The following is a 57,671-nucleotide window of genomic DNA, read 5'->3' as shown; positions in this document are numbered from 1 at the left end:
CCTTGTTTCGCTATCTCGGCCCTGCCTTAGCCGTGTGAGCGCGCGGCACAAGCGATTGCCTGCTTTTTTACAAGGCAATTACCGGCTAGGGCCTTGCCGCATGTTGACCTTGCCCAACATTTTGACGCTTTCGCGCATCGCGATGATCCCGCTGCTGGCCGCGCTGCTGTGGTGGCCGGGATGGCATGCAGGCTATATTTACGCCTTCGTCCTCTACTGCCTGATGGGCTTCACCGACTATTTCGATGGCTATCTGGCGCGGGCCAGCGGGGCGGTATCCAAGCTGGGCATCTTCCTTGATCCCATTGCCGACAAGATCATGGTGGCATCGGTCATTCTGGTGCTGGCGGCACAAGGCGTGCTGCGCGGCCCCTATGTGGGCGATGCCCATGTGATTGCGGGCCTGATCATCTTGATCCGCGAAATGGCCGTTTCAGGCCTGCGCGAATTCCTCGGCGGGTTGCAGGTGTCGGTGCCCGTAAGCAAGCTGGCCAAGTGGAAGACAACGCTGCAACTGATTGCGCTGGGTGCCCTGATATTGGGCGAAGGCCTGCCGAACTGGACCTTTGCTGCAGCCGGAGTGATCCACAATGTGCCGCATACCGTGGGGCTGTTCACCTTGTGGGGTGCTGCGATCCTGACGGTCGTGACCGGCTGGGATTACCTGCGCGTCGGCATCAAACACATGGATTGAGCGGGCAATGCGGCGCAATCTGCAACGTTTCGTCGCACGATCCGGTCAAATTACCTTCAAAACCCTGGCCTGGCAGGCGGGTTCACGTGCGAGCAAGGTGGGCCTGAACAAACGGCAATTCTCTCGCGCTTGAGCGAAGCTTGCGCGCCGCACATCTTGCCACGTGAGATGATTGGGATGCTGACAGCCAGACACGCCTTTACCATGGCGGTCGAATGAACATCCCGATTTCGCGGGAACCGGCTGTCCCAGTTTGAAGGAGTAACAATATGCGTATTATTTCCAGCAAGCCTGCGGGCCTGATCCTGTGTGCCATGCTTGTCATGCCGGCATCAGTCAGCGTGACGGCGCAGGAACTGGGTCCGGACGAGCGCCAGGAAGTGATCAATGTATTCGGTTCACTTCCGGCTGATTTGTCAGGCCTTGCTGAAGGGCCCGAGGTGGACGGATTTATCTCCGCGCGCAGGGGCCGTCAGATGCAGGTCACCAGCGCAGATGGCAACAACACGGCGATTGTCGTCGCCGATGCCACCCAGATCAGGGCAAGCGGCGGGTTCCTCGGCATGAATCGTACGCAGCTTGCTGCGGACTCGTTGATCAACGGCCTCCCGGTGACCGTCGAAACCGTGGAATGGGAAGGCGGCCTTGTGGCTAGCCGGATCAAGTTCAAGGACAGCGATCTGGAAACGGCCGCAATGATCCGTGCCGGCACCGGCCAGCAATTTGCCGAACAGGGTGCGGCAATTGAAGAGAATGCTGCGGCGACAGAGGCGCTGCGCGGCCGCGTGGCCAATATCGACCAATATAACGTCAAGGGCACGACCAACGTCTATTTCGACACGGGCAAGTGGAACCTGTCGGCTGGGGCCGAGCGCGAACTGTGCACGGCTGCAAGGGAAGCCGAGGCGATGGACAATGCGCTGGTGCTTGTTGTCGGCTACACCGATTCAGTCGGCGATCAGGATTATAACCAGGTCCTCAGCGAGAGGCGCGCAGGCCGCGTGGTCAACCATCTTCAGCAGGCCTGCGGCTGGCAACCCTATCGCATGCTGACCCCCACCGGCATGGCCGAAGCCGATCCGCTGGCGAATAATGCCACCCCCCAGGGCAGGGCGCAGAACCGCCGTGTTTCGGTAAATATCCTCGTCAGCAAGGCGCTTGACGGCCTGTAAGACGTGCGGGGGTGGGCTTGGCTCACCCCGCAGCTTCCCAGCTGAAACAGTTCGCGAGTCGGCGTGAAACATATGCATTGTTGAGTGTCCGCAAGTGGGTGGGAAGCGGACATTCGCGGGATCGCATGATCGAGGTCCGCTAGGTTTAGAAGCAGACCCGTGCCGCACGGATCAGGCAGGAAAATGAATTCCGCACAGTTTGTTGCCGTCGGGATCACGAAAATAGGCCAGTTCGATGGTGCCCATGGAGGCAGTTTCGCGCGGTCCGGGCGGAGCTTCGATCGAGGTTCCACCAGCGGCAACGGCGGTATCGTGAAGCTGCTTCACCTGCTCGGGCGAGTCGCAGGCAAAGGCGACTGTGCTGCCGTTGGCGACGCTTGCCGGTTCGTCGTTGATCGGCTGGCTGACGATGAAATTCGTTCCGTTGCCGTTATTGTAGATCAGACGGGTATGGCCGCTGTCGGCGATGTTCCGCGTCCCTTCCCCTGCACCCAAGGTGCCGAGCACCGTGTCGTAGAAGCGCTTGGATCGTTCAATGTCGTTAGATCCGACCATGGTGTGAAAAAGCACGCATACTCTCCTGAAGGCTGATCGACTTCCGATCGCCATTAGCGGTCTCACCTAACAGGCACGTAACCCGCAGTCACCCCCGGCCCTCGGAACGTCCGCAACTGGGTCGCAAGCGGACGTGCCGTCAGCCCGCTTTCAATTCCTGTGCCAGCAAGCGGAATTCCTCTGCGCGCGGTGAGTTCTGGCGCCAGACAAGGGCGATCTTGCGGCTGGTGTTCTTGCCCTTCAGCGGGCGGGCGACCACGTTGGTTTCGTGCAATATGCCTGCATCAATCGCCATTTCGGGCAGCATGGTCAGGCCCAGGCCGTTGTCGACCATCTGCACCAGCGTGTGCAGCGATGTGCCGATCATGGTGGCACTGGCGCGCATTTCCGGGCGGTTGCAGGCGGCCAGCGCGTGTTCCTTCAGGCAATGTCCGTCTTCCAGCAGCAGTAGGCGGCCTTCGTCGATCATGCCGGGCGGGATTTCCGCAGGCGGATCGCGCGGATCGTCCTTGGGGAAGGCGACGAACAGCCGGTCCTCGCAAATCACCTCGCTCTCCACTTCGCCAGTGGCGAAGGGCAGGGCCAGCAGCACACAATCGGCGCGCCCGTGATGCAGCGATTCGACCGCGTGGTCGGACGTTTCCTCACGCAGGAACAGCTTGAGCTGCGGGCGCTCCTTGCGCAGGCGCGGCAATATGCGCGGCAGCAGGAACGGGGCGATGGTGGGGATCACGCTCATCCGCAATTCGCCAGATAGCGGCTTTCCGGCGGCCTGCACCAGTTCGGACAGTTCCTCTGCCTCGCGCAGCAGGCGGTGCGCCTTTTCCACCACGGCGTTGCCCAGCGGAGTGAAGCGCACCACGCGGCGGCTGCGTTCCACCAAGGTCACGCCCAGCAGCGATTCCAGCTCGCGAATACCGGCGGAAAGGGTGGACTGGGAAACGAAGCTGGCCTCTGCCGCACGGCCAAAATGCCCATGTTCGTGCAGCGCAACCAGATATTGCAGCTGTTTGATGGTGGGCAGATATGTGCTCACTCGGCTGCGTCCGCCTCTGCCTGTGGCTGTTCATCCGGTTCCGAATCGTCTTCAGGCCCATATTCGGGATCATCGTCCGGCTCGTCTTCAACCGCGTGGACCACGGCGCCGCCATTCGCGACATCATCGATATGGGTCATTTTCAGGCGACCTTTCTCGACCGCGAAGGCCAGTTTGCCTTCCACCAGTTCCAGCGCATCCTTGCCGAACACTTCATAGCGCCAGCCTTCCAGCATCGGCAGCTTGCGCACACCGGCGGCCAGCGCCTCCAGCTCGTCAGACTTGGTCAGCAGGCGGGAGGCGACGTCAATCTCGCGGCTGCGAATCTTCAGCAGCAGCTTGAGCAGATCGGCCACCAGCGCACCTTCCTTGCCCAGCGGCGCGCCGCGCTTGGCCTTGGTCGGCATTTCATCGTCGGGCAGTGGCTCTGCATCGCGCAGCACGCGCATCAGACGTTTGCCGATGTCGTTTTCCTTCCACGCCTGTGACAGGCCGCGCACCTTGGCGAGGTCCGCCTGCGATTTGGGCGGGTGGCTGGCGATATCGGCCAGCGTCTCATCACGGATGATGCGGCCGCGCGGAATATCCTTGTCCTGCGCCTCCGTCTCCCGCCATCCGGCCAGCGCCTTGAGGCGGCCCAGCACCTGCGGATTGCGGCCCGGGGCGCGGATGCGGTGCCACGCCAGATCGCTGTCATTGGCGTAATTGGCTGGATCGGCTAGCTTTTCCATCTCGGCATTCAGCCATGCGCCGCGACCGGTCTTGACCAGTTTCTTGAGGATCTTGGGAAAGATCTTGGCGAGGTATGTCACATCACCAATGGCATATTCGATCTGCCGCTCGGTCAGCGGGCGGCGGCTCCAGTCGGTGAAGCGCGCGCCCTTGTCGATCACCTTGCCCAGCCAGCTTTCCACCAGATTGGCATAGCCGATCTGTTCGGACTGGCTGATCGCCATCATCGCGATCTGCGTGTCGAATATCGGATGCGGGGTCTTGCCTGTCAGGTTGTAGATAATCTCCACATCCTGGCCGCCGGCATGGAAGATCTTGAGCACATCCTCATTCTCGCACATCAGGTCGAGCAGGGGGGTGAGATCGAGATTGGGGGCCAGCGGATCGATCGCCGCGGCCTCTTCCTCATTGCCGATCTGGATCAGACACAGCAGCGGATAATAGGTGTTCTCGCGCATGAACTCTGTGTCCACGCACATGAAATCGGACCTGGCCAGCCTCTCGCAAAGCTCGGCAAGTTCTTCACTCGAAGTAATCAGCGGGTGTATTTTCATCTCTGCTTTTCTATACGGCCCACATCAGGGGCCCGGGTCGGGGTTATCGGATCGCTTGACAAGCGCGCCACCATCCCCTGTTAGCGCCGGCTTCCTAGCGCCATATACGGACACAAAGAAAGAGTCTTGATGCACGCCTATCGTACCCACAACTGCGCGGCCCTTAGGGCAGAGAATGTCGGAACAAGCGTCCGCCTGTCGGGTTGGGTGCATCGCAAGCGCGATCACGGCGGCGTTCTGTTCGTCGATTTGCGCGATCATTACGGCATCACCCAGGTGGTGGCGGACGAGGATTCGCCCGCGCTGGCGCTGCTCGATGGATTGAAGCTGGAAAGCGTCATCACCATTGATGGCGAGGTGAAGGCGCGCGATGCCGAGGCGGTCAACGCCAATTTGCCGACCGGCGACATCGAAGTCTTCGCCCGCTCCGTCACCGTGCAGAGCCGCGCCGAGGAATTGCCGCTGCCGGTAGCAGGCGAACAGGATTATCCCGAGGAAATCCGCCTGAAGTACCGCTTCGTGGACCTTCGCCGCGAAACCATGCACCGCAACATCATGCTGCGCAGCCAGGTCATCACCTCGCTGCGCAACCGCATGACCGCGCAGGGCTTCAATGAATTTCAGACGCCGATCCTGGCCGCATCCAGCCCCGAAGGCGCGCGCGACTATATCGTGCCCAGCCGTCTGCATCCCGGCACTTTCTATGCGCTGCCGCAGGCGCCGCAGATGTTCAAGCAGCTGCTGATGGTGGCCGGGTTCGACCGTTATTTCCAGATCGCGCCGTGTTTCCGCGACGAAGATCTGCGCGCTGACCGTTCGCCAGAATTTTACCAGCTCGATTTCGAAATGAGCTTTGTCACCCAGGAAGACGTGTTCCAGGCCATCGAACCGGTGCTGGCTGGCGTGTTCGAGGAATTCTCCGGCGGCAAGAGCGTGACCCCGGCGGGCACATTCCCGCGCATTCCCTACCGCGAATCCATGCTGAAATACGGCACGGACAAGCCCGACCTGCGCAATCCGCTGGTGATCACCGATGTCTCGCATCATTTCGAAAAGTCCGGTTTCGGCATTTTCGAGAAGATCGTTGGCAGCGGCGGCGTTGTCCGCGCGATCCCTGCCCCCAATACGGTCGATAAGAGCCGCAAGTTCTTTGACGAGATGAACGACTGGTCGCGCAAGGAAGGCTTTGCCGGGCTTGGCTATGTCACCCGCAAGGGCGGCGAGTTCGGCGGACCGATCGCCAAGAATCACGGGCCGGAAAACATGGCGAAGCTTTACGAAGAGCTGGGCCTTGGCGAAAACGATGGCCTGTTCTTTGCCGCGGGCAAGGAAAAGGACGCCGCCAGGCTGGCCGGTGCCGCGCGCACCCGCGTGGGCGAATTGCTCGAACTGATCGAGCCTGATTGCTTCAAGTTCTGCTGGATCGTCGATTTCCCGATGTTCGAATATGATGAGGACGCGAAGAAGGTCGATTTCAGCCACAACCCGTTCTCCATGCCGCAGGGCGAGATGGACGCGCTGGAAAACCAGAACCCGCTGGAAATCCTCGCCTGGCAGTATGACATCGTGTGCAACGGCTATGAGCTGAGCAGCGGCGCGATCCGGAACCACCGCCCGGATATCATGTACAAGGCGTTCGAAATCGCCGGGTACACCAAGGCTGACGTGGACGAGAATTTCTCCGGCATGATCGAGGCTTTCAAGCTGGGTGCCCCGCCGCATGGTGGTTCCGCGCCGGGGATCGACCGCATCGTCATGCTGCTGGCGGATGAGCCGAATATTCGCGAAGTGATCGCATTCCCGCTCAACCAGAAGGCGCAGGATCTGATGATGGGCGCTCCCTCAAAGGTCAGCGCGCGGGCGCTGCGCGATGTGCATATTCGCACGGTGGAAGCACCCAAGCCCGCAGCAACCCCTGAAAAAGCTGCGGAGTGACATGGCAAACCGTTCGGCTGGCACTTGCCAGCCTGCCCGTCCTTGATTAGGGCCACAGCTAAACACATACCCAACTTCCAAGAGGGAAACCAGAATGAGCGATACTGCTGACCGCGTGAAGAAGATCGTTGTCGAGCACCTTGGTGTAGAAGAAGACAAGGTTACTCCCGATGCGAGCTTCATTGACGATCTTGGCGCAGACAGCCTCGACATTGTCGAGCTGGTGATGGCATTCGAAGAGGAATTCGGTGTCGAAATCCCTGACGATGCGGCTGAGAAGATCAACACCGTTGGCGATGCCAACAAGTATATCGACGAGCATACGGACTAAGTCCGCAGGCACCCTGTTCGCAATAGGTCCCGCCTTTGCGGACGGGGAACGAAGGCTCAGCCAATTGCGGCTGGGCCTTTCGTGATTTTGGAGAGAGAATATGCGGCGAGTGGTCGTAACCGGACTGGGCCTTGTCACTCCCTTGGGTGGCGATGTGGAAACCACATGGGCAAACATACTGGCCGGCAAGAGCGGTGCCGGGCCGATCACCCATTTTGACGCAACGGAACACAAGTGCCGCATCGCCTGCGAAGTGAAGCCGGCGGACCATGAATATGGCTTCGATCCGAACAAGCGCGTGGATCACAAGGTCCAGCGCCAGGTCGATCCGTTCATCATTTTCGGCATTGATGCCGCAGGTCAGGCGATCGAAGACGCCGGTCTGGAAGACATGGACGATGCCACCAGGCTGCGTGCCGGTTGTTCGATCGGTTCGGGCATCGGCGGCTTGCCGGGCATCGAAAAGGAATCGCTGGTCCTGCACGAAAAGGGACCGGGCCGCGTTTCCCCGCATTTCGTCCACGGCCGCCTGATCAATCTCATCAGCGGTCAGGTCTCTATCAAATATGGCCTGATGGGCCCCAACCACGCGGTGGTGACGGCCTGTTCCACCGGCGCGCATTCCATTGGCGATGCCGCACGGATGATCCGTGACGACGATGCCGACATCATGCTGGCAGGCGGCGCAGAGGCGACCATCTGCCCCATCGGCATTGCCGGATTTGCCCAGGCACGCGCGCTCAGCACCGATTTCAACGATGACCCCACGCGCGCCAGCCGTCCCTATGACGTGGCCCGTGACGGCTTCGTGATGGGTGAAGGCGCGGGCGTTGTGGTGCTGGAAGAATATGAGCACGCCAAGGCGCGCGGTGCGAAGATCTATGCCGAAGTGATCGGCTATGGCCTGTCGGGCGATGCCTACCATGTGACCGCGCCGCATCCTGAAGGATCGGGCGCGTTCCGATCCATGCAGATGGCGCTGCGCAAGGCCGGCATGACACCTGACGACATCGACTATATCAACGCCCACGGCACCTCCACCCCGCTGGGTGACGAGCTGGAACTGGGCGCGGTGCGGCGTCTGTTTGGCGATGCCATTTCGCATGTTTCCATGAGCAGCACCAAAAGCGCCATCGGCCACTTGCTGGGCGGTGCGGGCGCGGTGGAAAGCATCTTCTGCATCCTGGCCATGCGTGACCAGATCGCCCCGCCAACGCTCAATCTGGAGAACCCCTCCGACGGTTGCGAAGGCGTGGACCTGGTGCCGCTCAAGGCCAAGAAGCGCAAGATTCGCGCCGTGCTGAACAACAGTTTCGGCTTTGGCGGGACCAACGCCTCGCTGGTGATGAAGCTAGTCGATTGACATGATCCGGGCCGGCTGTGCCTTGCTGGCCGTGCTTGTGGCGGTGGCCCTGCTGGCGGCAGGCTGGTTCGCCTTTGGCTGGTATGGCTCAGGCCCGGTGGAGGAAGAGACGACCTTCATCGTCTCGTCCGGATCATCGCTCACATCCGTGGCGCAGCAGCTGGAGGAGGAGGGGCATATCCACTCCGCCAGTGCCTTCCTGTTGCGGGCAAAGCTGCTGGGCAGTTCCGATCCGATCAAGGCGGGCGAATTCCTGCTGCCCGCCGGGGCCAGCCCGTCGCAAATCCTCGATTCGTTCCAGCATGGCGAGGTGATCCGCCGCTTCGTCACCATTCCCGAAGGCATGCCATCGGTTCTGGTGCACGAAAGACTGATGGCGGAACCGCTGCTGACAGGCGAGATTCCGGTGCCGGAAGAAGGCACCATCCTGCCCGAAAGCTATGATTTCGAACGCGGGGAGAGCAGGGCGGCCGTGCTCGCCCGCATGCAGGAGGCGATGAGCCGGACGCTGGCTGAACTGTGGCCCACCAAGGGGCCGCGCAGCATGGTGACAACACCGCAGGAGGCAGTGATCCTGGCCTCCATCGTGGAAAAGGAAACCGGCGTTCCGGGTGAACGCGGTATGGTGGCCGGGCTGTATACCAACCGGCTGCGGCAGGGGATTCGCCTGCAGGCCGATCCCACCATCATCTATCCGATCACCAGGGGCCGTCCTTTGGGCCGCCGCATCCGCCAATCGGAAATTGACGCGGTGAACGATTACAACACCTATTCCATGGCCGGCCTGCCGCGTGCACCGATCACCAATCCGGGCCGTGCATCTATCGCCGCAGTGCTCAATCCCGATGCCACCGATGCGCTGTACATGGTGGCCGATGGCAGCGGCGGTCATGCTTTTGGGGCCACGCTGGAAGAGCATAACGCCAATGTCGAACGCTGGTATGCCCTGAGGCGCGAACGCGGCGAGATGTGAGCGGCGATGGCTGACCTTGCTCCGCTGATCATCACCGCCGAAATGCCTGAGGACATGTACAGCTGGGCCAACCAGCTGCGGCAGGATCATTTCCCGCCGGAGCGCAATTACCTCAAGGCCCATGTCACGCTGTTCCATGCGCTTCCCCCCAGCAGTGAGAGCGAAGTGCGCGATTGCCTGGCAGGACTGGCGCGCGACAATCCGCCCGTTCCCGCGCGGCTGGAAGGGGTGATGAAGCTGGGCAAGGGCACTGCGCTGCAAATCTCCAGCCCGGCGATGCTGGCCTTGTGGGAGGAGATGGCGGACCGTTTTCACGGCCTGCTGATCCCGCAGGACATGCACGCCCCGCGCCTCCATGTGACGGTGCAGAACAAGGTCAGCATAGAGGAGGCAAGGGCGCTTCAGGCAGAGCTGGCGGCGCGAATAATCCCGCGTGACTTCACCTTTCGCGGGCTGGAACTGCACGCCTATCGCGGCGGTCCGTGGGACTTCATCAAGAGGTGGCGGTTTCGCGGTTGACCAAGGGGCAACAGCCCCCTACATGGCGCGCCTTGCCGGTGCCTCAGCGCACCGCCGCAAAGCCGGATGGCGGAGTAGCTCAGGTGGTTAGAGCACGGGAATCATAATCCTGGTGTCGGGGGTTCGAGTCCCTCCTCCGCTACCATCCTTTCAGACCTTAGATGGCGATGGATGCGTGCGATAATTGCGCGCCTGTGCCAGCGGTGGGGCTGTTTCCCTGTCGCTCCGCGCAATTGCGGCATTTACCTATTGAACCACGCCATATTGCCAGCGCTTGATGACGCTGGCGACCAGCACCGGGCAAGGGTTGGCCATATGTGATGAAATGGGGCGGCTCCCCGCGGCATGCTGACTGAAAGAGCTTCGCGCACTGCCGTGATCGGCAAGTGGCTGATACCTGCATTGGCGGTGGCGGGTCTGGTGTTCGCCATTCGCCATTTCGCCCAGTTCGAGGAATTTGTGGCGCTGGCCCGTAAGGCGGAGCCGCTGTGGCTGCTGCTGGCGCTGGGATTTCAGGCTGCGACTTATCTGTGCGTCGCCTCTGGCTGGCAGGCCGTACTGCGCCGCGCGGGCCATCCGTTGCCGCTGCGCAGCCTGATCCCGGTGGCGATTACCAAGCTGTTCGCTGATCAGGCTATTCCCGGTGCGGGCATGGGTGGCAATTTCCTGCTGATCCAACGTCTGACGCGGCTGGGCACCCCGCGCGGGGCGGCCATGGCGGCGCTGCTGGTGTCGATGATCGGCTTTTACGCTTCCTATGCCGCGCTGGCGCTGATCATGCTGTTCACGCTGTGGCTGCACCGTCAGGCAACGCCGCTGCTGACCGGGCTGGTTACGACATTCCTGATCATTGCCGTTGCCCTGCCTTCGCTGGCCCTGTGGCTGCGCCGCCGTGGCAGCCAGCCGCTGCCTCCCCGGATCGAGAATATCGCCTTTCTGCACAACGTGCTGCAACTGGTTGGCGAGGCACCTGAGGAGCTGGTCAGGGACCGGGCGCTCATCGCCCGGGTGACAGGCTTCAACGGGCTGGTCTTTCTGGCCGATACGGCGACGCTGGCGGCGTGCCTGCTTGCAGTGGGTCAACCGCTGGAGCTGTCGACCGCGTTCATTGCCCTGATCAGCGGGTCCATCGCCATGACACTGGCTCCGATTCCGCTGGGCCTTGGCACTTTTGAGGCGAGCTGCATCGCGATGCTGACCCTGCTTGGCGTGTCGATCGAACCGGCGGTGACGGCAACCTTGCTGCTGCGGGGGATGACCTTGTGGCTGCCGCTGGGGCTGGGGTTCGCCCTGCTGCGCAGCGGGAACAGGCCCGACGGGAACAGTGACGACGGGTGCGACCATGATTGACGCTTACTGGTCCCTGCCTGCCGAACAGGCGCTCAAAGAAATGCAGAGCACGGCGTCCGGGCTTGAACCTGCCGAAGCGCAGACCCGGCTTGGCAGATTTGGCCCCAATACTGTGGGCGGACACGAGCGGTTATCGGCCATCCGTCAGCTGGCGCGCCAGTTCCGCAACCCGCTTGCGCTGATCCTGATATTCGGTGCCGGTATCTCGCTGCTGCTGAAGGACTGGCTCGACGCGACAATCATCCTGATCATCGTCGGCGGCAGCGGGCTGCTGGGATTCAGCCAGGAATACCGGGCATCGCGGGCGGTTGATCTGCTGCGCGGAAGACTGGCGCTGAGAGTGAATGTGCTGCGCGGCGGAACTGCCCAGACCGTGCCCGCCAGCGAGATTGTGCCCGGTGATGTGGTGCAGCTGTCTGCCGGCAATCTGGTGCCTGCCGATGGGCTGGTGCTTGCAGCGCAGGATTGCCTGGTGACACAGGCCGTACTGACCGGGGAATCGCTGCCGGTCGAAAAATCTCCCGGTACGATCGCCGCTGCGGCATCTATGGAGCAGCGCACCAACACGCTGTTCATGCAATCCTCGCTGCGCAGCGGCACGGCCACGATGCTGGTGATGCAGACGGGCTTGCAGACGGAATATGGCGCAATCGCCAGGCATATCGGCGCGAGCGATGAGGAGACCGAATTCACCCGCGGAGTGCGCGCGTTCGGCATCATGCTGCTGCGGGTGATGATCGTCATCGTGCTGGCGGTGCTGACGATCAACCAGTTGCAGGGCCGCCCGGTGGTGGATTCGCTGCTGTTCGCAGTCGCTCTGGCGGTCGGCCTCTCGCCTGAAATGCTGCCCGCCATCATCAGCGTTACCCTGGCGGTGGGCGCTCGCCATCTGGCGCGGGACGGGGTGATCGTCCGCCGTCTCGATGCGATAGAGAACCTTGGCAGCATGGACATCCTGTGCACCGACAAGACCGGAACGCTGACAGAAGGGGTGGTGCAGCTGGACCGGGCCATCGATCTGGCCGGAGAGACCAGCGGGCAGGTGCGCCATGCCGCCTTCCTGAACGCCTCCTTCGAAACCGGAATTGCCAATCCGCTGGATGAAGCAATCGTTGCCGCCGGCAAGGCTGCGGGCCTGACAGTCGGCGATCACTGCAAGCTGGACGAGATACCCTATGATTTCGCGCGCCGCCGGCTGAGCATTCTGGTGGAGGAACCGGCCGCGCCCGGTCATGCGCGGATGATAACCAAAGGCGCCTTTGCCGATATCATGGCCGTGTGCGGCGCGGTGCGCACAGAGCAGGGGGATCGCCCGCTGACGCAGGATATTCGCCAGACTATCGATGCGCTGTTTCAGGAAATGGGCGAATCCGGCTTCCGCGTGCTGGCCGTGGCTGAGCGCATTTTCCCGGACCGCACCGCGATCGACCGTGAGGACGAGACGGGGCTGACCTTTTTGGGGCTGCTGCTGTTTCTGGACCCGGCCAAGCCGCAGATCGCGCAGAGCCTGCGCGATCTGGCGGCGCTGGGGATCACCACCAAGATCATCAGCGGGGACAACCGTTTTGTCACCGCTCACGTCGCCCGTCAGGTTGGGCTGAAATCCCGATCAATGCTGACGGGCGACAGGCTTGCCCGCATGTCGGACGAGGCGCTTCGCCACCGGGCCGAGCGCAACAGCATCTTCGCCGAAATCGATCCGCAGCAGAAAGAGCGCATCATTCGCGCGCTGCAGCAATCCGGGCACGCGGTTGGCTATCTTGGCGATGGTATCAACGATGCGCCGGCGCTGCGGCTGGCCGACGTGGGCATCTCGGTGGACAAGGCAGTCGATGTGGCGCGTGAGAGTGCCGACATCGTCCTGCTTCACCGCGACATTGACGTGATCCGACAGGGAGTGGTGGATGGCCGCCGGACATTCGCCAACACGCTGAAATATATCTCGATCACCACCAGCGCCAATTTCGGCAACATGGTCAGCATGGCACTGGCGGTTCCGCTGCTGCCGTTCCTGCCGCTGCTGCCCAAGCAGATACTGCTCAACAACTTCCTGTCCGACATTCCATCGATCACCATCTCGACCGATAATGTCGATCCCGAACAGCTGGAGAAGCCCCAGCGCTGGCACATCAGGGACGTGCAGCGGTTCATGATCGTGTTCGGTCTGACCAGCTCGGTTTTCGACCTGCTGACCTTTGGCGCGCTGCGCTGGATATTCCACACGGACGAGGCTTCGTTCCACACCATCTGGTTCGTCATTTCACTGCTTACAGAGCTGGTGGTGGTGCTGGTCCTGCGCACGCGCAGGTTCAGCCTGCACAGTCGCCCCGGCAGGCTGCTGCTGGGGACCACCGCGGTCATGACCTGTGTGTGCCTGATCCTGCCCTTTGCGCCGGTGTTCGATGGGCTGTTCGGGTTCGAGAGGCCGTCATGGCAGTTGCTGGCGTTCAGCGTCGGCCTCGTGACATGCTATGCCCTTGCTACCGAAGCCATGAAGCGGTTCTATTATGCCCGGCGGACCTGACACAGGCTGCGGGCAGAGATTTCGCCCTCAGCCGTGCCTGTCTGCCAGTACGGTTTGCAGATGATCGATGCCGCCGCGCAAGGTGGTGAGCTTGCCGACATCCGCATCGCTGATCTCAACCCCCAGCCGAGTGCTCAGAGCTACCACCAGATTGTAGATATCCATCGAATCGAGATCGAGCACCTCGCGCAGGTCCTCGTCATCGCCGATGCTGGCACCGGCGCTTTCCGGAGCGATGGCGGCAAGTTCTTCAAGGATCGCGGTACGCAATTCGTCTGTGGTCATAGGTCCTCCGGATGCTGGAGAAGGTCGTCGATCCGGCGCAGCAGCAGCGCGCCGCGATGGCCATCGCTGACCCGGTGATCGGCGGCGAGAGAGACGCTCAGGACCGGGCGAACGGCCAGCTGGTCCCCCACGGCCCACGGGCGCGGCAGAGGCGTGCCGAAGCCCAGTATCGCCACTTGCGGCGGGTAGATTACCGGCAGCAGCGCTTCCACGCCTCGGTCGCCCAGCGCAGAAATTGTCACGGTGGGATCGGCAATTTCGGAGGAGCGGAAACCGCCCCGGCGCACGCGGCCCACCAGGTCACGGATGCTGGCCATCAGTTCGGGGAGGGCGAGCGTGTCGGTATCGTGGATCGCCGGGGCCGCCAGCCCGCCGCCGCGGATGGCGATGGCCAGCCCTGCGTGGATGCCTGCGCTGGCGGTAAATCGCCCCTGCTCGTAAAAACCGTTGAATTCGGGAAAATCGCGCAGGGCCAGCGCGGTGGCCTTCATCAGCAAGGCCCCCATCAGCAGGCGTTGAGCCGGGGGATGCTGTGCGTTGAAGCCGTCCAGCCAGCTTTGCGCGGCATGCATATCCACGCTGTGGGTCAGGTAATAATGCGGAATTTCCCGCTTCGATCGCTCCATTGCCCCAGCAATCGCCCGGCGCATCGGCCCCATATCCGGAGCGGCGGGGCGAGCTTCTGCTGGCAGAGCCGCCTCCACATCCGCGCGCTGCACCGCGCCGTGGGGACCCGTGCCGGTGATGGCGGCAAGATCGATCTCGCGTTCGGCGGCAAGCCTGCGTGCTGCGGGTGAAGCGCGAAGGCCCGGTGATTCCGGTGCTGGCGGGCGAGGGGTGGGCCGGAGTGCCGCAGGGGGAGCCGCTGGAGCTGGTGCAGGCGCTTGCGGCGAGACTTGCGTGTCAGTGGTCTGTATGGGCGCTGTCTGCCCGGCGCTGGCGGCTATACTGGCACCTTCTCCGACAATTTCCGCAAGAGCCGTCCCCACCGGCACCTTTGTGCCCGGTTCCACCAGCAGGCGGCCAATTTGCCCATCCTCGAACACTTCGACTTCGATCGCGCCTTTTTCCGTTTCGACCACGGCGATGATGTCCCCGTGGCGCACGTCATCGCCCGGCTGCTTCAGCCATTCGACCAGCGTCCCGGCCTCCATATCCGCGCCGAGCGAGGGCATGGCAAAGATGCCCATGACTATCGGCCCAGGGTTTCATGGACCGCGGCAATGATCCCGGCGATGCTGGGCAGTGCGGCTTCTTCCAGATGGCGGGCATAGGGGATGGGCACTTCGGCGCTGCACACGCGGGCAATCGGCGCGTCGAGATTCCAGAACCCGCCTTCGACAATGCGCATGGCAATCTCTGCCGAGATGCTGCCCGACCGCCAGCCTTCATCCACGATCACGGCGCGCCGGGTCCGGCCCACGGTGGCCAGGATCGCCGCATCGTCCAGCGGGCGCAGCACGCGCAGGTCCAGCACTTCGGCGGAAATCCCTTCGTCCGCCAGTGCATCGGCAGCGGCCAGCGTCTTGCCCAGACTGCCGCCATAGGTGATCAGGCTGATATCGGTGCCCTGACGGCGGATTGCCGCGTGATCGATATCCACCTGAACATCGTCAGCGATGTCTCCTGCCTGATTATACAGCAGCGCGTTTTCGAAGATCAGCACCGGATCGGGATCGGCCAGCGCCGGGGTCAGCATTCCGCGTGCATCCTCGATTGTAGCGGGAGCCAGAATGCGCAGGCCGGGGATGTGCGCGTACCACCCTTCAAGGCTGTGCGAATGCTGCGCGGCCAGCTGCCGCCCGCCGCCCGTGGCCATGCGAATGACCAGCGGGACGGAAAACTGCCCGCCGGACATGTGGCGGATGGTGGCGGCATTGTTCATGATCTGGTCGAGCGCCAGCAGCGAGAAATTGCAGGTCATGATCTCCACGATTGGCCGCATTCCGCCCAGCGCCGCGCCGATCCCGGCACCGGTAAAGCCACTTTCGGACAGCGGAGTATCGCGAATGCGCTCCGGCCCGAATTCCTCCAGCAATCCCTTGGAAACGGCATAGCAGCCGCCATAATGCCCAACGTCCTCACCCATCAGGAAAACGCGCGGATCGGCCTGCATGGCGGTGCGGATCGCCTCTCGCATGGCTTCGCGGTAGGTGGTCTGGATCATGTCCGCTTCTCCGCGCCGACATGATGCAGCAGCGTTTCTACCGATTCCCACGTGCCCGCTTCGGCAAAATCGACAGCAGCGGAAACTTCGGCGGCGATTTCCTGTTCCAGTGCCGCCACATCCTCTTCGCGCAGTTCACCGGCGGACAGGGCCCATTCCCTGAAGCGGGTGATCGGCCCGCGCCCGGTCCATTGTTCGACTTCCTCCTTGGAGCGGTAGAGCTGCGGATCGAACATCGAATGGGCGCGGAAACGGTAGGTGCGGCATTCCAGAAAATAGGGTCCGTCGCCGTTCCTGATGGCGCTGGTCGCGCGCCGTGCCGCTGCTTCCACATCGACCACGTTCATGCCGTCCACCGCTTCGGCGGGCATATTGTATCCGGCCGCCTTGGCGTGAATGTCAGTCTGCGATTCAGACAGTTCCAGCGCGGTGCCCATGGCATAGAGATTGTTCTCGCACACAAACAGCACGGGCAAGTTCCACAGCGCCGCCAGGTTCAGGGATTCGTGAAATTCGCCTTCTGCCGCCGCCCCTTCGCCAAAGAAGCAGGCTGTCACGCGGTTGCGGCCCTGCATCTTGTCTGCCAGCGCCAGACCCACGGCCAGCGGCAGTCCGCCGCCGACAATGGCATTTCCGCCATAGAAGCGGGTTGCGGCATCGAACAGGTGCATCGATCCGCCGCGCCCGCCGCTACAACCTTCCTGCTTGCCATACATTTCCGCCATGATCGCGCCTGCGGAAACGCCGCGCACCAGCGCGTGCCCGTGCTCGCGGTACGTCGCCACCACCGCATCTTCGGGGCCGAGAGCCTGCATCACGCCCACCGCCACCGCTTCTTCGCCGATGTAAAGATGCAGGAAGCCGCGGATCTTCTCCCTGGTGTAAAGTTCGGCGCATTTTTCCTCGAACCGGCGGATGCGCAGCATCTGGCGCAGCAGTTCGAGGCAATGGGCATGGTCGAGCCGGACCCTGGTGTTTGCGCTATCGGTCATGCGGGGGATTCCAGTGTCGAGAGATCGCCTTCGGGAAGGCCCAGTTCGCGCGCCTTGAGCAGGCGGCGCATGATCTTGCCCGATCGTGTGCGCGGCAGGTCGGCGCGGATCTCGATCTGGCGCGGTGCAATGGCAGCGCCCAGTTTCAGCCGCGCGTGGCCGAGCAGTTCCCTGGTCAGCTCTTCCCCCGGTTCATATCCGCGATGCAGGGTCACGAACGCCTTGACGATTTCCCCGGCGCGTTCGTCGGGGATGCCGATCACTGCCGCTTCGGCCACGGCGGGATGTTCCACCAGCGCGCTCTCCACCTCGAACGGGCCGATCAGATGGCCGGAAGACTTGATCACATCATCGGCCCGGCCAACGAACCAGTAATAGCCATCAGCATCGCGCGCGGCCATGTCGCCGGTCAGATACCAGCCGCCCTTGAAGGTGGCGGCGTAGCGTTTTTCTTCATCCAGATACTGGCGGAACATCGATGGCCAGCCCGGTCTCAGGGCCAGTTCGCCAATCTCCATCGGGACATCGGTCGGGGTCACGCTGTCGCCTTCGACCTTGACGATGCCCGCCGTGATACCGGGCAGGGGCTTGCCCATGGAGCCGGGCTTCACATCCATCGCCGGATAATTGGCGATCATGATCCCGCCGGTTTCTGTCTGCCACCAGTTGTCGTGGAATGGCCGCCCGAACACCGCATTGCTCCACACCACCGCCTCGGCGTTCAATGGCTCGCCCACGCTGGCCATGAAGCGCAGGGACGAAAGGTTGCGCTGCTGCGCCAGTTCAGCGCCGGATTTCATCAGCAGGCGGATGGCGGTGGGCGCGGTGTACCAGACGGTGACCTGTTCGCGTTCGAGCAGTTCATACCAGCGCCGCGGATCGAACTCAGCCTCGTCGATGACCATGGTCACGCCATTGGTCAGCGGAGCGATGATTCCGTAGGATGTGCCCGTGACCCAGCCCGGATCGGCGGTGCACCAGAATATGTCACCTTCGCGCAGGTCGAGCGCGATGCGCCCTGTGGCATTATGGGCAACCACCGCTTCGTGAACATGCACCGCGCCCTTGGGCCGCCCCGTCGTGCCGCTGGTGAAATGGAGCAGGGCCATGTCCTGCGGCGAGGTGGCCACCAGTTCGAAATCGGGGCTGGTGGCAGCCAGTGCGGCGGCCAGTTCGGTGGTATCCGGATCGTCTGACGGACCGGTAAGGAATACATGTTTCAGCGACGGCAACTCGGCCCGGGCCGGGGCGATCTTGCGCTGGTAGTCGCGCGGCGATGCGATCAGCACGTCGGCCTTGCCGATGGTCATGCGCGCACGCACCGGCTCTGGCCCGAATGCCGAATAGAGCGGGCAGAACACGCCGCCCGCCTTCAGCGTACCCAGCGCGGCGATATAGAGTTCCGGCACCCGCCCCAGCAGCGAATAGACCCGCGTTCCCGGTCCCATCCCGCGATCCGCCAGCATCCGTGCGAAGCGATCCGTTTCCCGCTTCAGGTCGGCATAGCTGTAGCTGCGCCTGTCCCCGTCCTTGCCCAGCCAGCGCAAGGCCTCTCTCGCGCCATGGCCATGCGCCACGTGGCGGTCGATCGCCTCATGGGCAATGTTGAGCCCGCCACCCGGCAGATAATCCAGCCAGCTGCGAAAATCGTCCCATCCCAGCGTTTCGAGGGCGCGCTCGATATCGGGGAAATTGGCTTGGCGGCGATCTTCTTCCGATTTGCGGATCAGTTCGCTGGCCATGATCTGTTTGCGCCCCCTTGCTAACGGCACAGGCAGTCTTGCCCGGCAGCATGGCCAAGTAACTAAGGGAATGTCCGAGTATCCCGCGGATCGCGCGCCGCGGAAATCTACCTAGTGAGTTGGCCCGCAGTCCTGACTAATCATGATCCGGGCATGCAAGTTCGGGGCACAGGCAAGTTCGGGGCACATGCAAGTTCGGGGCAGGGGCCACACCCCCGCGATCAGGAGGCTGACGGAATGACGCTGGCGGAAAATCCACTGCTGTTCGCCCTTGGTGCAAACCACGAGTTCGCCCAGCGGATCGCCTTCCGGCTTGGTCTGACCATCTCGCCGCATGAGGAGCGCGATTTCGAAGGCGGCGAGCACAAGACACGCCCGCTTGTGGAAGTATCAGGGCGCAATATCTTCGTGGTCTATTCGCTGCATGGCGAAGCCGGTGCATCGGCGAATGACAAGCTGGTTCGGCTGCTGTTCTTCGTCGGTGCGCTGCGCGATGCAGGGGCCGCACGGATCACCATTGTGGCTCCCTATCTGGCCTATAGCCGCAAGGATCGGCGGACGAAGCCGCGCGATCCGGTGGCCACCCGCTATGTCGCTCAGCTGATGGAGGCTGTTTCGGCGGACAGCATCTTGACGGTGGAGGTCCACAACCTCAGCGCGTTTGAAAACGCGTTCCGGTCATGCCGACCCGAACATATCGCCACGGCGGGCTGCTTCGCAGACCATATCGCCGGAATGGCGCAGGAAGGGGAGAAATTCGCCGTCGTCTCCCCCGATGCAGGTGGCAACAAACGCGCTGAATTGCTGCGCCGGATGCTGGAGGAGCGGTTGGGCCAGCCGGTGATGAAAGGCCTGATGGACAAGCACCGCAGCAGCGATGTGGTGTCCGGCACGCAGTTTGTGGGCGATGTGGCGGGCTGCACGGCGATCATCTTTGACGATATCATTGCCAGCGGAACCACCATCCTGCGGGCGGTGGATGCCAGCAGGCAGGCCGGGGCAGACCGCGTTATCGCCGCTGCTGCCCATGCCAGATTTACCGCGCAATCACCGCTGTTCGGCCCCGGCGCGCCGGACCTTGTGCTGATAAGCGATACCATCCCGCTGCCCGCTGGGCTTGCTGACAAGGCGCTCTCCATGATCGAGGTGGTCGAGGTTTCCGCGCTGGTCGGCGATGTCATCGGCCAGATCGTCAGCGGAGACTCTGTGAGCGATTTGCTGCCTTACGGCTGAGCGGAGGGCAGGGCGCGCATCAGGTAATCCCGCGTCTGGCGGGGCCAGCGATCGGGTGTCCTTGGGGAGGGGTCAAGCCGGTGCTCGATTGAAAGCCGGGCACGCAGGCAGGCCTGATAGCATCTGTAGAAACGCAGCAATTCGTCTGGCGGACGCCTGCCAAGCCGCTGCGCAAGGCCATCGATAAGCCGCGGCCCAATCCACGGCGCGCCCAGTCTTTCGCATTCCAGCCCCAGGAAGGTGATTTCGGCAAAGGGGTCGGCCATCCGCAGCCGGTCGTCGAATTCGAGCCGGTCGATCACCAGTAATTTATCGCCCATCACGATATGTTCGGGCTTCAGGTCGCCATGCCCATCCACGATCCGCCCGTGATCGACCAGGTCCAGCAGCATCTGTTCATGCGTTTCGAGAAAATGGGTCAGCAGGGTGATCGGGGGATCGACCAGATGCTTTTCCAGTGCGAAACGCGGATCGGTCAGGCTGGTACGGACGCGGCCGACGATCTCGTGCCAGATCGCCAGAAATTCCTCGCCAGAGATATCAGCGGGCGGCTGGCGCGCGTAGAAGTTGGACAGCAGGGCGCATAGTCTGTCGATCTCGGCGGCAGAGACCCGGTCCTGCAATATGCGCTGATCCAGCCCCTGCGAAGTATCCAGCCGGCGCATGACCACCAATGGCTCTATTGCCTCGCCTTCGCCGTCAATCGCCAGAGTACCGTCCGGAGCACGGGTAACGCTGGCGCAGCCCAGATAGACATCGGCGGCAAGCAGGCGGTTCAACTCTACTTCGCGGCGGCAGAAATGCTGACGCGCCGCGAGACTGCGCATGTCCATGTGCTTGAGCTGGATCGCCCGTTTGATCTTGTACACGCGGTCTCCGGCAAAGAAGACGAGCGACATGTGGGTTTCCAGAATCTCCACGCTGGCGGGCGCGTGCGGCCAGACCTGCGGATTGCACAGGAATGAAATCACCTCCTCCTGCCCGGTGCCGACGGCACGGCTCAGGATCTGCGTCAGGTTTTCGGGCAGGGCCGGGACGGGCTGCTCAACAGATGGCTTTGCTGGCGGGGAAACAGGCGGGTGGTCTGCTGCCATGCCGGGATCATCAACCGCAGGTCTGGCGCGGGCTTCGGGAGCCGGGCATGCAAGGTCCGCTCGCACGCTGCATCCCGTCACGATATCCCATCACGACCGGGCACGGGCCAGCGCCATCGTGCTTTCGATATCGTTCAGAATCAGCGCGTGACTCATGTCCGTTGTTCCATTCCATCAGGCCCTGTTGCTGCCTGAGATGAAATGGGGCGGCATTACGGATTGGTACCTACACCTGCGGGCCGTTCATGAGTGCGGTTGGCGCCGCTTGCGGAAGGCGAGGTCATGGTGGCCGCCGCTGAACAAGTGGCGCGCCGCCAGAGCCTTGAGCCATTCCAGCAGGAGCAGCACGCCGATACCGGTGCCAACGATCGCGGCCCCCTGGGGCAATTCCAGCATGTCGAACTTCAGGAACTTTCGCACAGGATCGACCGTCAGGATCAGTGCGGACACTGTGGTAACGATGGCCAGAATGAACACCAGCGCGCGGTTCTTGCGGTAGAATGCCTTCACCAGCGATGCGCTGAATGACCGGTTGACCAGTATCAGGGCCAGGATCACCGCGATCAGCGCGAAGAACATCAGCCCGCGCCACTGTCCTTCGGGCAATTGCCAGTAGACCGCGGCAAGATAGACCACCGCCAGAGCTGCAAACGCCAGAACGCCCTGAAGAACGCTCCACGCGATCACCGGTAGCGACAGGATCGACTTGCGCGGATCGCGCGGCTTGCGCGACATGGTATCGGCTTCGGGCGATTCCGCCTCGAACACCAGAGCGCATACCGGGTCGATCACCATTTCCAGCAGGGCAATGTGGATCGGACCGAACAGCAGCGGCTGGCCCATCAGCAGCGGCATCAGCGTGAGGCCGGCAATCGGCACATGCACGGCGAAGATGAACGCCATCGCCTTGCGGATATTGTCATAGATGCGGCGCCCCAGGGCGACGGTGCGGACGATGGAATCGAAATCGTCTTCCAGCAATACGATGGAAGCCGCCTCACGCGCCACATCGGTGCCGCGCTTGCCCATGGCGATGCCGATATGCGCGGCCTTGAGCGAGGGCGCATCGTTCACCCCGTCACCGGTCATGGCAACCACTTCGCCGCGAGCCTTGAAGGCCTCGACAATGCGCAGCTTTTGTTCGGGCAGGATCCGCGCAAACACGCTGACTGTGGCCAGCCTTTCAGCCAGGGATTCGTCGCTGAGAGCATCGAGCGCCTCTCCGGTCAGGACATCGCCGTCTGCAATGCCTGCGGCGGCGGCGATGGCGCTGGCGGTGACCGCATAATCGCCGGTGATCATCACCACCCGGATGCCGGCACTGCGGCATTGCGCGATGGCGGCGGGCACGGACTGGCGCAGCGGATCGGCCAGGCCCAGCAACCCGGCGAAGTTATAGCCGTATTCGTCGAGCGGCACGCCAGGGCGCGGATCAGCCAGACTGCTCAAGGCCACGCCCAGAACCCGGATGCCCTGGCGCGCCATCGCATCGGCTGCCTGGGTCAGCTTGGCCAGTTTAGCGCCTTCCAGGCGGCACAGGCGGGCAATCGATTCCGGTGCGCCCTTGACGGCGATTGTCGACAGCCGGGATGCGCCAAGCTCCTGCCATTCATTGGCCATCACGCGCAATTCGGGCCGGAAGCCGTGGCCGTTTGTCAGCGCCATACCGGCGCCTGCCATAAGACCGCTTTCACCGGCTGCCTGATGGATCGCGACATCCATCGGGTCGACCGCCACGGCCGGGCTTGCCAGCGCGGCGCCGTTGAGGATTTGCGCGAACGGACCGGTCACGGTCTCTCCCGAACCAACGGAGATTTCACCTGCCGAGGGCTGCCACAGGCGGACCACGGCCATGCGGTTCTCTGTCAGCGTACCGGTCTTGTCGGTGCACAGGACAGTGGTCGATCCCAGCGTTTCGATCGCGGCGGCGCGGCGTGTCAGCACTCCTGCCTGTCCGATCCGCCATGCGCCCATCGCCATGAAGACGGTGAGGACTACCGGGAATTCCTCCGGCAGAAGTGTCATGGCGGTGGTGATCCCGGCCAGCACCGCATCTATCCAGCTGCCACGGGTGAAACCGTACAGCAGCACCACGATCACGGCGATTGTCGCTCCGCCCAAAGCGCTGATGCGGACGATGCGCGCGGTTTCCCGGCGCAGCCGCGGCGCTTCGGTATCGAGCGCTGCCAGCGATTTGCCGATGCGGCCCATCTCGCTGTCGCTGCCAATTGCCACCACCTGCGCCATCCCGCGTCCGCGCGAAATCATCGATCCGGAATAGACGAACGGCTGGTCTTCACCGCCGGGCCGCCGGGTCAGGGGCGGTCCCGCTTGCTGCGCCTGCGCGCATTTGCGCACCGGCATGGATTCGCCGGTCAGCAGCGATTCGTCGACATACAGATCTTCCGCCTCCAGCAGCTGAGCGTCCGCCGCCACCCTGTCGCCTGCGTCCAGCACCAGCAGATCGCCGTTGACCACGCTGGCGCCGGGAATTCGCTGCTGGCGGCCATCGCGTATCACCAGCGCTCGCGGAGCGGACAGGTCGCGCAGCGCCTCCAGCACATGTTCGGTGCGGGTTTCCTGTATGGCGGTGACGGCGACCGAGAAAGTGGCGAAGGCCAGCAGGATCAGTGCTTCTGCAAGGTCGCCCAGCACCATGTAGATGGCGCCGCCTGACAGCAACAGCGCCAGCATCGGCTCACGCAGGACTTCACCGATGATGCGCAGCGCCGTCCTGCGATCTCGCTGCGGGATCAAATTGGGTCCGTCCGCCTTCAGCCGCAATTCGGCCTCGCGGCTGGTCAGGCCGCCCATCACTGCGCTGGCTGGTACATCAGTGTCGGTTGAGGATTCTGACTGCATCATCGCCTATTGCTCGATCAGGAAGGTGGCATAGGCGCTGAACAGATACACGACGAGCAGGGAAATGCTGATCCAGCTGATCTGCCCCCTGATCCTGCTGGCTGGCCTGAACAGCAGGGCGACGATGAATATTCCCGACATCACCACTGCCGCCAGTGCGGTGACTGCGTGCGCCGGGGAAACCGAAGCCAGCAGCGATCCCTTCATGTACAGGGCATCGTCTATCGCCAGGATCAGCACGTCGAACAGATTGCTGCCCAGCAGGCCGCCGATAGCCATGTCGACAACTTTCAGACGCAGTGCGGTGACCGTCACCACCAGTTCCGGGACGGATGTCGATGCGGCGATCAGCAGCGTGCCCACGAATGTCGTCTGCCAGCCCATCACCTCGGCAATTTCAAGCCCGACGAACGGCAGCCAGGCCCCCGCTGCAATGACCACACCGGCGGCGGAAACGTAGTGAATGATCGCTTTCCTCAGCGCCTTGTCGGATCGCTCGTCAGGCTTTGAACCACTGCCGTTGGTCCGTCGCTGGTAGTCGAATCCCGCCCGCATCGCCACGAAGTAGAGGATCACCAGAAGCGGGCTGAAGATGCTGATGTGAAAGACCCTGAAGTCCATGCCCATGTTGTTCAGCAATATGACCGCCCCCACCGTGCCGATCAGGATGGTGCCGAACCCGGCGGTCAGGATATGGCCCTGGTCGATCTGCCGGAAAAGCGGCACGGGGCGGCTGAACTCGTCGAGTATGACAAGCATCAGCAGGTTGAAGATGCAACTGCCCAATACGTCTGCCACGGCGATGTTGGGGGCATTGGCCAGCGTGACGGAACTGATCCCGGTTACCAGTTCGGGCAGGGAGGTGGCTGTCGCCAGCAGGATGACGCCGGTCCAGGTCAGTGAAAGGCCGGTTTCCCTGGCAATCCGCTCACCGCTCTTGACCAGAACCGGCCCGGCAAGCGCGATCACCAGCGTGCACAGGGCAAATTTGGACCAAGGCAGGATCACTTCGATCAATACAGAGCTCCCGGCTTCATCGAGGTAGGCGAAAGATCGCCCGGCTGCGTTAGGGGATATTCCTGATCGTCGGCACGTTTGGCACCTTCTAGTTCGGATCGCATTGGCGCTTCAAGCCATGGAAAGCCGGTTAATGGGTTGACCATGATCAAAGCGAGAAATGCCATGGAGGAATAGCTGGCAATCAAGTGGCGGCTTCATGTGTGCAAGACGGCTTGGCCGATGCACCAGCCACAGCGGAAACCACCGCATTGCCTTGGTGGAGGTGCAATTCATGACGGTTCATGCTCGCCTGCCACAGGTTTCCGCCGAATTGACCGATATCCTGCGCGCGAACGCGGAAAATCTGCCCAGCCCCGACGCGCCCGATTTCGCCGATCTGTTCGAGCGTTTCGGCGATGCCCGGATCGTGATGCTGGGCGAGGCGACCCACGGCACCCACGAATTCTACGCCGCGCGGGCACAGATCACCCGCCGCCTGATCGAACGGCACGGCTTCAATATCGTCGCAGTCGAAGGGGACTGGCCGGACATTGCGCAGATCGACGATTATGTCCGCCACGGCTCTGCCCGCCCGCGCAGCGGTGAAGCGTTTGTGCGTTTCCCCACGTGGATGTGGCGCAACCAGGAGGTGCTGGCCTTTGCTGACTGGCTGCGCGGCCACAATGCCAACCTGCCCGAAGATGCGCAAACCAGCATGCGCGGGCTGGATGTCTACAGCCTGCGGGAATCGATCCATGCGGTAATCGCCTATCTTGGTGAGCGGTACCCGGATGAGGCAGAGGAGGCGCGGCGCAGCTATGGCTGCCTGACCCCGTGGCAGGATGAGCCACAGCGCTATGGCCACGCGGTTGAGCGCGGAGGGCTGGCGGATTGCGAAGGGGCCGTGCTGGCGCAGCTCCAGGATCTGCTGGACCGGCGGATGGACCTGATCGCGCATGACGGGGAATCCTATTTCGATGCCGAGCAGAATGCCCGGATCGTCCGCGCCGCAGAGGCCTATTACAGGTCAATGTACCGGGGCGCGGTGGAGAGCTGGAACCTGCGGGACCGGCACATGTTCGATACGCTGCAGGCCCTTATGGCGCACCGCAAGGACGCCAGGGCGGTGATCTGGGCGCATAACTCGCATGTCGGCGATGCTTCGGCCACGGCGATGGGTTGGCAGGGCGAATTCAACATCGGCGAGCTGGTGCGCACTGCCTATGGCGAGCAGGCCGTGCTGATCGGCTTCGGCACCGATCGCGGCACCGTGGCTGCGGCGTCGGATTGGGGCGGCCCGATGGAAGTGAAGAAGGTGCGGCCGGCGCGCGATGACAGCTGGGAAGGGGCGTTCCGCCGGACCGGCCTTGCCCGCAGCCTGACCGACTGGCGCGGACGCCGCAAGCGCGAGCTGGTCTCGGCCTTGTCGGCATCGTTGCTCGGCCGGGCGATAGGCGTTGTCTACCGCCCGGAAACCGAGTTCCTGAGCCATTACTTCGAAGCTGTTCTGGCCGACCAGTTCGATGCCTTCGTGTGGTTTGAGGAAACCCGCGCGGTAACGCCATTGGGACGCGAGCGGCCCCACGGTGCGCCCGAAACATGGCCGTTCGGACTATGAACCCGGTTCAGCCCCCACCCGGTTGCAGCGTGATCGAGATCGGCCCGCAGCGGCTGGCCGCCTTTCTGGGCATTCCCGACGAAGCGCAGGGCATTGTGATTTTCGCCCATGGCAGCGGCAGTGGCCGCCTCAGCCCGCGCAACAATTATGTTGCGCAGCGCCTGCGCGATGCTGGGTTTGCCACGCTGCTGCTCGATCTGCTGTCACCGCAGGAGGAGCGGGATCGCAGCAATGTCTTCGACATAGACCTGCTGGCCGCGCGCCTTGGCCAGGCGGCAGACTGGGTCGAGGATGACCCGGAGACCAAGAATTTGCGGATCGGCTATTTCGGTGCCAGCACCGGTGCCGGTGCGGCCTTGCGCGCAGCTGCGGAAGATCCGCGCATTCGCGCCATCGTCTCGCGCGGGGGCAGGGCGGACATGGCCGGACGGAATGCCCTGGCTCTTGTCGATGCGCCCACGCTGCTGATTGTCGGCAGCCGTGATGATATCGTGATCGACCTCAATCAGGCTGCCTTTGGGGTGATGCGCTGTGTGCGCGAACTGGCCATCGTTCCGGGTGCCAGCCACCTGTTCGAAGAACCCGGCACGCTGGACGAGGTTGTCGAACTGGCGATTGGCTGGTTCCGCAAACATCTGGGAGATCCCGGGACATGATCGGCATGCGCTTTACGGATCGGCGGCAGGCGGGGCGCTTGCTGGGCGAGGAAATCGTCGCACTGGATCTTGCCGACCCGCTGGTGCTGGCGCTGCCGCGCGGCGGTGTGCCGGTTGGATATGAGGTGGCCAGAATTCTGGGCGCGCAGCTTGATATCCTGATGGTGCGCAAGATCGGTGCGCCCGGTCATGAGGAATACGGGATCGGGGCGGTGGTTGACGGTGCCTCGCCGCAACTGGTGATCGACCAGAATATCGCGCGCATGGTGGGCGCGGATGAAGCCTATATCTCCCGTGAAGTTGACCGCCAGCTGGCTGAAATCGAACGGCGCAGGGCGATCTATCGCAGCGGACCTCCGATCCCGCTGAAAGGCCGGACCGTGGTGGTGGTGGATGATGGGATTGCGACCGGAGGCACGGTCAAGGCTTCCCTGCAGGCCTTGCGGCGGTCCGATGCCGGGCGGCTGATACTGGCCGTTCCTGTCGCGCCAAGGTCTACCTTGAACGAGCTTTCCGCCATGTGTGACACGGTAGTCTGCCTGATGACGCCCGAACCGTTCTATGCCGTGGGAGCGCATTATCAGGATTTTGGACAGACGGACGATGCCGAGGTGGTCCAATTGCTGGCCGATGCGAAGGCATGGATCAAGTCATCGGCGAAGTGATTTGCCTGCCGAAATTCCGAAGCTGGCGATCGCTGGCCCGAGGCGCGCGTTGAAATACGTATTTCCCTGCCGCAGGATGTGCCGGAACCGTGGATTCACACGAAAGGCAGGCTTTCATGGACAGAACCGTCAGCGATCTCGGTGCCGGCATGCCTGAGCTGGCCTTTCGCGGCACTGGCCTGACCAAGACCTACCAGACCGGCGATACGCAGGTGCATGCGCTGCGCGGCGTGGACCTGACGATTGAGGCAGGCGAAATGCTGGTCTTGCTGGGCCCGTCGGGCAGCGGCAAATCGACCTTCCTCAACATTGTCGGGGGGCTGGACCGGCCAACCTCCGGTTCGCTCACTTACGATGGCACCGATCTGACCGAGCTGTCCGAACGCGAGCTGACACGGTTCCGGCGTGCGCATGTCGGCTTCATCTTCCAGTTCTACAACCTCATTCCCAGCCTGACGGCGGAAGAAAACGTGCGCCTGGTGACCGACATTGCCAGCAAACCGATGGACCCGCTGGATGCGCTGGCGCTGGTTGGACTGGCCGACCGCAGCGACCATTATCCGGCCCAGCTTTCCGGCGGCGAGCAACAGCGCGTGGCGGTGGCGCGGGCGATTGCCAAGCAGCCCTCGGTGCTGCTGTGCGACGAGCCGACCGGCGCGCTGGACAGTGCCACGGGTGTGCGCGTGCTGGAGGCGCTGGAGCAGGCGCACCGCGAGCTGGGCACCACCGTGGTGATCATCACCCACAATGCCGGGATCGCCAATATGGCGCACCGCGTGTTCCATTTCCTCGACGGGCGGATTGCGCAGGTTGTGGTCAATGACAAGCCGATAGAACCGGGGCAGATCGCCTGGTGAGAGCGCTCAACCTCAAGCTGCTGCGCGACCTTTGGCATATGCGCGGGCAGGCGCTGGCGATTGCCGTCGTGCTGGCGGCCGCCACCGCAACCTTCGTGCTTTCGCTGGGAGTCCACCGCTCCCTGATCGAGACGCGCGATGCCTATTATGCGCAGAACCACTTCGCCGATGTCTTTGCCGGAATGACGCGTGCGCCGCGCAGCATCGTGGCGCGGATCGCGGAAATTCCCGGGGTGCAGCGTGCCGAGGGATCGATCCAGCAATATGCCACGCTGGATTTCCCGGAGCGCATCGTGCCGGTGCGTGCGCTGATCAATTCGGTCGATGAATATGGGCGCGACAAGCTCAACCTTGTCACTCTGCGCAGCGGACACATGCCGCGCCCGGGCAGGCCCGACGAAGTGGTGGTGGACGAGATATTCGCCCGCGCCAACGGGCTTGGCCTGTCAAGCCAGGTGGATGCGCTGGTCTATGGCAGCAAGCAGCGGCTGCGCATTGTCGGCATCGGGCTGGCCCCGAACTACATCTGGGCAATCCCGCCCGGCGATCTCACCGCCGATGAGACACGCTTCGGCATATTCTGGATGGGGGCCAAGGCGCTGGAGGCGATGACCGACCGCACCGAAGCGATCAATTCGCTGTCGCTGACGATGGAGCGGGGTGCATCGCGGCCCGATATCATCCGCGCGGTGGACCGGCTGCTCACCCCCTATGGCGGCACCGGTGCCTTTGGCCGAGAGGATCACATATCGCACGCTTTTCTGGACAGCGAGCTGACCCAGCTGGAGGCGATGACAGGCATAATCCCGCCGGTGTTCCTGCTCGTCTCGACCTTCCTTGTGTACATCGTGCTGGGCCGCATGATCCGCACAGAGCGCACGCAGATCGGCCTGATCAAGGCGTTTGGCTATTCTGATTTCGCCGTTGGCTGGCACTATCTCAATTTCGCCATGGTGATCGCGCTTGCGGCCACGGTCCTGGGATCGATCGCCGGTATCTGGCTGGGCCATCTGATGACCGGTCTGTATGGCGAATATTATCGATTTCCCTTCCTCTATTACCGCATTTCGCCGGGCGTGTTCCTTGGCGCGGCAGCGCTGTCATTCGGCGCGGCCGGGCTGGGCGCGCTGGGCGGAATGCGGGCGGCGGTGAAGCTGACCCCGGCAGCGGCCATGTCTCCGCCGCCGCCGCCGGTCTATCGTGCGGGCATGATTGAGCGGCTGGGCAGGGCTGGCGGCTTCACCCCCATCGGCCACATGATCGCGCGGCATATTGCCCGCTGGCCGGGCCGTTCCGCGGTAACGGTGCTGGGCGTGGCACTTTCCACCGGACTGCTTTTCTCCACCATGCAGTTCATCGATTCAGCGCACTCGATGCTGGATTCCTTCTTCTTCCGTTCGCAGAGACAGGATCTGTCGGTCAGCTTTACCGAACCGCGCAACCAGGATGTGCTGCATGCGCTGGCGCAGATACCCGGCGTGTTGCGAGTGGAATCATCGCGCGGTATCCCGGTCCAGCTGAGCAGCGGCAACCGCAGCGAACGAACGGCCATCGAAAGCAGCGCGCAGGGCGCGCAACTGACCGCGCGGATCGATGCCGACGGCAGTGAGATCACGATGCCGACCGCGGGGCTGATGCTCAGCCGGCAACTGGCGGACAAGCTGCAACTGGGGGCGGGCGACAAGGTGATGGTGGAGATGCTTGGCGGACGACAGACCCAGGCCTTCCTTCCCGTGACCAGCATCGTGGAGGAGTTCATCGGGGAGCGCGCCTATGCCTCGGAATCGACCCTGATGTTGATTTCGCGCGATGCATCGCCGGTGGGGACGGCGTTACTGCGGATCGATCCTGCTGCCCGCGATTCGATTATCCTGTACCTGAAGGACTTGCCGCTGGTGCTGGGCGTGACCGAGCGCGGGGCATCAATGCGCAAGTTCCAGGAGATCATCGACGACAACATCTTCACCATCCTGTTCTACTACATCGCCTTTGCCTCCGCGATTGCGGTGGGCGTGGTCTATAACAGCGCGCGAATACTGTTTTCCGAACGGGCGCACGAACTCGCCACGCTGCGGGTGCTGGGCTATCAGAGCCGCGAGGTGGGCATGGTGCTTCTGGGTGAAATTGCCATGCTGATCGTGGTGTCGGTACCGTTTGGCTGCCTGATCGGATATGGCATGGCACAATTGATGACAGCGATGTTCAGTTCCGACCTTTTCCGCATGCCGTTTGCTCCGATGCGATCCACCTATGGCTGGGCGATCGTGATCGTGCTGCTGGCGGCGATCCTCACCGCGCTGGTGGTGTCGCGGCGCGTGTTGCAGCTGGACATGGTCCGCGTGTTGAAGGCGCGCGACTGATGGGCGCGAAGATCAAGCGCTGGCGCTGGGCCATACTGGTGGTCGCTTTGTTGGTGGGCGGGCTGGTATTCGCCTTCTGGCCAGCCGCCACGCCGGTCGACACGGGCGAAGTCTCGCGCGGCCCGATGGCGGTCGGGATAACCGATGACGGTGTCACCAGGGCGCAGGAATTCTATGTCGTGTCGGCTCCGGTCACGGGATATCTGTCGCGCATAGAGCTGGAAGCGGGAGATACCGCCACGCGCGGTACGCTGATCACGCAGATGACCGGCCGTCCGTCCACCCCGCTCGATCAGCGCAGCCAGCGCGAACTTGGCGCGGCGCTGGCGGCGGCGCGGGCGGCACTGGCCGGGGCTGACAGCACTCTGGAACAATCGCGCCGCGATCTGGCGCGGGCCGAGGAGCTCGCCAGCCGCGGCTTCCTGCCCCGTGCTCAGCTGGAAGCGGCCCGTACCAGAGTGGCTGGCCACGATTCCGCAGTGCGCCAGGGCCGTGCCGAAATTGCTCGCCTGCAGGCGCTGATGGCTGCGCCCGGCGGCAATGCTGCAGGCCCTGCGGTGCCGGTTCGCATGCCGGTGAGCGGGTCAATTCTTTCGGTCATCAATGAAAGCGAAGGGGTGATCGCGGAAGGCACGCCGCTGGTCACCATCGGCGATCCCGCGCAGATAGAGGCAGTGGTCGATCTGCTGTCACGCGAAGCGGTGCGGGTGCAGCCGGGCGATCCGGTGGAGATCACCCAGTGGGGCGGCCCTGAACCGCTGGCGGGCAAGGTCGAGCGGATCGAACCTTTCGGCAGGCTCAAGATTTCCGCGCTGGGGATAGAGGAGCAGCGGGTCAATGTGATCATATCCTTCGATCCCGCATCTGCCGGGCAGGTCGCGCGGCTGGGCCACGGTTACCAGATCGACGCGACGATCATCCTGTGGCGCGATCAGGATGCGCTGCGCGTGCCCATCGGGGCACTGTTTCGCGACCCGGAAGGCAATTGGAGCGTGTTCGTGGATGACGCAGGCCGCGCACGTCAGCGGCAGGTACGGATCGACCACATGAACGATGAATTTGCCGAAGTCCTGGATGGGCTGGCCCAGGGCGATCAGGTGGTCCTGAACCCCGGCAACGCCCTTGCAGACGGAATGCGGATCAGCCCGCGCTGAATTTCGGCCGCCCGATTTTCACTCATCCTGTTCGTGGTGGCGGCGATCGTTCATGGCTTCGGTATAGGCGTCGAGCACCTGGCGCATTTCCTCGATCGCCTTTTGCCGCCTGCGCTCGTCCTTGATTGAGGTGAGGCGGTTCTTCAGCCCGGTGATGAAATCGGCGTAATTGTTCTGCCAGTCGCGGCCGATCGCCTGCTGGATGTCCGCCGGACCTGTGGCGATGCGCTTTGCCGGCTTGCCTGCCGCCAGTGCATAAGTCTCACCGATTTCGGGAATGCGTACGGACAGCGCGGGGTCGCGCCGTTGCAATTCGCGCCGCAGTTCCTCGACTGCCGTAGGCTCGCCATGATCGAGGAACAGGCTGCCCGCAATCGGGCCGCGTTCGGCGATCCAGTCCAGCAACTCATCCTTGTCGGCATGGGCGGAATAGTAATCGATATGGCGGATCTGGGCATTCACGCGCACGTCGGTGCCGGAAATGCGCACGGCCTTCGCGCCTTCCAGGATGACCCGGCCAAGCGATCCCTGCGCCTGAAACCCCACGAACAGGATCGTTGAGTCGCGGCGATGGAGATTGTGGGTCAGATGATGGCGGATGCGCCCGCCCTCGCACATGCCCGAAGCGGCCAGGATGATCGCTCCGGAAATCGAATTCAGGCGGATCGATTCGCTCACATCGCTGGTGAAATGAAAGGATGGATGGGCAAAGATATTGTCGCCGCCAGTATCTTCCAGACGGGCTGTGTACTTCTCGAATACGTCGGTCACCCGGCTTGCCAGCGGCGAATCTATGAACACCTGCAGATTGGGGTAACTGCCCGACTTCTGGATCAGCGCCAGGTCCAGCAGCAGCTCCTGCGTGCGCTCAAGGGCGAATGCGGGGATGATCAGATTGCCGCCACGGATCAGCGCCGCGCGCACTTCTGCCTCCAGCATGTTGCGCCGGTCCTGTGCGCTCACCCGTTCGCGCTGCCGATCGCCATAGGTGGATTCGCACACCACGTGATCGAAGCCCGCCGGGCCTGCGGGATCGAGCTGGAAGGCCTTGTTGTCCGGACCGATGTCGCCCGAACACATGGTGCGCACGCCCGCCGCCTCCATCTCTACCGATGCCGCACCCAGAATGTGGCCGGCATTCCAGAACCGGCTGCGGAAGCCGGGCGCGGGCGCGAACCATTCCTCCAGCTCCACCGGCCTGCACATCCGCCATGCGGCCAGCGCATCCCCCTCTGTGTACAATGGTTGGAAAGGGGTTTCTCCCGCCCGGTCGCGCCGTCTGTTGCGCCTGGCGGTGTCTGCCTCCTGAATCCGGCCGGCATCGGCGAGCATGTATTCAAGCAGGTCGCAGGTCGGCTGCGTGCACCAGATCGGGCCGTTGAAGCCGCGCGCGACCAGTTTTGGCAGCAGGCCGCTGTGATCGATATGCGCATGGGTCAGGACCACCGCCGATATGTCGGACGGATCGAAGGTGAACCGGCCATGGTTCAGCATTTCCAGCGTGCGCGAACCCTGGAACATGCCGCAGTCGACCAGTATCGACCTGTCACCCGCGGTAAACTGCATGCACGATCCGGTGACTGTTCTGGCAGCGCCGTGGAATGTCAGCGTAAATGGGTGGTCAGACACTGCCTGCAAATCCCCTCTGCCGCTTTGCGCGGTCAATTGATGTTAGTGATTATGCAGACTGGTTGCCGGAACTGGCAAGCCTCGCCGCCGGATTGTCCGCGTCCTGCGTCAATGGCACAGCAGGATGGGCAATTCCGGATCGGTGATCATCGATCGGCTGACGCCGCCCAGAATGCGTTCCCGCAATCTGGAATGCCCATATGCACCCATGACGATCAGACCGGCCTCACGCGAATGCGCGGCATGCATCAACGTATCGCGAATGCCGCCGGACGATTGCGGCAATTCGACCATCGTGGCTTCGATGCCGTGGCGGGCGAGATATCGTGCGCCCTCGATGGCGGGGAGGTCGAATTCGGACCTCTTCTCCTCGATCACGCTGAGCAGATGCACGGCGCTGGATCGTTGCAGCACAGGTACGGCAGCTCGCAGCGCGCGCGATGCCTCTGGCGAGCCGTTCCAGGCCACGACCGCGGGAACCGATGGATCGAAAGTGGTGCATTTTTCCGGCACCAGCATCACCGGCGTGCGGGCTCCGGTCACGACTTCGGCGGCAACGTCCGAGTAGGAAGTCTGCCCGAATGGTTCGGCGCATGCTCCCATCACAACGACATCGCTCAGGCCGGCGTGAACCTTCAGGCGCAGCTGCGCCAGGCCATCGTCCAGAACCCAGTCCCACGGCACATCTTCCCTGGCGAGCCGGGTTTTCACCGTGGTGGCCAGATTTTCCGCATTTTCGCGCAGGATCGGATTCAGCTGCAGCGCCATATTGCCGTAAATGTCTCCGGGCACCCCGAATTCATAGGGCAGGACCTGAAGGCAGGTCACATGCCCGTCAAAGGTTCGAGCCAGATCGAACGCCACCTGGATGCGCGCATCAAGGCATGGATCGTCGTGAATATGCAGCAATATCGAGCGCATTCGGTCCTCCTTCGCGCGATCGGACAATAGACGGCGCGCGGTGGAGATTAGCGGCAATCGTTGGCCGGTAACTAAGGGTATATCCTGACATCCAACCTCGTAGATTTCCCTATTTCGGCTGATCCGTCGCCTGAGCCAGAGTGCACCATCAAATTGAGCATCAAGGATGCGGGAGTGGAAGTGTCTCGGTGGAGCCTCGTCAGACTTGAACTTGCGCCCACGGTGGGTTTTCCAAAAGGCTCGCCGAGTAGATTCTATCTGTTACGCCTTCCGCTATTCAGGGATGGGGCGATCGATATTGCGGCCTTGCTGGCGACACCGCGCAACGCGACCGTGCGCAGGTTCTGGCCCAACGAGCCCGATCGGTCAGGATACATCATCCGCAACGATGTGGGCTGGGCGTTTTCCTACCCATTCGGCGAAGTTGCCGAAAACGACCTGTTTGAGGCTATCCAGCAGGACATCCGACCAGGCGGCGAACTGCGCATTTTCGAGAGAGACGGCAGTGACATGCTCTATCGCATCAAGTCGGTGTTGCCGGAGATGTCCTGACTGCCGGCTGTTGCGTGATGACTGCTAGTCTTCAGTGCCTTCACCCATCCCGGCGGCGAAGGCGATCCGCAGCAGATCGGACAGATTGTGGACGTCCAGTTTGCGCATCAGATTGGCGCGATGGATCTCCACTGTTCGCGGACTGATGCCCAGATCGTAGCCAATCGTCTTGTTGGGGTGCCCTTTGACCAGCCCGTTGAGCACATCGTGTTCACGCGCGGTGAGGGCATTCAGTTGCAGCTGCGCGTCAACCTGGCGCTTGCCATTGTCCGACGAGTTGCCGAGGCGATTGAACCCCTCCTCGATGGCCTGGATCATCACTGATTTGTCGAACGGCTTCTCGATGAAGTCGATCGCGCCGGCCTTCATCGCCCGGACCGCCAGTTCCACGTCACCATGGCCGGTCATCACGACGACAGGATAGGTCACTCCGCGCTCGTTCAGCTGTGCCTGGACTTCGAGCCCGTCCACTCCTGGCATGCGAATGTCGAGCAGGACGCAGCCGGGATCGAGGTGCTTGGTCACTTTCAGGAATTCCATGCCGTTGGGATAGGAATGGACATCAATTCCTGAAGTCTTGAGCATGAAGCCGACCGATCGGCGGACGGATTCATCATCATCTACAAGATAGACCGGGAACTCAGACATCGTTCTACTCCGTCTCGGCTTCGGCTTCGGGGTCGGTTTCAGATTCGGTTTCGGCTCTGGCTTTGACTTCAACAAGAGTGAAGTTGAATGCAGTCCCGCCGAAATCCGACGGTTCGACCCAGATTCTGCCGCCGTGCGAATTGATGATCGTGTGGCAGATGGAAAGGCCCAGGCCCATGCCGCTCGGCTTTGTGCTCATGAAGGGATGGAACAGTTTTTCCGCGATATGTGCTTCCAGTCCAGGACCGCTGTCCGTGACCGTGACCTTCACCATGCCTCCGGCTGCCGCTTCGCTGGAGATGATCAGCTTCTTGACCGGCGATTCTTCCATTGCCTCCAGCGCATTGCGCACCAGGTTGACCAGCACCTGCTGAATCTGGACGGGATCGATCAGCACCATGTCATGATTGCCATCAAGGCGTGTGGCAAAATCAACATTGCGCGAATCGCCGTTGATCAGCGCAAGCGCCGTCGCTTCCTTGATCACCCGTTCAAGGCTGCAGGACTGGCGATCCGTTTCTCCGCGTGAAATGAAGGTGCGAAGGCGCTGGACAATCTGTCCCGCGCGCAAAGCTTCCTGGCCGCAATGTTCCAGCGCATCGCGAACCAGTGCGAGTTTTTCCGGATCCGGATCTTCCAGCAGGTCGCGTGCAGACTGGGCGTAATTGCTGACGGCCGTCAGCGGCTGGTTGAGTTCATGGGCGATGGAAGTGGCCAGCGCACCCATCGACGATATTCGCGAGACATGGGCGAGCTCTGCCTGAAGATTGTGCAATCGTGTTTCAGTCTCCCGCCTTTCGGTCAGGTCGCGGATGAAGCCTACGAACAGGCGCACTCCTTCCACGGCCAGTTCCCCGATGGCAAGTTCGACGGGAAAGGTTGCGCCATCGCGGTGCCGCGCTGTTGTCACCCGGCCGATCCCGATTATTCGTTTCTCACCCGTTTCGAGATAGCGCGAAACATAGCCATGGTGCCGTTCGCGATCAGGTGATGGCATCAGAACGCTGACGTCCTCGCCAATCAGGTCAGCCTCGGCATAGCCGAACATCTGTTCGGCACCCTTGCTGAAAGAGCGGATGTGCTCTTCTTCATCGATCACGACCATGGCGTCGGGCACAGTATCTATCAACGCGTGCAAGGCTGTCGCACGCCCGAGGGCCATCTCCATCAACGTGTCCGGAGAGACTTCCGTGTTCTTGAAACCTGCCAATTTGACGGTCCTTTGACACCCTGTCTGAACGAAAGTCCTATCCTTACGGATATCTACGCATTTAGGAAGCCCACATTGCAGGCGATCAGATGATGCATGAGCAGGATTCTGATCTTGAATGGCCATCCGCACGATGATCCCGATCATTTCGTGCACGCTCTGGCTGCTGCCTATGCAGCCGGTGCTGACGATCTGCATGAAACCCGCCGGATCGACATTGCCCGACTGGATTTTCCGATCCTGCGCGATCCCGGAGACTGGAAATCCGGTGACTTGCCCGAAAGTTTGCGCGACGCGCGCGATGCGCTGGAGTGGGCCGATCATCTGGTGATCATCTATCCCTTGTGGCTGGGGGACATGCCCGCGCTGCTGAAGGGTTTCCTTGAACAGATCGCCCGGCCCGGCATTGCCATCGAACCGAAGGAAAGCGGCATGTATCGCCAGCTGCTGAAGGGCAAATCGGCCAGGCTGATCGTCACCATGGGTATGCCGGCGATCGCCTATATGCAGTTCTTCAGAGGTCACAGCGTCAAGAGCTTCAAGCGCAACATCCTGCAATTCGTGGGCATCAAGCCGGTACGCGTGTCGATCATCGGCATGGTCGATCATAGCGACCGCCACCGTCGCAAATGGCTGCGGAAGGTCGAGCGTCTGGGCCGATGGGGCCGGTAGCGGGCGCCGATATGCCCGCAGGCAAAACCATGATGCGCGCCATGCAGTGTGATGGTGCCGGGCAGCCACTGCACATGACCCAGCGTCCGATGCCACAGGCAGGGCAGGGCGAGATCGTGATCGAGGTGGGGGCATGCGGCGTATGCCGGACCGACCTGCACATCATCGACGGCGATATTTCCGGCAAGCTGCCGATCGTACCGGGCCATGAAATCGTCGGTCGGATCATCTCCATGGCTGATGATGTCAGGGGTCTGTCCCTTGGCCAGCGCGTGGGCGTGCCGTGGCTGGGCCATACGTGCGGGCAGTGTTTCTATTGCTGCTCGGATGCGGAAAACCTGTGCGATCATCCACAGTTCACCGGCTTCACCCGCGATGGCGGCTTTGCCAGCCACGTGGTGGCCGATGCCCGCTATTGCTTCGACATCCCCGAACGGTTCAGCGATGCAGAAGCGGCGCCGTTGCTGTGCGCCGGCCTGATCGGCTATCGTTCCTTGCGCATGGCCGCAGATGCCCAGCGCATCGGCTTTTACGGTTTTGGTGCCGCCGCGCACATCCTGGCCCAGATCGCATTGTGGCAAGGGCGCGAAATATACGCCTTCGTGCGGCCGGGTGACCGTCAGGGTGAGAAATTCGCGCGCGCCCTGGGCTGCAACTGGGCCGGCGGATCGGATGAAGCGCCTCCGGTTGAGCTGGATGCTGCGATCATATTCGCACCGGTGGGCGCGCTGGTCCCCGCTGCCCTGCGCGCGGTCCGCAAGGGCGGGACGGTGATCTGCGCGGGCATTCACATGAGCGACATTCCCTCCTTTCCCTACCACGACCTTTGGCAGGAACGCTCCATCCGGTCGGTTGCCAACCTGACCCGCGCGGACGGCGTGGAATTCTTCGCTGCCATCGAACAGGTGCCGCTGACCACTGCGATAGAAACTTTTGCGCTGGGTGATGCCAATGCGGCGCTGACCAAGCTGCTCAATGGCCAGATCAAGGGTGCGGCGGTGCTGATCCCTCAGGACCAGCAAGCCTGATCACCGCGGCGCCGCTCTGCGGCTGCAATGCTGGCGCCGTGCCTGCGCAGCGCCTTCCCGGATACGGAGGTTTCCGTATCACGATCCTGCACCGGCCATTTTACTTTCTGGACTCCAGGTAGACACCATATTGGAGTAAATTGTCATGGGCGATTCAACTACTCTCCCGGCCACAAGGTCATCCGGATTGACCCAGCAATTCCTCGAACCGCTGAACCGTTTGCGCGGCGAGATTGACCGGATGTTCGATGAATTTCCCGCACGCTGGCCGTCGCTGCATCTTCCTGCGCGGTTCACGGCCTCGCTGCCCGTTCCGGCCGTGGGAATGACCGAGAACAAGAAGGGCTACAAAGTGTCTGTCGAAGTTCCGGGCATAGAGCCCGAAGCCATCGAACTGCAGGTCGAAAAGGACATGCTGATCATCAAGGGCGAGAAGACCGAGGAGCGCGAAGAGGAAGAGCGCGACTATGCGCTGTCTGAAAGGTCCTATGGCGCGTTTGAGCGCCGCATTGCCATGCCGGCCGATGCGATGGCCGACAAGATCGAAGCGAAGGCCAAGAACGGCGTGCTCGAAATCTCCATCCCGCGCGACAAGGAAGCCGTATCCGAACGGCGCAGGATCGAAATCAAGTCCGCCAAGAAGTGACAGGATGCCGGGCTGCATGGGCGTGCGATCACGCGGACCATGCAGCCCGGCTCGGTCATTCCATTGCCTGCACGGCAAGGAGGCCTGCGTACGGACAGTTCCCTATTTTGGGCCGTTTTCGTCAGATGCATAATCAAGCGTTGTCGGAGCCTTTGCTCCGTAAGTACCTCAGGAGGTCGCAATGGGTTCAACCCTGGATTTCAGTGAACGACGCGGGGACCCGGCGCCGTTTGTGCTGCGCCCTTCCGAAACGGTTGAATATCAACCGCTGCGGGCAGCGGGCCTGGGTCCCAAGCTGCTGGCCTGCGTCGATGATTCCCCGCAAGCTGCGCTAGTCACCGCGCACGCCTTTGCGGTCGCGCCCAGCCTTGGACTTGATGTTACGCTGGCCAGGGTCATCCCGATGACCCACGATCTGTTTTCGCCTGCCGATCCGGTGCAATGGCAGATACGGCGGCGGCGTCAGACAGAGCGGCTGAACCGGCTGGCCGAACGCGGCGGCATGGACAGCACGGCACAAAGCATATTGCTGAGCGGAGCTCCGGCTGACGAACTGGCACGGTGGTCGCGCGAGAATGGCGTTACGCTGATGGCGCTGCTGAGAAGCTGCGATTCCAATGGCAATCGCCTTGGCTCCACCGCGCAGCGCCTGCTGGACAAGGCCGGAGTATCGCTGTTGCTGGTGCCGCCGGGTGAAGACGAGGGAAGCGTTCAATATCGCCGGATTCTGGTCCCGCTGGATGGCTCGGCCCGTGCGGAGAGCGTTCTGCCGGTCGCGATCAGGATCGCCCACCAGCATCGCGCCGAACTGATCCTTGCGCATGTGGTGCAGCGAACAGAGCGGCCCGAAATCATGCAATCGCCCCAGGTGAGTGAGCTGGAATTCGAGATTGACCGGCATAACGGGCGGCATGCGCGCGCCTATCTCTCCTCGCTGCTGACGCGGTCGCGGGATGACCGGCTGAATGTGCGCACCGTCGTGCTGGGGCCGGGCGATCCCCGCTCTCTGCTGAGCAGCCTGGCACGCGAACAGGATGCCGATCTGATCATCCTGTCATCCCACGGGCAGACCGGGATGGACGATGTCTCATGCGGCAGCGTTACCGATTATCTCGTCTCGCACACCTGCGTCCCGTCGCTTGTCGTGCGCCCAAATCTGGTTTGCAGTTTCCCCGGTGAGACTGCCGGACCTGCGAGAGCTTCAGCAACCCCGCGCGACTGATGGCTGACATGGAGCCTGCCGCTTCGGCCCTGGATATGGCCGCCGAAGCCTTGGCAGCGCGTCTTGTCCTGACACGCAAACCGGTTGAGCCGTTGCCGTTCATGGTCGGTCTGGCTGACGCCAATGCGTGGCTGCGCAATGTGCGGCTGGCCTGCGTCAACCCGCCGCCGGAAGCCGGGAAGGCGGCGGAATGGCTGCTCGATAACGACTATTTCGTCGACCGAGCCTTGAAACAGATCAGGAAGGACATGCCGCCCGGTTTTTACAGCCAGCTGCCGGCGCTGGCGAATGAGCCGAACCTACCGCCACGCGTGTTCATCGTGGCGCATGAAATCCTGTGCGCCACCAAACTCCAGCTCTCGCTCGGTAACGTTGTGCGCTTCGTGCAGGTCTTTCAGCGACAGTACCCGCTTTCCATCGCCGAGCTGTGGGCCTTGCCCACGATGTTGCGCATTGCCTGTATCGAAATCCTGATCTCTTCGCTCACACCTCTGCTCGAAGGCGCGGTCAAGCAGCCGTTCGCGGTTTCACCCTACGCAGCGCCCGAACATTCGCTGGACGCGACGGAGCGCGTTTCGCGATCGCTGGGCAATCTGAACGTGATTGCGTCAATTCCGTGGAAGGAATTCTTCGACCGGACCAGCCTTGTGGAGGAGGTTCTGTCGCAGGATCCGGACCGTTGCTACGCCTGCATGGATTTCGAGACCCGCGATCAGTACCGCCGCGCTGTTGAGGAAATTGCCAGGCTTTCCGGGCAGGAGGAAAGCGCTGTTGCCGCTGCTGCAGTGCGCCGATCTTCCGCGGTGCGCGCCGAGGACGTTGCCCACCACGTGGGCTACTGGCTGATTGACGAGGGACGCTGGCGGCTGGAGGAGGATCTGGGCGCGGTGCCTTCGCGGCGTACGCGGATGGTCAGGGCGATATTCGCCCATCCGGGCTTGTTCTATCTGGCCATGCTGGTGCTTGCCGGGATCGGTGCGGCCATCCTTCCCGCGCTGTATCTGGCGCATGTCGGGGCGGGGCTGGATGGCTGGATTGCGGGACTGTTGCTGAGCCAGTTACCGGCATCGGTGCTGGCGCTGAGCGTGGTCCACTGGATACTGACAAGAAGCCTGCGACCGCAGGTGCTGCCCAAGCTCGATTGTGAGAACGGCCTGCCGGCAAATTCCGCGACGATCGTCACGGTTCCGGTGGTCATATCCGATACAGAAGAGGTGGCGCGACTGGCAGAGCGGCTGGAGGCGCACTGGCTGGCGAACAGGGACCCGCTGTTGCAGATCGCCCTGCTGGCGGATCTGGCCGATGCACCCAGCCAGACCATGCCGGGCGACGAGGAGATTGAGCGGGCTTTGCAGAACGCTGTCGGCCGGCTCAACCATCGCTATGGGTCGGGCCATCGCGGGCCGTTCCACCTGTTGCAGCGTCCGCGGCTGCACAATCCGGCGCAAGGGTGCTGGATGGCGTGGGAGCGCAAGCGCGGCAAGCTGGAGCAATTCAACAAGCTGCTGGTGGAAGGGGACTGGTCCGGGTTCAGCCACCATACCGGGGACCGCAAGTCGCTATCCCGCATACGCTTCGTGGTGACCGTGGATGCCGATACCATCCTGCCGCCCGGGTCTGTGGGCAAGATGGTTGGCACGCTTGCGCACCCGCTCAACCATGCGCGGATCGATCCGGTTTCTGCGCGGGTCACGGGCGGGTACACCATCATCCAGCCAAGAGTGGAAATCTCCCCCAGCAGCGGCGAGCGGACGTTGTTCGCGCGCCTGTTCACCGGTGAAACCGCGATCGACATCTACAGCCGCGCCGTTTCCGACGTCTATCAGGACCTGTTCGGCAGCGGCATTTTCGTGGGCAAGGGGATTTACGATCTGCGCGCCTTTCACGCCGTGATCGATGGCCGTGTTCCGGAAAACCGCATCCTCAGCCACGACCTGTTCGAAGGCGCGCATGGGCGAGCCGCACTGGCCACCGACATCGTGCTGTATGAAAACTTCCCCACCAACTATTCCGAATACACCCGCCGCCTGCATCGCTGGATCAGGGGGGACTGGCAGTTGCTGGCCTGGCTGTGGCCGCACGTTCCCGGTCCCAATGGCACGCGCCTGCGCAGCCGGATTGCCGGGATCGACCGGTGGAAGATGATCGACAACCTGCGCCGCAGCCTGGTGCCGCCGAGCCTGGTGGCGCTGGCGCTGGCCGGTTGGTTCGTGCTGCCGGGACATCCCGCGTTCTGGACCGCGCTGGTGATCCTTGCTCCCGCCGGGCAATTGTTCACCGATCTGGTCAGCGGCTTTGCCCACGGGCGACGGGCCGGGGCCGCCTATGGTTTCTGGTATCGCATGTCGGATCAGGCCGGGCGCTGGTTGCTGGTGCTGATCTACCTGCTGCACGAAGCCATGCTGTCACTGCACGCCATCATGATCACCTTGTGGCGCAGTTTGGTGAGCCATCGCAACCTTCTGGAATGGACATCCGCCGCGCATGTTGCCCGCGGCTTGCAGGACCGCAATTCACGGGCGGCTATATGGCAGGCAATGTGGCCCGCATCGGTGATTGCCCTTGGCATTGCATTGCTGCTTCTGGCGCTTCGTCCGGCGGCCTTTGCAGAGGCTGCGGTGCTACTGATTGCGTGGATAGCCGCGCCCGAGATCACGCACTGGATTTGCCGCCCGCGTATGCGCGGTTCGGAACCGCTGGGCGCCGGGGACGCGGCATTCCTGCGCCAGTTGGCACGCAAGACCTGGTATTACTTCGAGACCTTTGCCGGACCGGAGGACAACTGGCTTCCGCCCGACAATTACCAGACTGCGCCGCATGAGGAAATCGCCCACCGCACATCGCCGACCAATATCGGCATGCTGCTGCTGTCGATCGCGACAGCATGGGACCTGGGATATCTCGGTCGCCGCGAGCTGGTGGCGCGCACCGCCAGCCTGTTCGAAACCATGCGCCGGCTGGACCGGTATCGCGGCCATTTCCTGAACTGGTACGAGACCCGCCATCTCGCGCCGCTTGAGCCGCGCTATGTCTCCTCGGTCGACAGTGGCAATCTGGCGCTGGCGCTGGTGGCATATGGCGAAACCCTGCGCGAGGCGGCGGCCCGCGACAGCTTTGAAATTCAGCGGTGGGACGGGCTGGACGACCTGCTGGCACTGTTGGGCAGCGCCTGTGAAGGTCTGGCCGGTGATGGTGCCGTCGCGGAAATACTGGCCGCTATCCGCAGCCATATCGCCGAGCTTCCGCAAGCGGAACCGGCGCGGCAGATGGCCGGGCTCAAATGGCTGCGTGACAAGGCCATCGCCGATCTGGAAGACGAAAGTCAGGCGCTGCTGGAAAATGCCAGCGGAGAGATTCCGCAGGGCGCGCTGGACCTTCCGGCATGGCTGGAGCGGTTGCGCCATCATGTCCGCGACATGATCCGCGACCTGTCGGGTTCGAGCGACCACCGCGCAGAACTGATGCGGCTGGCCGCCGAGGCCGCAGGATTTGCCGGGGCGATGGACTTCACCTGGCTGTTCGACCCGGAGCGGCAATTGCTGCATATCGGCCATAACGTCAGCACCGGGCGGATCGACACGCATTATTACGATCTGCTGGCGTCAGAAGCGCGCCTTGCCAGCTATTTCGCCATCGCCAAGGGTGAACTTCCGGTGGAGCACTGGTTCCATCTGCAGCGACCGATCACGCGTGCGAAGCGCGGGATCAGCCTGGTTTCGTGGAACGGATCGATGTTCGAATATCTGATGCCGCGGCTGCTGCTTCCGGGGCATGGCGATACTTTGCTGGGCGAAAGCGAGCGGGTGGCGGTGGATATCCAGCGGCGCTACGGCAAGGCCAAGTCAGTGCCATGGGGAATATCGGAATCCGCTTTCGCTTCCCGCGATCCGGAGCACCGTTTTCGCTATCAGGCTTTTGGCGTGCCCCATCTTGGCATGAGGCGCGGATTGTCGCGGGATCTGGTGATCGCGCCCTATGCCTCGGCCCTGGCGCTGGCGATCATTCCGCGCGAGGCAACGGACAACCTGCGGCGGCTGTGCGATATGGGGGCATCAGGCCGCTTTGGTCTGTGGGAAGCGATAGATTTCACCGCCGATAGAAAGCCCGATGACGGCGCTTTCGCCCCCGTGAGTGCCTTCATGGCGCACCATCAGGGGATGATCCTGTCCGCCATTGGCAATGTGCTGCTGCAGGACCGGATGGTCCACAGGCTGGAACGCGATCCGCAGATCAAGCTTGTCTCGCTGTTGCTGAGCGAGCGCATTCCGCACGAACTGCCTAGCGAGATCGAACGGCTGGATGCGATCGAGGCCGCCGAGGTCGCCTCCTCTGCGCCCAGCCGGATTGATGCGGTGTGGGAACCCGCCGATACGCATTTCCCGCAGGTCCATCTGCTCGGCAATGGCCGGCTCAGCAGCTGGATTTCGGAAGGCGGGGGCGGCGGTCTGCAATGGCACCATCAGGCGCTTACCCGCTTTGTGCCCGATGCGGTGAGGGACGCTGACGGGTGCTGGCTCTACTTGCATGACAGGGACAGCCAGCAGGACTGGTCCGCCACGCGGCAGCCCACCGGGGCCATCGGCGATGAATATCGGGTGCTGTTCCAGCCGCACATGGCCGAATTCCACCGCCGCGATCACGGGATCGAAACCCGCCTGGAAGTGGCCGTGGGCGCAGGCGACGACTTTGAAATCAGGCGCCTGACCATCGTCAACGAATCCAGCCGTCCACGCAGGCTGATGCTGACCAGCTATGCCGAAATCGTTTTGGCACCGCCGCTGGAGGATGAACGGCACCCGGCGTTCAGCAAGTTGTTCGTTGGCGGGGAATTCCTTCCGGAACGCGGCGGGCTGTTGTTCAGCCGTCGCCCCAAGGGCCCCGCAGATGCGCCGCCGGTGCTGCTTCACGCTTTGATCGGGGCAGACGGTCCGGTGCCTTCGCTGCGGTATGAATGTGACCGGCTGCGTTTCATTGGGCGGGGCCGCTCCACGCGCAATCCGCTGGGTGCCTCACTGGAACTGAACGGGCCGCAAGACCGGGATGCCGCGCGCGGCTGGACGCTGGATCCGGTTGCCGCCTTGCAGCTTGCGGTCGATCTGGCTCCGGGTGAGAGCCGCCAGTATTGCTTCCTGACGATTGCCGCGGCCACCCGCGCCGCAGCGCTGGCAATCGCCGAGCGCCACGCCACGCTTTCGTCTATCGACTGGCTGCTGAACGATGCGGCGCGCGATGCGGGCAGAGCGATCCAGCGCGCCCGGATAGAACCCGCCGACCTGCCCGCCATACAGTCGCTGGGTTCGCTGCTGGTGCATCCGGGCGGCGGGCTGCGCGCCGCGCCTGAGACAATTCGCGCCAACAGGCTGGGACAGACCGGCCTGTGGGGACTGGCCCTGTCGGGCGATCTGCCGATAGTGCTGCTGCGCGCCCAGAGCGGCAGCGAGTCGCTGATCGCCCTGCTGGCCCGCGCGCACAAATTGTGGCGCCGGCTGGGGCTGGAAGTGGATGTGGTGCTGCTGCAGACCGCCGGGTCGGCCTATATCGAACCGATCCGCAGCGAGGTGGGCGAATTGCTGCGCGAAATCGGGGCGAGCGAAATGCTCGGTCGGCGGGGCGGCATTCATCTGGTCTTCGGCGATCAGATCGGGCCGGATCAGATCCGCCTTGTGGAATCGATGGCATGGGTGATCCTGGATGACGCGAAGGGATCGCTGGCGGACCAGCTGGCGGCCATTCGCTGGCCGGTTGCCTTGCCGCCGCCGATCCTGCCCTCGCTGCTCGAACGGCCCGATGGCTCGCATCATGCGATCAGTGCGCCCGAAGACCTGCTGTTCGGCAATGGCCTGGGCGGTTTCATCCCGGACGGGCGCGAATATGTGATTACCCTCCAGCCTGGCCAGACCACGCCCGCACCGTGGAGCAACGTGCTGGCCAATGACGAGTTCGGCACGCTGGTGACCGAAGCCGGTGGCGGGTTCAGCTGGGCCATCAACAGCGGCGAACACCGGCTGACCCCGTGGACCAACGATCCCGTGGCGGACAGGTCGGGGGAGGCGCTGTACCTGCGTGACGAGGAAACCGCCGCCGTGTGGACGGTTACGCCCGCGCCCGCAGGGCAGGACTGCGCCTGCCAGATCCGCCATGGTCAGGGGTATTCCACATGGCGCAAGACCTGCCACGGGCTTGATCAGGAAATGCGGATTTTCGTTCCGGTGGATGCCCCGGTCAAGCTGATCCGCCTGCGCCTGCGCAACCGGGGCACGCGAGAGCGCCGGATCACGGCCACCTATTACTGCGAATGGCTGCTGGGATCGCTGCCCAGCATCGCGCGGCGTCATGTCCGCTGTGAATTCGATCAGCCTGCCCAGACCATACTTGCCACCAGCCCATGGAATGCGGAATTCGCCGGACGTGCGGCCTTCCTCACCGCCAGTCTGGATGCTCATGGCTTCACCACCAACCGTGAGGAATTTCTTGGCCGCGAACGCAGCGATGCCGCGCCGGCAGGCCTTGAGCGCTGGGGCCTGAGCGGCGCGCAGACGGCGGGGCATGATGCCTGCGGAGCCTATCAGGTGCATCTGGATATCGCTGCCGGGCAGGAGATCGAATTCGCCTTCGTTCTGGGTGAAGGGGCGGACCGCGCACAGGCTATCGAACTGGCGGCGCAATGGCGGTCGATGGAGGCGGTCAGTGCCGCTCAGGACAGGCTCTGCAGCCATTGGGATAATCTGCTGGGCACGGTCACCGTTCACACGCCGGATGCGGCGCTGGACCTGATGGTCAATCGCTGGCTGATCTACCAGAGCCTGTCATCGCGGATCATGGCGCGCGCCGGCTTCTATCAGGCGAGCGGAGCAATCGGATATCGCGACCAGTTGCAGGACATGCTGGCGTTGCTGCATGTCGATCCTGCGCGGGTGAGGGCGCATATACTGGCCTGCGCGGCGCATCAGTTCGAACAGGGGGATGTGCTGCACTGGTGGCACCCGCCTGCCGACCGGGGCGTGCGCACGCGCTGTTCGGACGACATGTTGTGGCTGCCCTTCGCAACCGGAACCTATGTCCGGGCAACGGGTGACATTTCCATTCTGGAGGAACGCGTGCCGTTCCTGGTTGCCTCGCCTTTGGCGGAACATGAGGAGGATAGGTACGACCGTTTCGACCAGTCTCCCCTGGCATACAGCCTGATCGACCATTGCGAACGCGCGCTCGACCGGGTGACGCTGGGCGTGGAGGGGCTGCCCCTGATCGGCACCGGTGACTGGAATGACGGGATGGACCGCGTAGGCCGGGCAGGGCGCGGTGAAAGCGTGTGGCTGGCGTGGTTTGCCAGCGTGGCCGCAGAGCATCTGGCCGATCTGGAACGGCGGCTGGGACGCAAGGCCGAAGCCGATCACTGGGCAGACCGGGCAGAATTGCTGCGCCACAATGGCGATCAGGCCGGATGGGACGGCGAGTGGTATCGCCGCGCCTATGACGATCACGGCAATACGCTGGGATCGAAGGACAATGCGGAATGCCGGATAGATTCGATCTCGCAATCCTGGGCACTGTTTGCCGGCGCCCCGGCCGAGCGGGTGGAAATGGCGCTGGCTGCGGCGCGGCGCGAGCTGATCGACGGGGAGGGCGGTCTGGCGCGGCTGCTGTGGCCCCCGTTTGACAGGACGCCGCGCGATCCGGGTTACATCAAGGCCTATCCGCCGGGCATTCGGGAAAATGGCGGGCAGTATTCGCACGCCGCCGCCTGGCTTGGGCTGGCGCTGGCGCAAAGCGGCGATGGCGATGGCGCGCATCGTGTGTTCTCGATGATCAATCCCGTCGCCCGGTCCGCCAGCACCGATGCGGCAGAGCTGTACCGGATCGAACCCTATGCGGTTGCCGGGGACATCGCCTCTGCCCCGCCGCACACGGGCCGGGGCGGGTGGAGCTGGTACACCGGCGCTGCATCATGGTCCTGGCGGCTGGCGGTGGAAGGCCTGCTGGGGATTACCCTGCAAGAGGGCCGTCTGCGCATCGCCCCCTCTCTCCCGCGCGACTGGCACGGGTATGAGGCAACGCTGCGGCGCGGCGATACCAGCATTCAACTGAAGGTCGAACGGCACGCAGAAGCTGCGGACGGATATCGCCTGCTGGTGGATGGACAGGTCATTGAAGGCAACGAGATTTCGCTCCCCGCCGGATCGCAGGTCGATGACACTGCATCGGGCGAGCAGGCGCGGACCCGGTAGAGGAGACGAACTTTGAATTCTGAACAGGTTTTGCCATTCGAAAAGGTCACCCGCGCGGACGTGGCGCTGGTGGGCGGCAAGAACGCATCGCTGGGTGAACTGATCGGGGCGCTGAGTTCAAAAGGGGTGAAGGTTCCTCCGGGCTTTGCCACCACCGCCCACGCCTATCGCGAGTTTCTGGAATTCAACGATCTGGAAGCGGTGATCGCGGGCCATCTGGCGCGCTACAAGGCGGGCGAAGCGTCGCTGGCGCAGGCGGGTGAGGCAATCCGGCAGGCGATACTGGCGGGACGATGGCCGCAGGATACCGAACAGGCCATCCGCGCCGCCTATCGCGGTCTGTGCCGCGATGCCGGGGTAAATGCTCTGGACGTGGCCGCCCGGTCCAGCGCCACGGCGGAAGACTTGCCCGATGCCAGCTTTGCCGGGCAGCAGGAAACCTTCCTCAACATTCGCGGCGAAGAGGCGTTGCTGGTTGCCTGCCGCCGCTGCTTCGCTTCGCTCTATACCGACCGTGCGATCAGCTACCGCGAGGCGCAGGGCTTTGCCGAGGGCGCGGTGGCGCTGTCGGTGGGCGTGCAGCGCATGATCCGGGCGGACCGCGCGGGATCGGGGGTGATGTTCTCCATCGATACCGAAAGCGGCTTTGACAAGGTTGTGCTGATCAATGCCGCATGGGGACTAGGGGAAAGCGTCGTTCAGGGCAGCGTGGACCCGGATGAATATCAGGTCTTCAAGCCGCTGCTGGACGAAGCCGGGGTCCGCCCGATCGTAGCCAAGATATGCAGCGGCAAGCAGACCAAGCTGATCTATGGCAACGGGGAGGGTGCGCCCACCGAATATGTGCCCACGTCCCGCCGCGAGCAGGCATCATTTGTGCTGGATGACGATGAGATCCTGCAACTCGCCCGCTGGGCCGTGATCATAGAGCGGCATTACGGCTGCGCGATGGATATGGAATGGGCCAAGGACGGGCCGCACGGCGGTCTGTTCATCGTCCAGGCGCGGCCCGAAACGGTGCAGTCGCGCAGCGCGGCCGGAATGCTCAGCAGTTATACGCTGAAGCAGAAGGGCGAGGTGCTGCTGCAAGGCTCTGCCATCGGCGGTGCCATTGCCAGCGGGCCAGTGTGCCTGATCGAAAGCGCTGCCGATATTGCGCAGTTCATCGATGGATCGGTGCTGGTCACGCCGACTACAGATCCGGACTGGGTGCCGATCATGAAGCGCGCCGCAGCAATCATTACCGATCATGGCGGGCGCACCTCGCATGCCGCCATCGTCAGCCGGGAACTGGGCCTGCCTGCCATCGTCGGGGCCACCGGTGCGTCCGAGATATTGCATGACCGGCAGAACGTGACGATCAGCTGCGCCGAGGGGGACCGGGGCTTTGTCTATGACGGCTTGCTGGATTTTGCCGTCGAACAGATCGATTTCGCCAGCCTGCCTGCCACCCGCACGCAGGTGATGCTGAACCTGGCTAATCCCGCCGCGGCCTATCGCTGGTGGCAATTGCCGGCAGATGGCGTGGGGCTGACACGAATGGAATTCGTCATCAGCAATGCGATCAAGGTCCACCCGATGGCGCTTGTCCGGTTTGACCAGCTGCCCGATGATGAGGACAAGGCCGCCATCGCGCAGCTGACTCAGGGGTATGAGGACAAGACCGAATATTTCGTGGATCGTCTGGCGCTTGGCCTCGCGCGGATTGCTGCGGTGCAGTTTCCCCGCCCGGTGATTATCCGGATGAGCGATTTCAAGACCAATGAATATGCCGGCTTGCTGGGCGGGCGCACGTTCGAGCCGCTGGAAGAGAACCCGATGATCGGCTTTCGCGGGGCCTCGCGCTATTATTCGCCGCGCTACCGTGAAGGGTTTGCGCTGGAATGCCGGGCGATCCGGCGGCTGCGCAATGAAATGGGCTTCACCAACGTGATCGTGATGATCCCGTTCTGCCGATCGGTGGAGGAAGCGGACAAGGTGCTGCAGGTGATGGCCGCAGAAGGGCTGCGGCGCGGGGAACACGGGCTGGAGGTCTATGTGATGTGCGAAATTCCCTCCAACGTCGTGCTCGCCGGGGCATTCGCATCCAGGTTTGACGGGTTTTCGATAGGCAGCAATGACCTGACCCAGCTGACACTGGGCATCGATCGCGATTCAGAACTGCTGGCAGACCAGTTCGATGAACAGGATGCGGCAGTGAAATGGATGATCCGCCATGTGATCGACGAAGCCCATCGTCCGGGGGCAAAGGTGGGCCTGTGCGGTCAGGCGCCCAGCGATCACCCTGAATTTGCCCGGTTCCTGGTCGAATGCGGAATCGATTCCATCTCCGTCACCCCCGACAGTTTCGTTGCCGTGAAGCACCATGTTGCCGCCGCCGAGGCGGATGGCTGAAGCGCTGGTCCTGCAGCCTGTCACTACGAACATCTGCGTAATTACCTGCGCCTGATGGCCGGGCAAGAACGGGCGCAAAGGTCCTGAAGCCGCCATCGCTGGAAAAACGGGGTGAGCGGGAGTAATTGTGGATGTGTCTGACCACTCGATGGAGATTTTCATGAAGCTTGCAAACGGAACACTGGTACTGGTCGCCGACGGGCAGAAACTGATGGCATTCAAGAATGACGGCGATGCAAAATTCCCTGTCCTGACAACGCTGACACATCGTGAAATCGATAATCCGCCAAGCAGCGAACAGGGTTCCGATCGTTCCGGTCGAAGCTTTTCCAGCACGGGCGAGCAGCGCAGCGCGTACAAGGAAACCGACTGGCACCAGCAGGAGGAAGACCGGTTTGCAGGCGGTGCCGCGCAGGTCCTCAAGCAGATCGCCGCGCAGGAAGACGGCAAGATTGTCGTCGTCGCCGCGCCGCACACGCTGGGCGAATTGCGCAAGCATTACGGCAAGGCCATCCAGGAGCGGCTGGTGGCGGAGATTGACAAGGATCTGACCAACCAGACCACTGACGATATTGTCGCGGTGATCGCCGCCCACGACGCTGCCTGACCTGCGTAGGTTTACGGATTCCGCTGGGGCGGGGAAGCGGACAGTCCTTGCAGTCACGAACCCGGCCTTGCGGCGACCGGCTGCCAGGGCGCGCGTGACGCCTCTGACCTGCGAAGGACAAAACCATGAGCACCACCGGCCTCTCCCTGTTTGACAGGACCTTGCAATCCACCAACATCTGGCTGGACGAGATCAGCAGCGAGATCGGGCCGGATCGGGCGGTGGCATGGAAGGTGCTTTCCACCGTCCTGCAGGCTCTGCGCGATCAGTTGCCGGTGGAACTGGCGGCTCATCTGGGCGCCCAGCTGCCGTTGCTGGTGAGAGGCGTCTATTATGACAGGTTCGATCCCACCGTGCTTCCGGCCAGCAACCGATCCGACGAAGAATTCATGGCCGATATCCAGGACAATCTGTCCGATATCCGCCCGGTCGGCGCACAGGACGCCATTGCTGCGGTGTTCGGTGTGTTGTCGCGGCATGTATCCCAGGGGCAGATCGACAAGGTCAGGCGGTCGCTGCGCAAGAATATCCGCGATATGTGGCCTGATGTTCCCGGCCCTGCAAATGCCAGTGCCGCCAAGTAGCGGGCCCGGGAATTATCTCGCGACATCATGAGGATAGACATCGTGGTTCAGCACATTTTCCGCGGCCAATACTGCCAGATGGCTGTCACCCCCGCTGTGGATTCAATCCGCCAGATCGTGCTTGTTGCGATTGCTGCGCCATTATCTGCGTGTTAGATGGCCTGCATGAGCAGTTGTGACACTTGTGTGGTTCGAAACCGGGCGATTTGTGCAGCTCTGGATAACCATGAGATTGAAGCGCTCAACGGCATTGGTCGCCAGCGCCAGTTGCAGGCCGGCGATCCGCTGATCTGGGAGGGCGAGGATTCGATGCTCGTCGCCAATGTGATCGACGGCATTCTCAAGCTGACCAATTGCACCGAAGACGGACGCGAACAGATTGTTGGCGTGGTCTATCCTGCCGATTTCATTGGCCGCCCGTTCGGTGCCAAGAGCCACCATTCGGTCACCGCGCTGACAGATGCCAAGGTATGCCTGTTCGCCCGCAGTGATTTTGACCGGTTCGCAAGCGATCATCCGGCGCTGGAACACAAGCTGCTCAAACGCACGCTGGACGAGTTGGACCGCACGCGCGCCTGGATGCTGCTTTTGGCGCGCAAGAGCGCCGAGGAAAAGGTGGCGACCTTCCTGCTCGACATGTCCGAAAGGCTGGTCGATACCGCCTGTGAGTCCCCTCAAGGCGGTCCGATGGACCATTTTGAGCTGCCGTTTTCGCGTCAGCAGATCGGTGACGTTCTGGGCCTCACCATCGAGACGGTGAGCCGCCAGATGACGCGCATGAAGCGCGATGGCATTCTGGACCTGCCCACACGCCGCACGGTGCGCATTTGCGACCGCGCGGCGCTGGAGGCAATGGCGGGCTGACCAGCAGCCCGCCGTCAGGCTTCAGAAACGCATCCCGACACCGGCGCTGAGAACCCATGGGTCCAGCTTGTGGGTGGTTTCAATCACCTTGGTATTGCCGGCATACCAGCGGGCCGTGGTGTCCACGAAATAGCGCTTGGCATCGAGCGATACGAGCAGTCCGTTGCCGACCGGCACATCCACACCCGCCTGAAGCGCAAAGCCCAGTTCATTGCTCATGGACTGGCTGGTCACGCCCAACGGAATGGTGTCGGCACCGGGTTCATCGTTGATCCACAGGAAGTAGGTCGGGCCAGCGCCGATGTAGGGAGAGATCCCTCCGGCATTGAGGTGATACTTCAGCGTGAAAGTGGCGGGTATCACCCTGGCGTTGGATACGGCCTCGGCACCGGCGAGCGGGCCTGCCACAATGTCCACATCGTGCTGGGTCACGCAGCAGATCGTCTCCAGAGAGATGTTCTGGGTGAAGAAATACTCGATTGCCACGGTCGGGATGACATTGTCATTCGCGGCCGTCTGCGTGGTCGCGGGGAGCGGCCCCAGCAATGCGACATCGGTGATCTTGCCGTCTGGCAGCACGGCTGTGGCCATCACCTTGACCTGAAAGTCTCCGGCTTCCTGTGCGGAGGCGGGGCTCGCACCAATCGCGCTGGTCAGTGCCAGGGCAAGTACCCCGGTCAGCGGGGCGATGGAATTGCGCAGATATGAGCGCATGGTCTTTTCTCCGTCACACCGTAGCGGCTGCCCTTTGCAGCCCTGGATTATTACGGTGTGATCTGGCCAATGCGCCCCCCGGAGATTACAAGCTTTGACCAAGCTCAATAAACGCGACTGAAAATTTCTCCGCTCTGAAATTTTCAATTTGATGAGGGTCAATGAGGCTCCGGGTTCCCAGCGGCATTGGGACCTTGTTCTCACGCCTGGTCCGTCAGGGGAAATGGTCAATGGAATCTCTAACTACACGTGTCGGCATGTGGTTCATGCTGCTGATACTCGCTATTGTGCTTGTGGCTCTGGCCCACGATGCGGCCTTTGCCGCGCAGATGACGATCGTCGCGGTCGCTGCCGGGGTGGGGCTCTGGTGGACGCTTTTCAGCGCCAAGGTGGATGTGGCGGGAAGCTGGCTTCGTCCGGTTGCCGATCCTTCACATTATGATGATGATCCGGTTCGCTGGGGGGTCATCGCCACGCTGTTCTGGGGCATAGCGGGCTTTTGTGCCGGGCTGTTCCTGGCGTTGCAGCTGGCCTATCCCGATCTCAACTTCGAACCCTATCTCAATTTTGGCCGCGTGCGCCCGCTGCACACAAGCGCGGTGATCTTTGCGTTTGGCGGTAATGCGCTGATCGCGACGAGCTTCTATGTCGTCCAGCGCACCTGCCGCACGCGGCTGGCCTTTCCCGGCCTCGCACGGTTCGTGTTCTGGGGATACCAGCTGTTCATCGTTCTGGCGGCGAGCGGCTATCTGCTCGGGATCACCCAGTCGAAGGAATATGCCGAGCCTGAATGGTATGTCGACTGGTGGCTGACTATAGTCTGGGTGGCCTATCTGATCGTGTTTGTCGCCACGATCATGAAGCGCAAGGAGCCGCATATCTATGTGGCCAACTGGTTCTATCTCGCCTTCATCCTGACTGTTGCGATGCTGCATATCGTCAATAACCTGGATGTTCCGGTCAGCTTGCTGGGATCGCACAGCTATCCCGTGTTCGGCGGCGTGCAGGGCGCACTGGTGCAATGGTGGTATGGCCACAACGCGGTGGGCTTCTTCCTTACCGCCGGCTTCCTGGCGATGATGTATTACTTCGTGCCCAAGCAGGCAGAGCGGCCGATCTTTTCCTACCGCCTGTCGATCATCCACTTCTGGAGCCTGATCTTCCTGTATATCTGGGCGGGACCGCACCACCTGCACTATACCGCCCTGCCGGATTGGGCGCAGACGTTGGGCATGGTCTTCTCGATCATGCTGTGGATGCCCAGCTGGGGCGGCATGATCAACGGCCTGATGACGCTGAACGGCGCATGGGACAAGATCCGCACCGATCCGATCATCCGCATGATGGTGTGGGCGCTGGCCTTCTACGGCATGAGCACGTTCGAAGGGCCGATGATGTCGATCAAGTGGGTCAACTCCATGTCGCATTATACCGACTGGACCATTGGCCACGTTCATTCCGGCGCGCTGGGCTGGAACGGCATGATCACCTTCTCGGCGCTGTATTACCTGGCGCCGCGCCTGTGGGGACGTGAGCGGCTCTATTCGCTGCGCATGGTCAACTGGCACTTCTGGTGCGCCACGCTGGGGATCGTGTTCTACGCCGCCAGCATGTGGATCGCCGGCGGTATGCAGGGCTTCATGTGGCGCGAATATGGGGCTGACGGCTATCTGGTGAACAGCTTTGCCGAAACCGTCACGGCCATGCATCCGATGTTTGTGGCCCGCGCGGTCGGCGGCATGCTCTATCTTGCAGGCGCGGTGATCATGGTGATCAATATCTGGAACACCATTGCCGGCCGGATACGCGACGAAAAGCCCCTTCATTCCGCATCTTACAATCCCGCTGCCGATCGCCCGCTCACCGCGGCCACGGCCTGATAGGAGACGACCAATGACTGAACTGGCCGTCGAAGAAAAAGTAACGGGTCACAAGCGGCTCGAACGCAATGTCACGCTGCTGGGTGCATTTGCCCTGGTGACCGTGGCGATTGGCGGGATCGTGGAAATCGCCCCGCTGTTCTGGATCGACAACACCATCGAGCAGGTGGACGGGATGCGTCCCTACACTCCGCTGGAGCAGGCCGGGCGCAACATCTATGTGCGCGAGGGGTGCTATACCTGCCACAGCCAGATGATCCGGCCGTTCCGCGACGAGGTGGAACGTTATGGCCATTATTCGCTGGCCGCAGAGAGCATGTATGACCACCCCTTCCAGTGGGGTTCCAAGCGCACCGGACCCGATCTGGCGCGCGTGGGCGGACGGTATTCCGATGCCTGGCATGTGCAGCATCTGATCAATCCGCAAAGCGTGGTGCCGGTAAGTGTGATGCCGCAATATGGCTTTCTGGCAGAGGCAAAACTGGACCCCACCGATGCAGCGGGCCACCTCGAAGCTCTCAGGTTCGTGGGCGTTCCCTATACCGATATCGATATCGAGCAGGCCCGCAATGACTTGCTGGGGCAGGCAGATCCCGATGCCGACATTGGCGATCTGCAGACCCGCTATCCCGGCGCGCAGCACCGCGATTTCGATGGCGATCCGCAGCGTGTGACGGAAATGGACGCACTGGTTGCCTACCTTCAGGTGCTGGGCACGATGGTGGATGTAAACGCTGCCGCCGCGCAGGAAGTTCTGGCCGGGGAAACCGGGCGATGAGCGATCATTCAACCTATGAATTCCTGCGCCAGCTGGCCGATAGCTGGGGCCTGCTGGCCATGGCCGTGCTGTGGATTGGACTGGCGCTGTGGCCGTTCAGGCCGGGTGCGAAAAACCGCAATCAGGATGCGGCCAACATGATTTTCAAGGACGATCACGATGGGCAATAAGCGGATCGATGAACCCACCGGCATCGAGACTGTCGGCCATGAATGGGACGGTATCGAGGAGCTCAACAATCCGCTGCCCCGCTGGTGGCTGTGGACCTTCTACGCCACCATCATCTGGGCTGTGGGCTATGTCATCCTTTACCCCGCATTGCCGCTGCTGGAAAAGGGCACCGAGGGCGTGCTGGGCTGGACCAGCCGCGGACAGCTGGCGCAGGAAATGAGTGCGGAGGAGGCACGCCGTGCCCCCATCATGCAGGCCATTGCCGCCACTCCGCTGGAACTGCTCCCGCAAAACACCGATCTGATGGACCAGGCCGTGGCTGGTGGGGCAGCGGCGTTCCGCGTGCACTGTGTGCAATGCCACGGCGCCAATGCGGCCGGGTCCGAGGGCTTTCCCAACCTGACCGATGATGAATGGCTGTGGGGCGGCGATCTGCCTTCGATCGAACACACCTTGCTCCACGGCATTCGCCATCCCGGTGATGCCCAGACGCGCACCAGCATG

The 57,671-nt window shown here is 62.6% G+C and carries 47 protein-coding genes and 1 tRNA gene (1 of these 48 running past the window's edge); 31 read left to right on the top strand and 17 right to left on the bottom strand.

The genetic code is table 11. The annotated features are described in order from the left end of the window. Positions 1–100 precede the first annotated feature (100 nt). On the top strand, positions 101–694 hold the full coding sequence (gene pgsA, locus ABDZ98_RS11670) for a CDP-diacylglycerol--glycerol-3-phosphate 3-phosphatidyltransferase (RefSeq protein WP_343808045.1): 594 nt from the start codon (positions 101–103) through the stop codon (positions 692–694). A gap of 269 nt (positions 695–963) precedes the next feature. Next, complete coding sequence (locus ABDZ98_RS11665; RefSeq protein ID WP_343808042.1) at positions 964–1,866, top strand: OmpA family protein; 903 nt, start codon at positions 964–966, stop codon at positions 1,864–1,866. A 171-nt stretch (positions 1,867–2,037) separates the two neighbouring features. On the opposite strand, the gene ABDZ98_RS11660 is transcribed toward ABDZ98_RS11665, so the two are convergent. The 3 genes from ABDZ98_RS11660 to rnd form a co-directional block, all read right to left on the bottom strand. Next, positions 2,038–2,436: a VOC family protein gene (locus ABDZ98_RS11660; RefSeq protein WP_343808039.1), complete on the bottom strand. Its 399-nt coding sequence runs from the start codon at positions 2,434–2,436 to the stop codon at positions 2,038–2,040. Positions 2,437–2,560: 124 nt separating this feature from the next. Next, positions 2,561–3,457, bottom strand: a complete 897-nt coding sequence (locus ABDZ98_RS11655; RefSeq protein ID WP_343808037.1) for a hydrogen peroxide-inducible genes activator — start codon at positions 3,455–3,457, stop codon at positions 2,561–2,563. Then, on the bottom strand, positions 3,454–4,743 hold the full coding sequence (gene rnd, locus ABDZ98_RS11650) for a ribonuclease D (protein WP_343808034.1): 1,290 nt from the start codon (positions 4,741–4,743) through the stop codon (positions 3,454–3,456). The genes ABDZ98_RS11655 and rnd overlap by 4 nt, the downstream gene beginning before the upstream one ends. A 129-nt stretch (positions 4,744–4,872) precedes the next feature. Here rnd and aspS point away from each other — a divergent pair, with 129 nt between their 5' ends. From aspS to mgtA, 8 genes are all read left to right on the top strand, one after another. After that, the gene (gene aspS / locus ABDZ98_RS11645; RefSeq protein ID WP_343808031.1) at positions 4,873–6,678 is read left to right on the top strand and encodes an aspartate--tRNA ligase; all 1,806 of its coding nucleotides are present in this window, start codon (positions 4,873–4,875) and stop codon (positions 6,676–6,678) included. A gap of 94 nt (positions 6,679–6,772) precedes the next feature. Further along, the gene (locus tag ABDZ98_RS11640; RefSeq protein WP_343808028.1) at positions 6,773–7,009 is read left to right on the top strand and encodes an acyl carrier protein; all 237 of its coding nucleotides are present in this window, start codon (positions 6,773–6,775) and stop codon (positions 7,007–7,009) included. A gap of 100 nt (positions 7,010–7,109) precedes the next feature. Next, on the top strand, positions 7,110–8,372 hold the full coding sequence (gene fabF, locus ABDZ98_RS11635) for a beta-ketoacyl-ACP synthase II (protein WP_343808025.1): 1,263 nt from the start codon (positions 7,110–7,112) through the stop codon (positions 8,370–8,372). A 1-nt stretch (position 8,373) separates the two neighbouring features. Then, on the top strand, positions 8,374–9,345 hold the full coding sequence (gene mltG / locus ABDZ98_RS11630; protein WP_343808022.1) for an endolytic transglycosylase MltG: 972 nt from the start codon (positions 8,374–8,376) through the stop codon (positions 9,343–9,345). A 6-nt stretch (positions 9,346–9,351) separates the two neighbouring features. Then, positions 9,352–9,864 carry a 2'-5' RNA ligase family protein gene (locus ABDZ98_RS11625; protein WP_343808019.1) on the top strand — a complete coding sequence of 171 codons (513 nt, stop codon included), beginning with the start codon at positions 9,352–9,354 and terminating at the stop codon, positions 9,862–9,864. 68 nt (positions 9,865–9,932) lie between these two features. Continuing rightward, positions 9,933–10,009: transfer RNA gene (locus tag ABDZ98_RS11620), tRNA-Met, on the top strand. Positions 10,010–10,209: 200 nt separating this feature from the next. Then, positions 10,210–11,214, top strand: coding sequence for a lysylphosphatidylglycerol synthase transmembrane domain-containing protein (locus ABDZ98_RS11615; RefSeq protein WP_343808016.1), 1,005 nt, complete (start codon positions 10,210–10,212; stop codon positions 11,212–11,214). Next, positions 11,207–13,738, top strand: a complete 2,532-nt coding sequence (gene mgtA / locus ABDZ98_RS11610; protein WP_343808013.1) for a magnesium-translocating P-type ATPase — start codon at positions 11,207–11,209, stop codon at positions 13,736–13,738. The genes ABDZ98_RS11615 and mgtA overlap by 8 nt, the downstream gene beginning before the upstream one ends. Before the next feature lie 27 nt (positions 13,739–13,765). On the opposite strand, the gene ABDZ98_RS11605 is transcribed toward mgtA, so the two are convergent. The 5 genes from ABDZ98_RS11605 to acsA are packed head-to-tail and all read right to left on the bottom strand — an operon-like array spanning position 13,766 to position 18,924. Then, entirely contained in the window at positions 13,766–14,023 is a 258-nt protein-coding gene (locus tag ABDZ98_RS11605; protein WP_343808010.1) for an acyl carrier protein, read from the bottom strand. Next, positions 14,020–15,213, bottom strand: a complete 1,194-nt coding sequence (locus ABDZ98_RS11600; protein WP_343808007.1) for a dihydrolipoamide acetyltransferase family protein — start codon at positions 15,211–15,213, stop codon at positions 14,020–14,022. Before ABDZ98_RS11600 ends, ABDZ98_RS11605 begins: the two co-directional genes overlap by 4 nt. A gap of 2 nt (positions 15,214–15,215) precedes the next feature. Next, on the bottom strand, positions 15,216–16,190 hold the full coding sequence (locus ABDZ98_RS11595) for an alpha-ketoacid dehydrogenase subunit beta (protein WP_343808004.1): 975 nt from the start codon (positions 16,188–16,190) through the stop codon (positions 15,216–15,218). Beyond that, on the bottom strand, positions 16,187–17,182 hold the full coding sequence (pdhA, locus tag ABDZ98_RS11590; RefSeq protein ID WP_343808001.1) for a pyruvate dehydrogenase (acetyl-transferring) E1 component subunit alpha: 996 nt from the start codon (positions 17,180–17,182) through the stop codon (positions 16,187–16,189). Before pdhA ends, ABDZ98_RS11595 begins: the two co-directional genes overlap by 4 nt. Continuing rightward, on the bottom strand, positions 17,179–18,924 hold the full coding sequence (gene acsA / locus ABDZ98_RS11585; RefSeq protein WP_343807998.1) for an acetate--CoA ligase: 1,746 nt from the start codon (positions 18,922–18,924) through the stop codon (positions 17,179–17,181). The genes pdhA and acsA overlap by 4 nt, the downstream gene beginning before the upstream one ends. A gap of 237 nt (positions 18,925–19,161) precedes the next feature. Here acsA and ABDZ98_RS11580 point away from each other — a divergent pair, with 237 nt between their 5' ends. After that, a complete protein-coding gene (locus ABDZ98_RS11580) occupies positions 19,162–20,157 on the top strand; it encodes a ribose-phosphate diphosphokinase (protein ID WP_343807995.1) in 996 nt (331 codons plus the stop codon). On the opposite strand, the gene ABDZ98_RS11575 is transcribed toward ABDZ98_RS11580, so the two are convergent. The 4 genes from ABDZ98_RS11575 to ABDZ98_RS11560 all read right to left on the bottom strand — a co-directional run bounded on the left by ABDZ98_RS11575 (position 20,148) and on the right by ABDZ98_RS11560 (position 25,297). Then, a complete protein-coding gene (locus tag ABDZ98_RS11575) occupies positions 20,148–21,251 on the bottom strand; it encodes a hypothetical protein (protein WP_343807992.1) in 1,104 nt (367 codons plus the stop codon). The genes ABDZ98_RS11580 and ABDZ98_RS11575 overlap by 10 nt on opposite strands. 243 nt (positions 21,252–21,494) lie before the next feature. Further along, a complete protein-coding gene (locus ABDZ98_RS11570) occupies positions 21,495–24,116 on the bottom strand; it encodes a cation-translocating P-type ATPase (RefSeq protein ID WP_343807989.1) in 2,622 nt (873 codons plus the stop codon). Between the two features lie 3 nt (positions 24,117–24,119). Beyond that, entirely contained in the window at positions 24,120–25,121 is a 1,002-nt protein-coding gene (locus ABDZ98_RS11565) for a sodium:calcium antiporter (RefSeq protein ID WP_343808951.1), read from the bottom strand. 5 nt (positions 25,122–25,126) lie between these two features. Further along, positions 25,127–25,297 carry a hypothetical protein gene (locus ABDZ98_RS11560; protein ID WP_343807986.1) on the bottom strand — a complete coding sequence of 57 codons (171 nt, stop codon included), beginning with the start codon at positions 25,295–25,297 and terminating at the stop codon, positions 25,127–25,129. A gap of 107 nt (positions 25,298–25,404) precedes the next feature. On the opposite strand from ABDZ98_RS11560, the gene ABDZ98_RS11555 reads away from it, so the two are divergent. The 6 genes from ABDZ98_RS11555 (at position 25,405) to ABDZ98_RS11530 (ending at position 32,422) form a co-directional block, all read left to right on the top strand. Further along, entirely contained in the window at positions 25,405–26,730 is a 1,326-nt protein-coding gene (locus tag ABDZ98_RS11555; RefSeq protein ID WP_343807983.1) for an erythromycin esterase family protein, read from the top strand. Next, positions 26,712–27,386, top strand: a complete 675-nt coding sequence (locus ABDZ98_RS11550; RefSeq protein WP_343807980.1) for a dienelactone hydrolase family protein — start codon at positions 26,712–26,714, stop codon at positions 27,384–27,386. The genes ABDZ98_RS11555 and ABDZ98_RS11550 overlap by 19 nt, the downstream gene beginning before the upstream one ends. Then, positions 27,383–28,051, top strand: coding sequence for a phosphoribosyltransferase (locus tag ABDZ98_RS11545; RefSeq protein ID WP_343807977.1), 669 nt, complete (start codon positions 27,383–27,385; stop codon positions 28,049–28,051). The genes ABDZ98_RS11550 and ABDZ98_RS11545 overlap by 4 nt, the downstream gene beginning before the upstream one ends. A gap of 116 nt (positions 28,052–28,167) precedes the next feature. Further along, on the top strand, positions 28,168–28,908 hold the full coding sequence (locus ABDZ98_RS11540; RefSeq protein ID WP_343807974.1) for an ABC transporter ATP-binding protein: 741 nt from the start codon (positions 28,168–28,170) through the stop codon (positions 28,906–28,908). Beyond that, complete coding sequence (locus tag ABDZ98_RS11535) at positions 28,905–31,268, top strand: ABC transporter permease (RefSeq protein WP_343807971.1); 2,364 nt, start codon at positions 28,905–28,907, stop codon at positions 31,266–31,268. The genes ABDZ98_RS11540 and ABDZ98_RS11535 overlap by 4 nt, the downstream gene beginning before the upstream one ends. Continuing rightward, the gene (locus tag ABDZ98_RS11530; RefSeq protein ID WP_343807968.1) at positions 31,268–32,422 is read left to right on the top strand and encodes an efflux RND transporter periplasmic adaptor subunit; all 1,155 of its coding nucleotides are present in this window, start codon (positions 31,268–31,270) and stop codon (positions 32,420–32,422) included. Before ABDZ98_RS11535 ends, ABDZ98_RS11530 begins: the two co-directional genes overlap by 1 nt. An 18-nt stretch (positions 32,423–32,440) precedes the next feature. Here ABDZ98_RS11530 and ABDZ98_RS11525 read toward each other — a convergent pair whose 3' ends face one another. Continuing rightward, complete coding sequence (locus tag ABDZ98_RS11525; protein WP_343808949.1) at positions 32,441–33,988, bottom strand: MBL fold metallo-hydrolase RNA specificity domain-containing protein; 1,548 nt, start codon at positions 33,986–33,988, stop codon at positions 32,441–32,443. Between the two features lie 171 nt (positions 33,989–34,159). Continuing rightward, the gene (locus ABDZ98_RS11520; RefSeq protein WP_343807965.1) at positions 34,160–34,972 is read right to left on the bottom strand and encodes a universal stress protein; all 813 of its coding nucleotides are present in this window, start codon (positions 34,970–34,972) and stop codon (positions 34,160–34,162) included. 333 nt (positions 34,973–35,305) lie between these two features. Between ABDZ98_RS11520 and ABDZ98_RS11515 the strand changes: the two genes are divergently transcribed. After that, on the top strand, positions 35,306–35,524 hold the full coding sequence (locus tag ABDZ98_RS11515; protein WP_343807962.1) for a hypothetical protein: 219 nt from the start codon (positions 35,306–35,308) through the stop codon (positions 35,522–35,524). 24 nt (positions 35,525–35,548) lie between these two features. Here the strand turns inward: ABDZ98_RS11515 and ABDZ98_RS11510 are convergent, their stop codons facing one another. Both ABDZ98_RS11510 and ABDZ98_RS11505 read right to left on the bottom strand, forming a co-directional pair. Further along, complete coding sequence (locus tag ABDZ98_RS11510; protein ID WP_343807959.1) at positions 35,549–36,172, bottom strand: response regulator transcription factor; 624 nt, start codon at positions 36,170–36,172, stop codon at positions 35,549–35,551. Between the two features lie 4 nt (positions 36,173–36,176). Further along, positions 36,177–37,529 (bottom strand): sensor histidine kinase, encoded by a 1,353-nt coding sequence (locus ABDZ98_RS11505; protein WP_343807956.1) that lies wholly within the window; start codon positions 37,527–37,529, stop codon positions 36,177–36,179. On the opposite strand from ABDZ98_RS11505, the gene ABDZ98_RS11500 reads away from it, so the two are divergent. The 9 genes from ABDZ98_RS11500 to ABDZ98_RS11460 all read left to right on the top strand — a co-directional run bounded on the left by ABDZ98_RS11500 (position 37,479) and on the right by ABDZ98_RS11460 (position 53,624). Further along, positions 37,479–38,054, top strand: coding sequence for an NAD(P)H-dependent oxidoreductase (locus ABDZ98_RS11500; RefSeq protein WP_343807953.1), 576 nt, complete (start codon positions 37,479–37,481; stop codon positions 38,052–38,054). The genes ABDZ98_RS11505 and ABDZ98_RS11500 overlap by 51 nt on opposite strands. 11 nt (positions 38,055–38,065) lie before the next feature. After that, complete coding sequence (locus ABDZ98_RS11495; protein WP_343807950.1) at positions 38,066–39,082, top strand: zinc-dependent alcohol dehydrogenase family protein; 1,017 nt, start codon at positions 38,066–38,068, stop codon at positions 39,080–39,082. Positions 39,083–39,227: 145 nt separating this feature from the next. After that, on the top strand, positions 39,228–39,728 hold the full coding sequence (locus tag ABDZ98_RS11490) for an Hsp20/alpha crystallin family protein (RefSeq protein ID WP_343807947.1): 501 nt from the start codon (positions 39,228–39,230) through the stop codon (positions 39,726–39,728). A 181-nt stretch (positions 39,729–39,909) separates the two neighbouring features. After that, positions 39,910–40,950 carry a universal stress protein gene (locus tag ABDZ98_RS11485; protein ID WP_343807944.1) on the top strand — a complete coding sequence of 347 codons (1,041 nt, stop codon included), beginning with the start codon at positions 39,910–39,912 and terminating at the stop codon, positions 40,948–40,950. Positions 40,951–40,985: 35 nt separating this feature from the next. Continuing rightward, on the top strand, positions 40,986–49,175 hold the full coding sequence (locus tag ABDZ98_RS11480; RefSeq protein WP_343807942.1) for a GH36-type glycosyl hydrolase domain-containing protein: 8,190 nt from the start codon (positions 40,986–40,988) through the stop codon (positions 49,173–49,175). 12 nt (positions 49,176–49,187) lie between these two features. Continuing rightward, positions 49,188–51,569, top strand: coding sequence for a phosphoenolpyruvate synthase (ppsA, locus tag ABDZ98_RS11475; RefSeq protein ID WP_343807940.1), 2,382 nt, complete (start codon positions 49,188–49,190; stop codon positions 51,567–51,569). 160 nt (positions 51,570–51,729) lie between these two features. After that, a complete protein-coding gene (locus tag ABDZ98_RS11470; protein WP_343807937.1) occupies positions 51,730–52,176 on the top strand; it encodes a baeRF12 domain-containing protein in 447 nt (148 codons plus the stop codon). Positions 52,177–52,301: 125 nt separating this feature from the next. Next, positions 52,302–52,760 (top strand): DUF2267 domain-containing protein, encoded by a 459-nt coding sequence (locus tag ABDZ98_RS11465; protein WP_343807934.1) that lies wholly within the window; start codon positions 52,302–52,304, stop codon positions 52,758–52,760. Positions 52,761–52,925: 165 nt separating this feature from the next. Beyond that, positions 52,926–53,624 (top strand): Crp/Fnr family transcriptional regulator, encoded by a 699-nt coding sequence (locus ABDZ98_RS11460; protein WP_343807932.1) that lies wholly within the window; start codon positions 52,926–52,928, stop codon positions 53,622–53,624. 21 nt (positions 53,625–53,645) lie between these two features. On the opposite strand, the gene ABDZ98_RS11455 is transcribed toward ABDZ98_RS11460, so the two are convergent. Beyond that, positions 53,646–54,338: an OmpW/AlkL family protein gene (locus tag ABDZ98_RS11455; RefSeq protein ID WP_343807929.1), complete on the bottom strand. Its 693-nt coding sequence runs from the start codon at positions 54,336–54,338 to the stop codon at positions 53,646–53,648. A gap of 230 nt (positions 54,339–54,568) precedes the next feature. Between ABDZ98_RS11455 and ccoN the strand changes: the two genes are divergently transcribed. The 4 genes in view from ccoN to ccoP are tightly spaced (at most 13 nt apart) and all read left to right on the top strand, a layout consistent with a single transcriptional unit that may run on beyond the window. Further along, positions 54,569–56,218: a cytochrome-c oxidase, cbb3-type subunit I gene (gene ccoN, locus ABDZ98_RS11450; RefSeq protein ID WP_343807926.1), complete on the top strand. Its 1,650-nt coding sequence runs from the start codon at positions 54,569–54,571 to the stop codon at positions 56,216–56,218. A gap of 13 nt (positions 56,219–56,231) precedes the next feature. After that, positions 56,232–56,996 (top strand): cytochrome-c oxidase, cbb3-type subunit II, encoded by a 765-nt coding sequence (gene ccoO / locus ABDZ98_RS11445; RefSeq protein ID WP_343807923.1) that lies wholly within the window; start codon positions 56,232–56,234, stop codon positions 56,994–56,996. Further along, complete coding sequence (locus tag ABDZ98_RS11440; RefSeq protein ID WP_343807920.1) at positions 56,993–57,166, top strand: cbb3-type cytochrome c oxidase subunit 3; 174 nt, start codon at positions 56,993–56,995, stop codon at positions 57,164–57,166. Before ccoO ends, ABDZ98_RS11440 begins: the two co-directional genes overlap by 4 nt. After that, positions 57,156–57,671: the 5' portion of a cytochrome-c oxidase, cbb3-type subunit III gene (gene ccoP, locus ABDZ98_RS11435; RefSeq protein ID WP_343807917.1), read on the top strand. 411 nt of this gene lie beyond the right edge of the window; the window shows 516 of its 927 coding nt (coding positions 1–516); its start codon is at positions 57,156–57,158; the stop codon falls past the right edge of the window. The genes ABDZ98_RS11440 and ccoP overlap by 11 nt, the downstream gene beginning before the upstream one ends.

This window comes from Alteraurantiacibacter aestuarii (genome assembly GCF_039523595.1).
GTDB lineage: Bacteria > Pseudomonadota > Alphaproteobacteria > Sphingomonadales > Sphingomonadaceae > Alteraurantiacibacter > Alteraurantiacibacter aestuarii.
The sequence above is the reverse complement of the archived record's forward strand: the minus strand, read 5'-3'. Positions and strand labels throughout refer to the sequence as shown.

What these genes read in the sequence shown, in the direction of transcription:
- ABDZ98_RS11555 (WP_343807983.1), top strand. Translation starts at nt 25,405, where the DNA reads ATGACGGTTCATGCTCGCCTGCCACAGGTTTCCGCCGAATTGACCGAT.
- ABDZ98_RS11605 (WP_343808010.1), bottom strand. Translation starts at nt 14,023, where the DNA reads ATGACCACAGACGAATTGCGTACCGCGATCCTTGAAGAACTTGCCGCC.
- ABDZ98_RS11625 (WP_343808019.1), top strand. Translation starts at nt 9,352, where the DNA reads ATGGCTGACCTTGCTCCGCTGATCATCACCGCCGAAATGCCTGAGGAC.
- ABDZ98_RS11510 (WP_343807959.1), bottom strand. Translation starts at nt 36,172, where the DNA reads ATGTCTGAGTTCCCGGTCTATCTTGTAGATGATGATGAATCCGTCCGC.
- ABDZ98_RS11600 (WP_343808007.1), bottom strand. Translation starts at nt 15,213, where the DNA reads ATGGGCATCTTTGCCATGCCCTCGCTCGGCGCGGATATGGAGGCCGGG.
- ABDZ98_RS11500 (WP_343807953.1), top strand. Translation starts at nt 37,479, where the DNA reads ATGAGCAGGATTCTGATCTTGAATGGCCATCCGCACGATGATCCCGAT.
- ABDZ98_RS11550 (WP_343807980.1), top strand. Translation starts at nt 26,712, where the DNA reads ATGGCCGTTCGGACTATGAACCCGGTTCAGCCCCCACCCGGTTGCAGC.
- ABDZ98_RS11460 (WP_343807932.1), top strand. Translation starts at nt 52,926, where the DNA reads ATGAGCAGTTGTGACACTTGTGTGGTTCGAAACCGGGCGATTTGTGCA.
- ABDZ98_RS11595 (WP_343808004.1), bottom strand. Translation starts at nt 16,190, where the DNA reads ATGATCCAGACCACCTACCGCGAAGCCATGCGAGAGGCGATCCGCACC.
- fabF (WP_343808025.1), top strand. Translation starts at nt 7,110, where the DNA reads ATGCGGCGAGTGGTCGTAACCGGACTGGGCCTTGTCACTCCCTTGGGT.
- ABDZ98_RS11640 (WP_343808028.1), top strand. Translation starts at nt 6,773, where the DNA reads ATGAGCGATACTGCTGACCGCGTGAAGAAGATCGTTGTCGAGCACCTT.
- pdhA (WP_343808001.1), bottom strand. Translation starts at nt 17,182, where the DNA reads ATGACCGATAGCGCAAACACCAGGGTCCGGCTCGACCATGCCCATTGC.
- ABDZ98_RS11545 (WP_343807977.1), top strand. Translation starts at nt 27,383, where the DNA reads ATGATCGGCATGCGCTTTACGGATCGGCGGCAGGCGGGGCGCTTGCTG.
- ABDZ98_RS11570 (WP_343807989.1), bottom strand. Translation starts at nt 24,116, where the DNA reads ATGATGCAGTCAGAATCCTCAACCGACACTGATGTACCAGCCAGCGCA.
- ABDZ98_RS11440 (WP_343807920.1), top strand. Translation starts at nt 56,993, where the DNA reads ATGAGCGATCATTCAACCTATGAATTCCTGCGCCAGCTGGCCGATAGC.
- ABDZ98_RS11525 (WP_343808949.1), bottom strand. Translation starts at nt 33,988, where the DNA reads ATGCAGTTTACCGCGGGTGACAGGTCGATACTGGTCGACTGCGGCATG.
- ABDZ98_RS11530 (WP_343807968.1), top strand. Translation starts at nt 31,268, where the DNA reads ATGGGCGCGAAGATCAAGCGCTGGCGCTGGGCCATACTGGTGGTCGCT.
- ABDZ98_RS11495 (WP_343807950.1), top strand. Translation starts at nt 38,066, where the DNA reads ATGCCCGCAGGCAAAACCATGATGCGCGCCATGCAGTGTGATGGTGCC.
- ABDZ98_RS11470 (WP_343807937.1), top strand. Translation starts at nt 51,730, where the DNA reads ATGAAGCTTGCAAACGGAACACTGGTACTGGTCGCCGACGGGCAGAAA.
- pgsA (WP_343808045.1), top strand. Translation starts at nt 101, where the DNA reads ATGTTGACCTTGCCCAACATTTTGACGCTTTCGCGCATCGCGATGATC.
- ABDZ98_RS11505 (WP_343807956.1), bottom strand. Translation starts at nt 37,529, where the DNA reads ATGATCGGGATCATCGTGCGGATGGCCATTCAAGATCAGAATCCTGCT.
- ABDZ98_RS11580 (WP_343807995.1), top strand. Translation starts at nt 19,162, where the DNA reads ATGACGCTGGCGGAAAATCCACTGCTGTTCGCCCTTGGTGCAAACCAC.
- mgtA (WP_343808013.1), top strand. Translation starts at nt 11,207, where the DNA reads ATGATTGACGCTTACTGGTCCCTGCCTGCCGAACAGGCGCTCAAAGAA.
- ABDZ98_RS11520 (WP_343807965.1), bottom strand. Translation starts at nt 34,972, where the DNA reads ATGCGCTCGATATTGCTGCATATTCACGACGATCCATGCCTTGATGCG.
- acsA (WP_343807998.1), bottom strand. Translation starts at nt 18,924, where the DNA reads ATGGCCAGCGAACTGATCCGCAAATCGGAAGAAGATCGCCGCCAAGCC.
- rnd (WP_343808034.1), bottom strand. Translation starts at nt 4,743, where the DNA reads ATGAAAATACACCCGCTGATTACTTCGAGTGAAGAACTTGCCGAGCTT.
- mltG (WP_343808022.1), top strand. Translation starts at nt 8,374, where the DNA reads ATGATCCGGGCCGGCTGTGCCTTGCTGGCCGTGCTTGTGGCGGTGGCC.
- ABDZ98_RS11485 (WP_343807944.1), top strand. Translation starts at nt 39,910, where the DNA reads ATGGGTTCAACCCTGGATTTCAGTGAACGACGCGGGGACCCGGCGCCG.
- ABDZ98_RS11480 (WP_343807942.1), top strand. Translation starts at nt 40,986, where the DNA reads ATGGCCGCCGAAGCCTTGGCAGCGCGTCTTGTCCTGACACGCAAACCG.
- ccoN (WP_343807926.1), top strand. Translation starts at nt 54,569, where the DNA reads ATGGAATCTCTAACTACACGTGTCGGCATGTGGTTCATGCTGCTGATA.
- aspS (WP_343808031.1), top strand. Translation starts at nt 4,873, where the DNA reads ATGCACGCCTATCGTACCCACAACTGCGCGGCCCTTAGGGCAGAGAAT.
- ABDZ98_RS11560 (WP_343807986.1), bottom strand. Translation starts at nt 25,297, where the DNA reads ATGGCATTTCTCGCTTTGATCATGGTCAACCCATTAACCGGCTTTCCA.
- ABDZ98_RS11575 (WP_343807992.1), bottom strand. Translation starts at nt 21,251, where the DNA reads ATGGCAGCAGACCACCCGCCTGTTTCCCCGCCAGCAAAGCCATCTGTT.
- ABDZ98_RS11455 (WP_343807929.1), bottom strand. Translation starts at nt 54,338, where the DNA reads ATGCGCTCATATCTGCGCAATTCCATCGCCCCGCTGACCGGGGTACTT.
- ABDZ98_RS11615 (WP_343808016.1), top strand. Translation starts at nt 10,210, where the DNA reads ATGCTGACTGAAAGAGCTTCGCGCACTGCCGTGATCGGCAAGTGGCTG.
- ABDZ98_RS11665 (WP_343808042.1), top strand. Translation starts at nt 964, where the DNA reads ATGCGTATTATTTCCAGCAAGCCTGCGGGCCTGATCCTGTGTGCCATG.
- ccoO (WP_343807923.1), top strand. Translation starts at nt 56,232, where the DNA reads ATGACTGAACTGGCCGTCGAAGAAAAAGTAACGGGTCACAAGCGGCTC.
- ABDZ98_RS11465 (WP_343807934.1), top strand. Translation starts at nt 52,302, where the DNA reads ATGAGCACCACCGGCCTCTCCCTGTTTGACAGGACCTTGCAATCCACC.
- ABDZ98_RS11490 (WP_343807947.1), top strand. Translation starts at nt 39,228, where the DNA reads ATGGGCGATTCAACTACTCTCCCGGCCACAAGGTCATCCGGATTGACC.
- ABDZ98_RS11540 (WP_343807974.1), top strand. Translation starts at nt 28,168, where the DNA reads ATGGACAGAACCGTCAGCGATCTCGGTGCCGGCATGCCTGAGCTGGCC.